A 57,671-nucleotide genomic window follows, 5' to 3' on the forward strand; every position below is an offset into this window, starting at 1 on the left:
GTGGTGCTCCAACCCAAATCCTGAAATGCAGGTGCGAGCCATGCCACAATTGAAGAATAACCACCATTAATTAAGCCAAAACAGCTGATCAACAACCATGTTCGTGGCTGTTTGAGCAAAACCCTAACCTTCGGCATAGCTTTGGTTGCTGCTGAATTTGGTTGAATAAAAACATAGGCAAAAAACAAAGCAATCATTGCAGGGATGATGAAAATCGCCAATCCCATTTTCCAGTCACCACGACTTTCAGCAACAGCAGGTGCAAGCAAAGCACCCAATGCCCCTCCACCCATGAGCATGGCGGAATATAATCCCATCATGGGGCTTAAATGCTGAATAAATTCTCGTTTGATTAAACTCGGGAAGATTGCCTGAATCACGGCAACACCAAATCCAATGATAGCCGCAGTTAAAATTAATACCGCACCATTAGGCACGACAAAACGTAAAGCACAGCCTAAAGCAATCAGCATCAATGCACTGAGAATCGCTTTACGTTCACCCAGTAGATTTTGTATGGCGGGTGCAATAAATGCGATGATTCCCATCAGCAACATCGGCACTAAAGTTAGTAAAGCAACACCTTGTAAACTTAATCCTGTACTGTGGCGAATTTGATGTATAACAGGACCGATACTGGTCATAAATGGGCGCAGATTTAAGCCGACAAAAGCCACTGTGATGACTAACATGCTACGATGATTGAGGAATTTCATAGTTCTACATTTATTTCAGTTGATTGCACTTAGGTTTTGCTACGATGATTATTAAACCTTGATATCGTTCATACTTTATCCAGCTTAAATTTCATTGCGTAGATGTCTTCCAAAATGCATATAAATCTGGCTTATGCTCAATCCGTACAGGAATATATTGAATATTCATGCTTTGTTCTGCAAAAGGCTTGGCAAGATCTGCATAAATCACCGCTGTAGACAAACCAAATGCTTCTCCATCTTCATTGGAATGTGCATAGTAAACTGCTTCCACGCCTGCCATACGCATCGCAGCCATACACATTGGACATGGCTGACCACTGGCGAAAACCGAACAGCCTGCTAAATTGGCAGTACCCAACTGCTGACTTGCTGCACGGACAGCCAAAAGTTCAGCATGTGCTGTAGGATCATTTGTGGTTAGAATCTGATTGACACCAGTTGCAATCACATCGCCATCTTTGACCAAGACTGCTCCAAATGGGCGTCCACCGACTTCACAATTTTGATAAGCCAATTCAATCGCTTGCTTAAGAAAATTTTCTATATTATTCACAGTTACACTCCACTTAAACTATTTTGCACCTGCATTCAACAATGCTTTTTCAATAGCAGAATAATGACGTGCTTGCGCATGTTGTAATGCAGTCACTCCCTCACGATCAGGAATATTCACATCTGCCCCTGCTTGAATTAGCAGATTGATAATATCTAAATACTTTTGGCTACCATCCCCCAAAACCACCGCTTCCATTAAGGCAGTCCAATCAAGATTATTGATATGGTTTACATCCACACCTGCCTGAATTAAAGTGCGTACCGTTTCCACATGGCCACGTTCAGCCGCAGGAATCAATGCCGTACCGCCATAACGATTGGTACTTTTCAAGTCTGCGCCATGTTGCAAGGTCATTTTTAAAATTTCCAAATGACCTCGCGCGCCTGCATAAAGATAAGGGCTATCCTGAATAAGATCTTTAGCATTCACATCTGCTCCTGCTTCAATCAATGCTTTTGCCACATCAACATTATTTTCATGAGTCGCAACCAATAATGCGGTTGCACCTGATAAATTTCGTGCATCAATTGACGCATTTTGTGCCAAAAGTTGTGATACTTGTGTAACATCATTCGTTTCTGCTGCTTGATGTAAAGTTTCTGTTTGCCTTGAAACTCCTGAAGTTGTATGACCACATGCGCTCACTGCAATAGCACATAGTGTGATTATCCATGATTTATACATTGCATCATCTTCCTTATAAACAGCACTCAGCGCGCATCAAAATATTTGAATTTCAGTGAATATGACTCAGGATAGCCAAATAAATGACTATTTAGAAATTAAATTATTTAATCAAATGCATTAAGATATTAAATAGTATCTGATGCACATTTGCCTGTTTATCGTTTTATAGAATGGTGGCTTTTCATGTTTGATCCGCGTCTTCTTCGCGCTTTTGTCAGTATTGTCGATGCAGGCAGTTTTACTTTGGCTGCTGAACGTTTGCACATGACTCAATCTACGATCAGTCAACAACTGGCACGTCTTGAAGATGTTGTTGGAAAACCGTTAATTGATCGTCAATCTCGCCCCTTACAACTGACTGCATCAGGTGAACAGCTCATTCGCTATGCACGACGAATTTTGGCTCTACAGCAGGAAGCTCAACAAATTTTAGATGATCCTACAGGTACGATTCCTATTCGTATTGGTTTACCTGAGGATATTATGAATACTGAAATGGCACTGATTTTAGGGAGTTTTACTCAAGTCAATCCGAATGTGCGTCTTGAAGTTACATCGGGGCTCAGTCGTGAGTTAATGGAGAGTTATCGTAATGGTCAGTTTGATATTGTGATTGTTAAAGAGTCTGCTGCCAGTGCAGATCATCGTGCAACATTTCCAGAGCCTTTGGCATGGTTTGAAAGTATTGATCATGGCGGAAACTGGCAAAATCCTCTTGCCCTTGTGGCTTTTCCTCAAGGTGGATTGTATCGAGATGAAATGTTTGAGCTTTTGGAACGTGAACAACAAAACTGGTACATTGCTTTTACTGGTAATAGTATCTCCAATATATTAGTCAGTGTTGAAGCAGGTTTAGGTTTATCTCTTTTACCTATTGCGACAACAAAGAGTTATCGTGTCCGTCAATATGCACAGTTTGGTTCAGTTGCTCCCATCACTATTTCTATTTATGCATGGGATCGTGACGGTTTGATTGACTCATTGGTTGAGCGGATGACGACTGTTTTACAACAAAGATTTAATGAGTTTAATTGCCTAAATCTATAAACATCACCTTATAAATAATGAAAAAGACAAGCATTTGCTCATCTTTCTCTTTCTAGCTTAATGAAATCTTTGTCATCAACCCATTTTTTAGCGTCTAAATCTCTAGTTGTTTTTCAGAAGAGCCGTCGTCACACATCTTGGTTGAATATTGCTTTTTTGAAATAAGTGATTTGTTTGCCACTTTCGATACAGATAAAACTGCCGTCTTGGTCTTTGACTTGTGTCCCATTGAGGAAACCACCTATACAGAGGAAGCGGGATTGTTTAGACATTCAATTTGCTCAACATCCGATTCATAAAACCATCATAATTACCAATTTGATGTGTCCAAAATTTATCATTCTCAATATCATCAATAAACTTAAGTGGATCAATATTATTTACAACTCCCTCTTCATCCAATAAACCATCTACAATCGAATCCATAAAATCAACTTTTCCATTTAAGGATATAATTATTTCATCCATAGATATTTTAAGATGATTACCTAAATACTGATGATCAAATTCTAAAGTTGTATCTATAATCCAAGAGTGAATTTTTACGTCGTCTACATTTTCAAAATATTGATTTAAAAATTCATTTCTGACGTAGGCTACTTTTTTGGATAGTTGATAAGCGGCCTTATTTAAAGTGAAGTTTCTATATTCGTAAATTTCTTGAATACTGCTTTTAATGTATGTCGATTTAACCTCTGCCACAATCACATTGTTATCGTATAGCGCTATAAGATCAATCTCACCAACCTCGCTATCTTGAGGCTGATATTGGCAAAACACTTGAAATCCAGCATTTTTAAATTTATCAGCCAGATTTAATTCAATATTATCAGTTTCACTTCTAAGCTCTGAACGATTTTTATGAAGTTTACGAACATAGTTAATCATCATTGTGTTCACATTTTGAAATGCTGTTAACCAAGGAAATTGAAAAATAAAATCATCAATTTTATAGAATGGCTTTTGTTGAAAGGTAGAAATATCATTCTCATGATATAAATCACAACTCCAAAAAGTTAAGATTTGAGCCATTTTCTTTTTTTTGACAGTATTTGAACTTCCTTTTACCCAAGAAGACATTCTTTTAATTTTATCTTCACGTTTCGCAAATGTGAAAGGCATTCTATTTTCACCTATCGCAAAACCATGCATAGTCATCTGTGCTAATGCATGCAAATTACTTTTTGCATTAGGTGAAAAACACATAAATTTTTCTATATGATCTTTTAAATAATGAGCTTGTGACAAAGTCATGGTGATCATTGTTTCATAAGCATCGAGCTTTTGATTATTAATACTGAATTGTGAGACCCCATAAACTTTAGATAACTGCTCTTGTATACCAAACGCTTTTGATAGTGCAACTGCATTAGCCTCTAAATTATCACCCGTATTTATAATGCTGTATATTGCATCAGAATTTAGTAATTTTTCAGCACCAACACTAAACCAATAGTTTATTAATAACGCATTTTTCTCTGACCAATTATCCTTATTCTCTTCTGTATTTGTATAAATCAGTTCTGAATTGTTTAGCTTGTAATTTACCTGCTTATCAAAACAAAACGACTCTAGTACATTTCTTTTATAATTAATAATCTCAATTTTAATAGCCACAAGTTTTTTATAAAGTTCATATTGCTCTTGAAGCAGTAAGGTCATACCCTCATCAATCAAAAAAGGCATTAATTTATTTTTTAAAGCTAAAGCGATTGATTGTTCAGTTAATCTTCTAGTATTTTTATTAGATGTTTTAACAATCTCATCAAAAGCTTTCCAAACTGTTTCCGCTGAATTTTTTTCGATTGTGTCAAACTGATAAGGTAAATAATCAAAATAATCTTGATTAGGTATCAAATACTCATAAGCATATAAACTGCCAAAAACCATAGCAGTGACTTGACCTATATTAAGCTTATTTTTTATATCTTCATAAATTTCTAGTCGATGCTTATATTGTGATTGTAAATATTGTACTGTCTGAAAAAAAGCATGTAGTATTTCATTTTCTATTTCTTGTTCAATTTCATTTAGAACACACCACGAATTATGATCTGATCGAAGGATTAACCCAGAATAACGCACCGATAAAATAAAACTTTGAATATTTCGTTTTAAATAATTTATACAAATATTTTTATCAGTAATGCCAAACCGTATATATTGGCTTAATGCGAGAATATAATTTTCATGCCTTACATTATCTTCTGTAAGTAAGTTTATAAAATTTGATTGCCAAAACATATCAAATTTATTTTTATAATTTTCAAATTTTGGCTGTGAACTTTTATATAAAAGCTCTTCTACAATTTTTTCTTTTGCTACCACAGAATCAAACTCAAATACGAGAGATTCAAATTTTTTTTCATAATAATTTTGCATAAAAATAAGGGCTGATTAATCAGCCCTTATTTTTAACTCATTTAATCTTAATTTTCAATATATTAAGACAATTGAGCAGCAGCAATTTTCTTAGTATCAACTTCTTTAGAAGCGTCAGTATACGTTTCCATTTTGTCGAAGCTTAAGTATTGATAGATGTCAGCAGACATGCTGTCAATTTGAGCTGCATACTGTTGATATTCTTCTGGAGTTGGTAATTTACCAAGTACAGCAGCAACAGATGCAAGTTCAGCAGAAGCTAAGTAAACGTTCGCACCTTGACCTAAACGGTTCGGGAAGTTACGAGTAGAAGTCGATACACAAGTCGTGTTAGGAGCTACACGTGCTTGGTTACCCATACATAATGAACAACCTGGCATTTCAGTACGTGCGCCAGCTTTACCATAAATGTTATAGAAACCTTCTTCCATCAATTGACGCTCGTCCATACGCGTTGGTGGAGCCAACCATAAACGAGTAGACAATGAACCACCAGGTACTTTATCAAGTAATTTACCAGCAGCACGGAAGTGACCGATGTTCGTCATACAAGAACCAACGAATACTTCGTCAATTTTCACGCCTTGAACGTCAGATAACAATTTCGCATCATCTGGATCGTTTGGACAGCAAAGAACTGGCTCAGTTATTGTAGCAAGGTCGATTTCATACACTTTAGTGTATTCAGCATCAGCATCAGCTTTAAGAAGTGATGGATTCGCCAACCATTTTTCCATGTTCTCAACACGACGAGCCATAGTACGTGCATCGCCATAACCTTCAGAAATCATCCATTTCAACATTGTAATGTTTGATTTAAGGTATTCAGCAACTTTCTCTTCAGAAAGTGTGATAGAACAACCAGCTGCAGAACGTTCAGCAGAAGCATCAGAAAGTTCGAATGCTTGCTCAACAGTTAAGTCAGTTTCCATTTCTGTTAAGTCGATCTCAAGGATACGACCAGAGAAGATGTTTTTCTTACCTTTCTTCTCTACAGTTAAGTCACCTTGTTGGATCGCAACATAAGGGATTGCATGTACAAGGTCACGTAAAGTGATACCAGGTTGCATTTTACCCTTGAACTTAACAAGAATAGATTCAGGCATATCAAGTGGCATAACACCAGTTGCTGCAGCGAACGCTACAAGACCAGAACCTGCTGGGAAAGAAATACCGATTGGGAAACGAGTATGTGAGTCACCACCAGTACCAACTGTATCTGGAAGAAGCATACGGTTTAACCAAGAGTGGATAATACCGTCACCTGGACGTAGTGATACACCACCACGGTTCATGATGAAATCAGGAAGCGAGTGTTGCATTTGAACGTCAACTGGTTTTGGATACGCAGCTGTGTGACAGAAAGATTGCATTACTAAGTCAGCAGAGAAGCCTAAGCAAGCTAAGTCTTTCAATTCGTCACGAGTCATTGGACCAGTTGTATCTTGCGAACCAACAGTCGTCATCTTAGGTTCACAGTAAGTACCTGGAAGTACACCTTGACCTTCAGGAAGACCACAAGCGCGACCAACCATTTTCTGAGCTTGAGTGAAACCTTTACCAGTTGCAGCAGGTTGAACTGGTGCACGGAATAAAGTAGAAGCAGGAAGACCTAAAGCTTCACGCGCTTTAGTTGTCAAACCACGACCAACGATCAAGTTAATACGACCACCCGCACGTACTTCATCTAGAAGAACTGGAGTTTTCAATTCAGCTTCAGCAATCACAGCACCATCTTTAGATGCAGTTACTTTTGCAGCAGCGTGATCAATTTTAAGAACGATTTCGTCGCCCATGTTCATGTTTTGAACATCGATTTCAACTGGTAATGCACCAGCATCTTCCATAGTGTTGAAGAAAATCGGCGCAATTTTAGAACCTAAGCAGTAACCACCGTCTTTTTTGTTCGGAATGTGCGGAATGTCATCACCGAAGAACCAAAGAACAGAGTTAGTTGCTGATTTACGGCTTGAACCTGTACCAACAACATCACCAACGTAAGCAACTTGATTGCCTTTCGCAACAAGATCTTTAATTTGGTTAAGTGGACCAACTTCACCAGGAACTTCTGGGTTGATACCGTCACGTACGTTTTTCAACATTGCATTTGCATGTAATGGAATATCTGGACGGCTCCAAGCGTCTTGTGCAGGTGACAAGTCGTCTGTGTTTGTTTCGCCAGTTACTTTGAAAACTGTAAGTTTGATTTCTTCTGGAACATCTTTACGGCTAGTGAACCATTCAGCATCAGCCCAAGATTGCATCACTGCTTGTGCATTTGCATTGCCCGCTTTTGCTTTGTCAGCAACGTCATGGAACGCATCAAATACAAGAAGAGTTTTCTTAAGTGCTTCAGCAGCAAGTTCAGCAAGCGCAGCATCATCAAGAAGAGCAACTAAAGGCGCTACGTTATAACCACCAAGCATAGTACCTAGTAAGTAAACCGCGCGTTCTTTAGAAACTAATGGAGAAGTCGCTTCACCTTTTGCAACAGCTGTTAAAAATGCAGCTTTTACATAAGCAGCTTGGTCAACACCTGCTGGAACACGATTTTCAAGCAAGTCAACTAAGAATGCTTCTTCGCCAGCTGGTGGATTTTTTAATAATTCAACTAGTTCAGCAGTTTGAGCATCATCAAGTGGCTTCGGTGGGACTCCGAGTGCGGCACGTTCTGCAACGTGTTGGCGGTAAGCTTCTAGCACGGTGTTATTCCTCTTTTTTAAAAAATTGCTTATGAATTCCAGCTTGTCAAAAGCTTCACGAGCAATATGGACTGTCAAATTTTACTAAAAATCATGTCAAAAGTTAATGCAATGAACGTATTAATTCGTGATGACCATTATTTTGTAAATAAATAGTTAAGCACTTCTTATACGGAAAACTTGAAATTTGATCATTCAACAATCATTTCAGAGATTACTGACATTCGCATTACTTTTAACGACATTTTATAGACATAAAAATGGCAACCTAAATGTTGCCATAGTATTGTGACTAAAAGTATTACACCTTAGTGGACTGTTGTACTGTTTACGTACTTTTGAAATTCAGTACGACAACCTTCAAATTTCATTTGCACTTCGTCCTCATGCAACATCATGTGATCTGCACTGGCAAAGGATATTTTGACTAAATAGAGTTTGGCTTGTTCATCAATCATTTCTTGGAAAAAAACTTTATCACCAAGACTCAGTACATAATGGCTCCCACTAATGACAGCCACACCTTGTTCATCTTCTACGAGCAAATCCGCATTGTGTAAATATGCAACAACTTCCATGATCAGTCCTCGCGAGTTTTTATTTTCTATTTCTATATTTTATATATGCTTTTCTTTTTTTATGCTAATCATATTTTGTGACTAAATTTGACCTATTTCCATAAATGACTGATATAAAAAAACCGTTCACTTAGAACGGTTTGTAATCTGGCATTTTTTTCGGATCATGTGGTGTTTTTAAACACTGTTCATAGGCTTCTTGTTTGAACTTAGTTTGTACCGCAGTTTGATCAGCTTTCAATTCTGCATCTGGTAATGCATAAATTTTTTCAAGATATTCAAGTACAAAACCTTTCGTTGTTGGATCTGTTACTTTATTGGCATAGTCTAACGCTTCTTTATGCGTAATACCGTTTTGACGATCTAAAGTGATCGAACGCGCTGCATTGCCAATACTGGTACAGTAACCTTGCCAAATCTCTTCAGGCGTTGCAGGTTTTTTTTCAGCACAACCTACCATCAATAAAACAGTGCTTAAAGCACCTAACATCACGAACTTTTGCATTCAAAAAATCTCCAATCACGCCCTATGATACTGAATTTTTCAAAAAATTGGAGACTTATATTGAGAATCTATCTCGATTACACCTGTAATTCTATTTAAATCCCGCGCCAATCCACACGTGCATGACGTTCGGTTGCATAAATTCGTTTGATATATTGTCCCAAAGGAAGTTCCAGTAAATGCTGGCAAAATGCTGTGAATTCGACTGAATTATGCTCTGCCTGTTCTCTTTCCCATGGCGTTGAATCAAGTGTCAGTAAAGGTGCAAGCATAGAACATACCGCAATATCAGCCAATCCTAAACGATCTCCAACCATATAACGACATCCATTTTCAACTAAAACTTGATTCAGGCTTTCAATCGTCATATCGAGGCTATATTTAGACTGTTCCACACGCTCATCATCGAGCTGATAGCGTTTTGACATCAAACTTTTTAGAATTGGTTTGGAAAATTTCTCAAACTGACGTAAATAACCTTTTTCACCGATAATAATTTCAAGTGATTCATCACCTTCAGCCAGTGCATGTGCCAAGCCCCAACGACGTACATGAATCCCCAGTTCATTACAAATCCCATCTATTTCTAAGATCTTTTCACGTAATGTCGTGTCACCACGAATCAAACGATGTTCTGGATAGACATCATCTAAATACAGTGCAATTTGGGTTGTTCCCGCTACATATTTTTCGCCATCTTTTAAAATCGGTAATTTATTTTGCCCTGTTTTTAATTGAGCAAAAGCGCGATGTACACCTGGCGTAACATTTTGCGCAGTAAAATCCAATTCCTTATGATCCAGCAACCAACGTGCTTTTTCGCAATAATGAGAGAGTGGGAATTGGTACAACGTGCGCATGAAATCTCCAAATTTATTCTTCTAATTAAAAACTTAAGGTGATCTAAAATAGATAGATGAATCCTGACTAATCTTCTGTACTTTAGACACTCATCCGCAGAATTACAATGAACATTTTGCTCAAATTATCTGTCATCTCACTCAATTTTCATTGTATCTGTTATCTCTCTTTCTTGAGTCTTTATTTAATACAGGAATAATCAATTTGAAATTGATGCTATTTTCATCTCAAAAATTCGACTTATTTATTAATTTTCAATCAATTAACTTATTAATTATCTTCAAAAACTTTGCACTTTAAATCTTTAAAAATAATTGTGCTAAGTAAATAAGAATCCTTCGTTTAATTTTTACCGCATTTTTGCTTAGCGTTTTGGTATTGATCCATAGGTGCCAACATGTCTACTTTAAATTCAACAGCCAATATTTTTATTATTGAAAATGATCAACAAGCAATTAATGCAGCCTATCAAGTTGCTGACTTTGCATTAGTAGAACGAAATATTCGTGATCAACAACGTATTCTCCCTGTTGATGTGATTGACGATTTCAGTCACAAAGGCTTGGGAGGAATTCGCATCGCCAAAAAATATGGGGGTGCGGAAGTTTCCAATAAAACCTTGGTTCAGGTTTTTCGTATCTTATCCAAAGCAGATGCAAGTGTCGGACAAATTCCACAAAATCAGTTTGGCTTAATGAATGCAATTGAACAAATTGCCAATGAACAACAAAAACAGTTCATTTATGGCGAAATACTCAAAGGAAAACGTTTAGCCAATGGTGGTCCTGAACGTCATAGCAAAGATACAACTACTATCACAACTCGATTAGACAAAATTGAAGATCAATATCTTTTAAATGGCGAAAAATTCTATTCTACGGGTTCTTATTTTGCCGATTACTTAGCCATTCGTGCCTTACATCCTGAGGGCTATACAGTTTTAACCATTATTGATGCCAAGGCAAAAGGTGTTGAAATCTTGGATGATTGGGATGGTTTTGGGCAACGTACTACGGCGAGTGGCACAGTTCGCTTAAATAATGTGGTGGTTCATCCTGACTTAATCATGAAAGAGCATGTACTCGCAGATTTATCTAAATATCGTGGTGCATATTCACAACTGATCCAAGTGGCGATTGATGTCGGAATTGCAGAAGCAGCCTTTGCCGAAACAATTTCTACGATTCATAAAGCACGCCCTATTGTCGATGCCAATGTCGAGAAAGCCTGTTTTGAAGCCTACACCCTACAGGAAGTCGGCAAACTGAATATTTTGCTCGATGCTTCTATTTTACTGTTGGATGAAGCGGCTGAATATCTTGATCAACTTGATTCTCAAGAGATTGTTACACCTGAAGAAGCCAGTAAAGCTTCGATCATTGTGGCTGAAGCCAAAGTCTATGCCAATGATGCTGCCCTGCATATTTCTGAAAAGCTGATTGAACTTGGTGGTAGCCGCTCAAGTTTGGAGACACATAATCTCGATCAACATTGGGCAACGCCCGTGTGCATACCCTTCATGACCCTGTGCGTTGGAAATTTTATGCCATTGGTAATTTTTACCTCAATGGTGTGCAAAACCAACGCCATGCTTGGATTTAACACACAGTAAATAATCATTCATCAGGGGAATAAGATGACCACTTTTCAAAATATTTATAAATCTGAACACACAGAAACCGTTGCAAATCTAAGCTTTGCCAAAGCACATATAATCAAAACTGATGCAGAGGCTTTAGACATTGCCAAAGCCTTAAGTGTGCAATTTAAAGAACGTGCGATTCAACGAGATGCTGAACGTCTTTTGCCTTTTGAGGAAATTGAAGCCTTTAGCCAATCAGGTTTATGGGCAATTACAGTACCAAAACAATATGGTGGTGCGGAAGTTTCCAGTCTGACTGTGGCGAAGATCATTGCACTATTCAGTGGTGTAGATGGTTCAATCGGACAAATTCCGCAGAACCATTTTTATGCTTTGGAAGTACTGCGCAATAATGGCACAGAAACGCAAAAGCAAAAGTTCTATGCCGAAGTGCTTGCAGGTGCGCGTTATGGCAATGCATTGGCTGAATTTAAAACCAAAACCGCGGCGCAAAAACATACCCAAATTGCGCAAGCTCAAAATCAGCATGGCTTTGTGGTGAATGGTGAAAAATTTTATTGCACAGGCAGCTTATTTGCACATCGTATTCCAACGCTTGTCCGTGATGCAGAGGATCGTGAATACCTTGCTTTTATTTCAGCCGATGCTCAAGGCGTACAACGTATCAATGATTGGACAGGTTTTGGACAAAAAACGACAGGTAGCGGTACGGTTAAATTCAATCAAGTTTTTGTTGAAGCTGAAGATGTGGTGCGTTTTGATCGCGCATTTTCCGAACCCACCTTGGTCGGTCCTTTTGCGCAAATCATGCATGCTGCAATTGAAACAGGCATCGCCCGAGCTGCATTTGAAGAAACCATTCAACGTGTGAAAAAGGCACGTGCTTGGGTCGATGCCAAAGTAGAAAGTGCAGATCAAGATCCATTAACCATTTATGAATTGGGTCGTATCGCTGCTGATGTTCGAGCAAGTGAAGTACTCCTCAAACAAGCAGCTCATTCTATTGATGTAGCGAAGCCTCATCCAACTGCTGAGAATATTGCCAAAGCCTCAATCGATGTCGCAAAGGTTCGTGCGCACAGTACAGAAACAGCACTCAAAGCATCATCGAAATTAATTGAACTTGCAGGAAGCCGTGGCAGTCAACGGACAGATGGCTTAGATCGTCATTGGCGCAATGCTCGTGTACATACCTTGCATGATGCATCTCGTTGGAAATATTACTTTATTGGAAATTATGTGTTGAACAATATCCTGCCACCACGTAGAGGGACATTGTAATGACAAATACATCTCAGAAATCAACACATAAAAAGCAAATTCTACTCAACGCTTTTGATATGAATAGCGTGGGGCATATCAATCATGGTTTATGGACGCATCCTCGTGATCAGTCGCATCGTTTCAATGAACTCAGTTATTGGACTGATCTTGCAAAAACATTGGAAGCAGGATTGTTCGATGGTTTATTTATTGCCGATATTACAGGGGTCTATGATGTATATCAGAATGGTATAGATCTGACGCTGAAAGAATCCATTCAATTGCCAAGCCATGATCCATCGACATTGGTTTCAGCGATGGCGAGTGTGACTCAAAACTTAGGTTTTGGAATTACAGTCAATCTAAGTTATGAAACGCCTTATCAATTTGCACGGCGCTTTGCGAGTTTAGATCATCTCACCCAAGGTCGTATTGGTTGGAACATTGTCACAGGATATTTGGACAGTGCAGAGCGTTTAATCGGTCAAAAGGGTTTAAAAGACCATGATCTGCGCTATGAACAAGCCGAGGAATTTTTAGAGCTTTGCTATAAATATTGGGAAGGTTCCTGGGAAAATGATGCGATTCGTAAAGATAAAGTAAATCGAATTTTCACTGATCCTCATAAAGTCCATCAGATTCAGCATCAAGGTCGTTTCTATCAAAGTAAGGGGGTATTCCAAGTTTCACCCTCGCCACAACGCACGCCTGTACTGTTTCAAGCAGGTGCATCACCTCGTGGTTTGGCCTTCTCTACGCGACATGCCGAATGTGTCTTTATTGGCGGTGACCAACCTGAAAAGCTCAAACAGCAGGTTAATAAAATTCGTGAATTGGCTGTGCAACAAGGTCGCAACCCTGAGGACATTAAAATCTTTGTCGGTATTACAGTCATCACCGCTGAAACGGATGTATTGGCACAGCAAAAACTTGAAGAATATGCAAGTTATGCAAGCCCTGAAGCAGGTTTGGCGCATTTCTCAAGTTCTGTTGGTATTGATCTTGCGCAATATGCAGATGATGAAGCGATTCCTTATCGTCAAACCAATAGCATTGCATCGGTGAATAATAAGTTTAAAGAAAACAAAATCACGCCAAATGATTTAAAAGCGCAGCACAAACTTGGTGGACGTTATCCATTGATCATCGGGAGTGGTCAAACTGTTGCTGAAAAACTAATTCAACTGATTGATGAAACAGGTATTGATGGTTTTAACCTGACTCGCACAGTAGCACCTGAATCACATCATGACTTTATTCAATATGTGATTCCTGAACTCCAACAACGTGGACGATTTAAGACTGAATATGCGCAAGGCTCTTTACGCCAAAAAATCTTTCAACATGGCGATCATCTTACAGCGCTACACCCTGCTTCACATTTTCGATGTCAAAGCGATAAAGATAAGCAACACATTGTGAGAGAAACAGTCGCTAAGCAAAGTGCTTAATTGGTCTAAAAATAATTTTATTCACATTCATTTGTAAACGAAATTAGTAATTAATTCACAAAGAAAGTTCCCTCTCCTTTATTAAAGGAGAGGGTTAGGGAGAGGATTCTTAAAAGCCCCTCATCCTAGCCTTCTCCCAAAGGGAGAAGGAATCTCTTGATCATTATTTTAGGCAAAATTAAATTTTAAGGGGTTATACATGACTCAAACAAATACAACATCTAAACCTCAATCATCCAAAAACAAGTTTATTGTACTTGGTGTGATTATTATCGCGGTCATCGCAGGATTAATTTATTGGAATCAGCATAAAAAAGCAGGTTCTGAAGAAATTACCCTGGGGATTAGTCCGCCATTTGCAAAACCTTTACAAGTTGCGGTTGATGAAGCAAAGCAAAAAGGGATTCATGTAAAACTCGTCGAATTTTCAGATTGGAATACACCCAATATCACGCTGAATCATGGTGATATTGATGCCAACTATTTTCAACATCAGCCATTTTTAAGCAATGCTACCAAAGAAACAGGCTTTAAGCTCAAACCGATTGCCACAGGTGTTGCAACCCATGTTGGGCTTTATTCTAAAAAATACAACTCCTTAGATGCTGTTCCTGAAAATGCACGTGTGGTGATTCCCAATGATCCTGTGAATCAAGGTCGTGCTTTATTGCTATTACAACAAGCCAAACTCATTACGCTCAAAAACCCTGAAAATCATTTGTCGAATTTGCAAGACATTGCGGAAAATCCTAAGCATTTTAATTTCATCGAAGTTGAAGGACCACAGACTGCACGTGCAGTTGATGATGCTGATTTGGTCTTTAGCTATCCGCTTTATTTACGTTTAGCAAAAACCATTGATCCAAATAAAGCTTTGTTATTGGATGACAATACCAATACCCGTTATGCCATTTTATTTGTGGTGAAAGATGATTATGAGCAAACCCATCCGAAGAAAGCAGAACAGTTAAAAGAATTTATTAAAATTTATTAAAATTTATCAAACTTCTGACAAAGTTAAACAAGCTTTAAATGATGATGTCGGTGAAAACCTATGGTTTGCAGGTTGGAAATAAGGAATAAATCATGTCTCAAGTTTCCAAACTCAAAAGCAAAAATCTGATCATTGGGCTTATCGTTATTCTTGTCGTAGTTGGGCTATTCAGCTATCGCTATGTCAAAAATCAACAGCAAGATAATGTCTTGACCATAGGCATCAGCCCACCTTATGCAGAGCTTTTACAAGCGGTTGCCAATGAAGTTGAAAAAGATGGTATTCACGTCAAATTGGTAGAATTTTCGGATTGGCAAGCACCAAATGTTGCAGTACAAAACCGTGACATTGATGCGAATTTTTTCCAACAAAGTGTATTTCTTAAAAATGCCATTAAGCAGACCAATTACGATTTGCATGCTTTTGGTACAGGCAGTGGTAGTCATGTCGGTTTATATTCAAAACAATATAAATCCTTAGACGCATTGCCACAAAATGCGCGTGTAGTCATTCCAAGTGATCCTGTAAATTCAGCACGTGCATTGATCTTATTGCACCGTGCAGGGCTGATTCAGATCAAAGAGGTCAATAATGAATTGTCTACTCTTCAAGATATTGTCTCCAATCCTAAGCAATTGAAATTTTTAGAAGTTGAAGGTCCACAAACGGCTTTGGCTTATGACGATGCTGATCTGATTTTTGGTTTCCCTCATTATCTAAATATGGCGAAAAAAGCAGATCCACACAGCGCATTGTTCTTAGATCCGATTGATAAAAAGTACGCGATTCTTTTTGTTACACGCAGTGATTATCAAGACCAAAATCAAAAATTAGCAAAATTTATCCATGCTTTCCAAAACTCACAACAAGTCCGTGAAGTTTTAGACAAAGATTTCGGTAAAGACATGTGGTTTGCAGGCTGGAAATAAGGAGAATAAATATGGTTAGCTTCGGTTCACAGGTCGATTTTTCAGTCCCGCATATTAAAATCCGTGATTTAAATAAATATTATGATGGGCAAAATCAACAAACTCATGCACTGAAAAACATCAACCTCGATATCCCACAAGGCAAGATTTTCGGCATCATCGGTAAAAGTGGTGCAGGAAAATCATCATTGATACGCACACTCAATGGTTTAGAAAGTATTTCCGAGGGTAGTATTCATATTCATCAACAGAATTTAGCGGAATTGAGTCATGCTGAATTGATTCAAACCCGTCAAAAAATTGGCATGATTTTTCAGCACTTCAATCTCATGTCAGCCAAAACTGTTTGGGAAAATGTTGCACTACCTTTAAAAATAGCGCACGTGAATAAAGCTGAAATCGAAACACGTGTGAATGAAGCACTCACACTGGTCGGTTTAGACAGTAAAGCCAATAACTACCCTGCTCAATTGTCTGGTGGACAAAAACAACGTGTTGGAATTGCTCGCGCTTTGGTGCATCATCCTGAGATTTTACTTTGTGATGAAGCCACTTCAGCACTTGACCCTGAAAGCACTTCAGTGGTGCTGTCTTTACTGAAAAAAATCAATCGTGAATTAGGGATTACCATTGTTTTAATTACCCATGAAATGCAAGTCATTCGTGAAATTTGCGATCAAGTGGTGGTGATTGAACATGGTGAAATTGTTGAATCGGGGCAAGTGTGGTCGGTATTTTCACAGCCACAGCAAAAAATCACACAGGAATTATTGAACTTAGAACAATTGGATTTACCGTTTCAAGTGAATCGTGAACTGCAAAATGATTCAACGCATAGCATTGTCAAACTTCGTTATGAAACTGATCCTAAACATTCACCTGATTTAACCCAAGTCTTTCAAGCATTTGATCATTCGGTACATTTATATCAAAGCCATATTGACAGCATTCAAGGGCATTTGATTGGAACACTCATCGTTGGAACTGCTCAAACAGATCTCGACATTCAACATCTACAAGAAAAACTAAAACATCACATTGCGCAAATTGAGGTACTCGGCTATGCAAGACCAACTCATTGATTTATTACTAACAGGTACGATTGATACTTTAATCATGGTTGGCGTTTCTGCCTTAGTTGCCTTTTTAATAGGTTTACCTTTGGCAGTTATCTTGGTGAATACCTCTGAGCAAGGCATTTATCCCTCCAAAAAAATTAATCATGCACTTGGTACAGTAATTAATATCACGCGTTCTGTCCCCTTTTTAATTTTAATGGTTGCGCTAATTCCGCTTACACGTTGGATTGTTGGTACAAGTTATGGGGTTTGGGCAGCCGTTGTTCCACTGACTCTAGCAGCAACGCCTTTCTTTGCACGTATCGCAGAAGTCAGTCTACGGGAAGTTGATCAAGGTTTGATTGAAGCTGCTCAAGCGATGGGTTGTAATCGCAAACAAATCATTTGGCATGTCCTTCTGCCTGAAGCTTTACCTGGAATTGTTGCTGGTTTTACTGTCACCATCGTGACCATGATTAACTCATCTGCGATTGCCGGTGCGATTGGTGCAGGTGGCTTGGGTGATATTGCCTATCGCTACGGATACCAACGTTTTGATATGCAAATCATGTTTGCAGTAATCGTGGTTTTGGTTGCACTCGTCATGCTCGTACAAGCTTTTGGGGACAGTTTAGCGAGTCAGTTGGATAAACGGAAAATATAATATCCTCAGAACTATGTGAAGCCAAAGGGGTTAAATTATATAGCCCCTTTTTTCTCGTAGAATAGGACTTAAATAATAGTTCAGTAAATCTAAGTCTTCATCATTTAATTTCATTTTGATCCTATCAATAACTTCAATGAATTCAGCTAATGGAATAACTTTTAGTAGCTTTAAATAATATTGTTCAGATGCGTGAGGTATGGTTTGTAAATAATATTCAAGAATCGCCCTACGTTGTGATTTATTCCATGTATCACTATCTATCAAAAAATAAGCAATATAATAATCTTTAGCTGTGATTGGATAATGTTCAAAAAGCCACTGCAAACGTGAAGAACGCTCTACTTTCCGAAATGCCAATTTTATTTGCTTGATTTGTTCCTGCAAACTTAAAGTCTCCATTTTTAGATACGCAACCATTTATGATTCTTTGAATTATATAAATCCTATATCTTAGACCTGACTTTGTCATGGCTTTCATGTAAAATCATCGGCAATTTTTATATAACACTTTGTGAGTTATTTCATGGGTTTTAATTGCGGTATTGTCGGCTTGCCGAACGTTGGTAAATCTACACTTTTCAATGCATTGACGAAAGCTGCTATTGCTGCGGAAAACTTCCCATTTTGTACCATTGAACCAAACACAGGCATCGTTCCAGTTCCAGATCCACGTTTAGACAAATTAACAGACATCGTTAAACCACAACGTGTGATTCCAACAACGATGGAATTCGTTGATATTGCAGGTTTAGTCGCTGGTGCATCTAAAGGTGAAGGTTTAGGTAACCAATTCCTTGCGAATATCCGTGAAACAGATGCAATTGCACATGTCGTTCGTTGTTTTGAAGACGAAAACGTGATTCACGTAAATGGTAAAATTGATCCATTAGATGACATCGCAACCATCAATACTGAACTTGCACTTGCAGATTTAGATACTGTTGCTAAAGCTTTGTTACGTTTAACAAAATCTGCAAAAGGCGGTGACAAAGAAGCCATTGCTGTTAAAGCAGTTTTAGAAAAAATTCAGCCATTATTGGATGAAGGTAAACCTGCACGTGCCGCAGACCTTGATGATGATGAACGTAAATTGGTTCGTGGTTTTGGTTTAATGACTTTAAAACCAACGATGTACATCGCGAACGTTGCTGAAGATGGTTTTGAAAATAACCCACATTTAGAAGCTGTGAAAAAGTTAGCTGCTGAAGAAAATGCAATTGTAGTACCACTTTGCAACCAAATCGAAGCTGAAATTTCATTACTTGAAGATGAAGATCGTGCTGAATTCCTAGAAGCTTTGGGCATGGAAGAACCAGGTCTAAACGTGGTCATTCGTGCAGGTTATGGTCTTTTGGGTCTACAAACTTACTTTACAGCTGGCGTACAAGAAGTACGTGCTTGGACTGTGAAAATTGGTGCGACTGCTCCTCAAGCGGCTGGCGTAATTCACACTGATTTTGAAAAAGGCTTTATCCGTGCTGAATGTGTAGCCTATGATGACTTTGTTCAATACAACGGTGAAAACGGCGCAAAAGAAGCTGGGAAATGGCGTCTAGAAGGTAAAACTTACGTTGTTCAAGATGGCGACGTATTACACTTCCGTTTTAACGTGTAATTTTCCGAACATTTAAGTTCAACAAAACCATCCTTGATCAGGGTGGTTTTTTTATTTTAAAGTCATTAAAAATCAAAATACTGTATTCGCTCACTTAAAATATTCAACACCCTCTCAAACTAAGCAGTATCGAACTAAAGGACAAAGATTTGCATAATCATAATTTTTGTTTAATAATGATTCTCATTATCAAACAAACACAGGGTTCAATTTAATGGCTTATACTCTTCCTCAACTCCCTTATGCATACGATGCACTTGAACCTAACATTGATACAAAAACAATGGAAATCCATCATACTAAGCATCATCAAACCTATATCAATAATATCAATGCTGCGATCGAAGGAACTGAGTGGGAAAAACTTTCAGTAGAAGAACTGGTAAAAAAAGTCAATGAAGTCTCTGCTGAACTTAAAAATAATGTAATCAACAATGCAGGTGGACATGCCAATCACAGTTTATTTTGGACAATCATGAGCCCTCAAGGTGGTGGACAACCTGTGGGTCAAATTTCACTGGCAATTGAGCAAGAATTAGGCGGATTTGATGCTTTTAAAGATGCTTTTACCAAAGCTGCTTTAACCCGTTTTGGTAGCGGTTGGGCATGGTTGAGTGTTACACCTGAAAAGAAAATTATCGTTGAAAGTAGTGCCAACCAAGATTCACCTTTAATGCATGGCAATACACCAATTCTAGCTTTGGATGTCTGGGAACATGCTTATTATTTAAAATATCAAAACCGTCGTCCTGAATATATTGGCGCATTTTTTAATGTGGTGGATTGGCAAGAAGTCAATCGTCGTTATTTAGAAGCTATACGATGAAATAGCAACCTCTAGCATGCCAAACTTTAATCATCCATTCTTAAAAAGGTTAAAATTCGCTCTCGGAATCTCAATCCTTTTCTTTGGACTAATTTTATTCTTCAAAGAATTTGTATTCTGAATAAACCGATCTATAAGTAAATGTGTATCAATAAGCCCCTTTAAATCAGTTTAAAGAGGCTTATTCAATTCAATTTTTTTATTTAGCATGCACTGTTTGTAAAGATTTTTCATCCATCGCATGACGTTGCTGTCTTGCCTCTTCTAACATTTTTGCTTGTAGATCTTTACGGAAACCCAATAAAAAAACAGCTTCAGCCAAAACAAATAATGGACCAATTGCTAGACCGACAAGATCATCGACAAATGCAGGCTTTTTCTTTTCATAGAAATGTCCAACGAATTGAAAAACCCAACCCACCACAAAAGTTCCTATACTGATTGTTAACCAAGCGCCCATGCCCAATTGTGCAATTTTATAGGCAAATGGATAGGCAATCGCATAAATTACCAGCATGAGTAAACCAAAGGCTTTATCTAAGCTAAAATAATAAATCACACTTAAAACCAATAAAATTAAGGCGAGTGTTATTTCAAAACCTGACACCAAAAAGCCAGCTCTTGCTGTTAAACACATGATTGAAAAAACAATCATCGGAATACCAATAAAATGCGTCAGTACATTTTTATGATCTAAATGATATGCCGCATATTGGCTTAATAGTTGTTCTAGCTTGGTCATTTACTACATCCTTGTTCGATTAATGTTTTAACTATATAAAAATTTCAAGTTATAAGTTGTCGGCTAGCTGACAAATACGATATTTTAAGCCCCAAAGTAATCAAAATTAAAAGGATGACTAGTGCTGAATTCAAAGGATATTGAATTACTCAATAATAATTTATGGTATTCGCAACTGCCTGAATTATTTAAACAGTTTATTCAGCAACATTCTGCATATCAAAGTTATGAACGTGACCAAGCGATTTTTAGATCTGGTGATACTTTCAATGGAATTTATGCAGTTTTAGAAGGTCGTGTTCGTTTAGGCTATATCGATATTGAAGGCAATGAATCTGTCGCTGCTATTGTTGAACCGATTATGTGGTTTGGGGAAATTTCTCTCGTCGATCAACAGCCGAGATCGCATGACGCCATTGCAGTGACAACTTGTAGAATTTTGCAAATTCCTGATCATGCCATTCAAAACATGCTCAACGAAATTCCGCAGTTTTGGTTTCATATCGCGCAACTTACCACTCAAAAGCTACGCTTGGCATTTTTAGAATTAATTTCAATTCAGACTCAGCACATTCAACAACGTTTGGCACAACGCCTTGTCTTTATTTTAAATGGCTATGGTAATCATGTGCAGATCGAAAATAACACCATTCACCTATCCCAAGAGCAATTGGCACTGATGCTGAAATGTTCCAGACAAACCATTAACCAAGAGTTACATACCCTTGAACAACAAGGCATTTTAAAAATTGCATTTAAAAAAATTGAAATTTTGAATATTGAACAGCTTTATCAGATTGCACAACATCATGATTAAGCATCTTTGAGTACAATATTTCTGTTTTACTGTAAGTGCTTATCTATCCACTCCATCTAAGCTAAACCATTATTTTAAATATAAAAATAATTTTATATCACAGCATAAATATCTTGGTATAAGTCCACGTAAAATATAAAACAATAAATTGATGACTTCAAAATAGTTACTTAATTCAACATTAAAAGATAAAAAAAGATGCATTAATCCTATAAATTGCTGCTTTAATTCACGATTACCCTCTTTTCAAATATTCTTCAAAATATTACATTCTCATTAGGCGCTAATGCCATCAAAAAACAAGTTGAAACGAATGAAAAAAATCACAACATACATCACAGCTGGATTATTTACTGTACTTAGCGCTTCTGCTTTTGCATGTCCTAAAGGTACGACATTGGTTGGCGGTACAGGTCCGAATCATAAAGGTGGAAAATGTGTTCCTGCATCTGGTGCTCCAGCTGCGACTAAAGCAACAACTACAGCAACTAAAGCAAAAGCGGATACAACGAAATCAAAAGAAAAAGCGACTACCGCAACGGAAGCAGTTGCTGAAAAACCAAATCAAGTCGCATCTAATGCAAAAGCTGACGCAACAGCTGCTAAATATAAAGCAACCACGACGACTAAGGCGATTACAGAGAAACCAACTCAAGCCGTAGCAAAAGCAGATGCCGCTGCAAAAGATAAAGCTGATGCAAAAGCCAAAGCTGATGCAAAAGCCAAAGCTGATGCAAAAGCCAAAGCTGACACAGCTAAAGCCAAACTAGAAGCAGAGAAAGCAAAAACTGTAGCTGCAAAAGATAAAGCAGTTAAAACTGCGACAACGAATCCTTTAAAACCATAAGTTTTAGATTTACAGATTTTCAATTAAAAACATGCTAATACAAAAATGGCGAGTTGAATGACTCGCCATTTTGCTAATTTAATCTTAAATGCTTTACTCTTAGAAGCTAAGAACCAGTCTATTAGAAAAGATTATTATTCGCCTTTGTATTGCCAAGACTTGGATTATCAATCGCCTCTTTACACTGTGCTTTATCACGCTCGTAATTAAGTTGATTTTTCTGCATTTGCTTATCTTTTTCAAGCGTAGATCGCGCCCATGTGTCTAAGCTGGTTAGTGCTTTTCGACATAAAGCATATTTACCTTCAGTCACTGAATCAGTCATTTTTACATTAATACGCCAGTCTGTACTTAACTTACGCACTGGTTTTCTGACATTATTTTCAATCAGATTCAATTGTTTACGATAAACAAAAGGATCAACATCATTGATGAGTTTCCACGCTGCATTGGCGTAGGCGGTCGCGTCATTGGTCAGTTTTGGTGCAGGCTTCACTTCATATTTAGGTTTTGCTTCGTCAGATGAATTACCACATGCTTGTAAACTCAATCCAGCGAGAATCAAAGCGATACTCAATAATAATTTCGACTGATTTGCGAACATAAAGTTACGCCTACTTAAACAATTCGGTACTATGCTAGTAAATTCAGGTAGAATACTCAATCTTGAATTTACCTTTTGTTTTATTCTGCGTTTTAGGTGTCCTGTGTCTGAGCACAATCCTCCAGTTCAAACTGCTGGCTTTTGGCAAGGTGCTAAAGATAGTCAAGCTATTATTTTTACTTACCTCCCCGTTTCTTTTGCCTTCGGCGTTTCTGCAACTCAGTTTGGTTTTAGTGCTTGGGAAGCTTTATTCCTCTCTTGTTCTATGTATGCGGGTGCGAGTCAATTCCTTGTTGTTGCTTTACTCGGTAGTGGGACTTCGATCTGGATGACTGCTTTGACCGTCATCGCTTTAGATATTCGGCATGTACTCTATGGTCCAGCCTTGCAAAATCTGATTCAAGAACGTTTAAATTTAAAGAAAACTGCAATTTGGTCTTGGGGTTTGACCGATGAGGTTTTTGCCGCAGGAATGATCAAACTTTCGCAAAGACGTCAGGAATGGTCAGAATCTTGGATGCTCGGCTTAAGTCTTTTTAGTTGGTTATCTTGGGCATTGGGTTCTTTTTTAGGTGGTTTATTTGCCGACCAAGTTAGTGATTTACCTCAATTCCTACAAGCTGCTTTAGACTTCCTACTTCCTGCACTATTCTTAAGTTTCTTACTTGCGGCCTTTGAGAAAAAGCATACTTTTGTCGTTGCTGTATCTTTGATTGTTTCTGCTTTGGCGTGCTATTTCATCAATATGTCTGCTGCGATTTTTATTGGTATTACATCAGGTATTTTAGCAGGGTTATTTAAGCATTATGTTTTAAAACAACAAGATGAAGTGAGTGTTTAACATGGATCTACAGATTATTTTAGTGGGCATCTTAGTAGGTATTGCAAATTTTGCATCGCGCTTTGGTCCATTTTATGTGATTCAAAAGAGTCAGAAAAACACTCAGAATCGTGGTGCGACATGGCTAAAAATCGCTTTAGGTAGTATTGGAATTGCAGCAATCAGTTCTATGCTTGTTGTTGCAACGCTTCCACCGTTAATAGAAACACCGAATAAAAGTTTTGCCATGTTGGTTGGTTTTATCGTTCTGACTGGATTATATTTTAAATTTAAACGTATTGTTTTAGCGACGTTGACTGCCGCTTTGGCGTATGGTGTGGTTTATACTTATGTACCTATTTAATTTACTTTAATCTTTCTAAGAGTTCATTGATTTTATGTGTTGAATCAGGTTCAAGCTTTTTATACCTTACACAAGCCAATTTTATATAAAAATTACAAGTTTCCTTACTCACAATAACAGTATCTTCTTCCTTAGGAGAATAACCTGTAGCGAATTCAACACCATTGAAATGAAACTCATCATAATAACTATCCATATCACCAAAACTACAATAATCTCCATCCGTACTCAATGAGCTACCATCTACCAATAATTCAATAGCATAGATGAAATGTCCATCCTCAAACATACGTTCAAAATACGATATAACAATCCAATTTAATCCATTATCTAAATCAACCTGATTAAATAAATGCTTTTCATTTTTTTAAATAATTTGAACATATAAATTTATATTAACCTTCAATAACTTATATAAAACTATAAACTTCATTATTCCAACTGAAAAATTATCATTACCGATTCTACAGGGAAATGCAAAACCAATTTATTAAACAAACATATTCAAAAATAAAAGCTAAATTGAATATTTTAAATATCATGAATTCTCGTACCTACTCCACTGTTAAACAATATCATTATTTTATGTCAATCAAGCATTAATCCAGCTCAAAGTTCTGCTATGCTTAAAACCACTAACCCAAAGCATGGAAGAAAAGCATGAGCGTTACCCTTGGCACTCCACTTCAATCATCTGCGTTTAAAGTTTTACTGTTAGGTTCAGGAGAACTCGGTAAAGAAGTGGTGATTTCACTACAACGACTTGGTGTAGAAGTTCACGCGGCAGACCGCTATGAAGATGCACCCGCCATGCAAGTTGCTCATTTCTCTTATGCCTTAAATATGGCAGATCCTACAGAATTAAAAGCACTGATTGAAAAAGTAAAACCCAATCTTATTGTTCCTGAAATTGAAGCCATTGCAACACAAGTCTTAGTCGAAATAGAACAAGAAAATATTGCGACCGTGATCCCATCTGCAAAAGCAGTAAATCTCACCATGAACCGTGAAGGCATCCGTCGTTTAGCTGCTGAAGAACTTGGATTACCAACCTCTGCTTATCGTTTTGCCAGCACTTTAGAAAGCTTCCGTGCAGCTTGTGATGACATCGGTTATCCAAACTTTGTAAAACCTGTGATGTCTTCTTCAGGTAAAGGACAATCACGTGTCAAAGAATATGCTGAAGTCGATGCGGCTTGGGAATATGCGCAAACAGGCGGTCGTGTAAATCAAGGCACTGTAATCGTTGAATCACAAATTGATTTTGACTTTGAAATTACGCTACTTACAGTTCGTTCAAAAAATCCTGAAACAGGTGCAATTGAAACCTCATATTGCGACCCAATTGGACACCGTCAAGACTCAGGTGACTATGTTGAAAGCTGGCAACCTCAAGCCATGACCGAGGCTGCATTGGAAGAAGCAAAACGTATTGCCAATAAAGTGACTGTAGCCCTTGGTGGATGTGGAATCTTTGGGGTAGAACTGTTTGTAAAAGGCGACAAAGTATGGTTTAGTGAGGTATCACCTCGTCCACACGATACTGGCTTAGTCACACTTGCATCACAATTCCAAAGTGAATTTGAACTTCATGCACGTGCGATTTTAGGTTTACCAGTGAATACTGAACGTCATAGTGTTGCAGCCAGTGCGGTAATTTATGCTGGAAAGGATGCGAATAATCTTTCCTATTCTGGCTTAAATCTTGCATTACAAAATCCTGCGACTGATTTACGTCTATTCGGAAAGCCTGAAGGATTTAAACGTCGTCGTATGGGCGTAGCAACAGCGCGTGCTGAAACAACAGATCAAGCGCGTGAACTTGCACAAGAAACTGCTTCAAAAGTCATTGTTAATTAGTCGTTTAAGACTTCCATAATTAACCTATAAATTTGCGGACAATAGATTCATGATCAACACCTCTCCACTGTTGGAATATGTAAACGACACTCACGACATTAAGATACTCAATCAATGGCGTACCGATGTCGAGCAACAGTTAACAGAGGCGTATGATCATGGCACGTCGATACGTGAAATTGTTCGCACACGTTCAAACCTTGTCGATGAAGCCTTGACTTACTTGTGGAAGCGTTCAGGGCTTGATCAAACTGATTTGGGTTTATTTGCAGTCGGTGGTTATGGGCGGCGTGAAATGTTGCCCTATTCCGATGTCGATATCATGATCTTGTCAGAAGAAGATCTTTCTGCTGAACAAGAAAAAGTTGTGACGGATTTTATCTCAACACTTTGGGATGTCGGTAATTTTAAACCTGGTATCAGTGTTCGTACCATTCGTTGTTGCTTTGAACAAGCAACTAGTGATTTAACGGTTGCGACTTCGTTGATCGAAGCACGTTTAATTACAGGCAACTCTCATCTTTCCAAATGGCCACGTCGAGTCGTGTCACAAACGTGGACAGATAAAACCTTTTTCGATGCGAAAATGGCTGAACAAGCGCATCGTTATGCGCAACACAATAATACTGAAAGCAACTTAGAACCTGATATTAAAAATGCGCCAGGCGGAATCCGTGACATTAACCAAATTGGCTGGATTGCCAAACGTCATTTCCGTGTCAATCGTATTTATGACCTTGTCCATTTAGGATTTATTTCAGAGTTTGAATTGGGCGTACTCGAAGAAGCAGAAAACTTCCTTTGGGAAATTCGTCATCATTTACATCGTTTAACGAAACGTGATGAAAATCGCTTATTATTTGATTATCAACGCGATATAGCAGCAAAATTCGGTTATACACGTACCGAAGAACAACACCATAATTATCCAATTGAACAATTCATGAAGCGCTATTATCGCACAGCGCAACAGGTTTCAACCTTAAATGAAATGTTATTGGCTTATTTCAATGAGTCGGTCATTACGCCACGTTTGCCTGATTATGAGCGACAAATTGAAAATATTAACGAACATTTCAAACTGGTTGATGGCAAGCTTGCAGTTCAACATCATAAGATTTTTTCTGAAAATCCAAGTGCAATTTTAGAAATTTTCTACATCATGGCGAATCGTCCTGAAATCGAAGGAATTCGTGCGCGCACTCTACGTTTGCTCACTTTAGCTGCCAAACGTATTGACCAAAATTATAGAAATAATCCTGCGCATCAAGCTTTATTTATGGCGATTATTCGTTCTCCATACCGTTTATATGAAACGATGGTGGCAATGAAGCGCTATGGTGTTTTAGGCAATTATATTCCTGCTTTTGGGCAAATCATGGGGCTGATGCAATATGACTTGTTCCATATCTATACCGTTGATGCACATACTTTATTGTTGATTCGTAATTTAAATCGCTTTAAAGAACCTGAATTTGCCAAAGACTACCCTGTTGTCAGTTCTGTATTCCAACGTCTTGTTCGTCGTGACATTGTATTTTTAGCTGCGATATTCCATGACATTGCCAAAGGTCGTGGGGGTGACCACAGTGAGCTTGGTGCTGTAGATGCAATCGAGTTCTGTGCCGCACATGGTTTTACTGAACGTGAATGCAATCTGGTTGCCTATCTGATTCACAACCATTTACTGATGTCGATGACGGCGCAGAAAAAAGATATTTCTGACCCAGATGTAGTCAAAGAGTTTGCTGAAAAAATTGGAGATATGGAGCATTTGGATTATCTCTACACATTAACTGTAGCAGATATTAATGCGACCAACCCTAAGCTGTGGAATACGTGGCGCTCTTCACTAATGCGCCAACTTTATACACATGCACGTGATGTAATCCGTTCTGGTCTGGGTCGCCCTGTCGATTATCAAATGTTAATCGAAGACACTAAATTTGCAGCCAGTGAAAAATTAGTCGATGAATTTCCACTGGATCAAGTCGAAAAAGTTTGGCAAGAATTGGGTGATGAATATTTCTTAAAAGAATCTGCCGATGAAATTGCATGGCATACCCGCGCCATTTTACAGCATGGTGACAACCCTGCACCATTAGTGCTCATGCGACCGCACCGAAAAGCAGCACAAGATGCTGTGCAGATCTTTATTTATACTCAAGATCAGCCAAATTTATTTGCAACAACCGTGGCGATTTTAGACCGTATGAACCTCGATGTTCAGGATGCACGAATCATCACTGCGACCAAAGCTTTTAGTTTGGACACTTATGTGGTCTTGGATCGTTTCGGTACTTTAGTAACTGACCGTGAGCGTGAAGAAACCGTGAAAGATGCACTTATAAAAGCCTTAAGTGAGTCTGATAAATATCCAGGTTTAATGCAACGTCGTATTCCACGTCAACTGCGTCATTTTGATATTGAAAATACTGTCGATGTAACACTAAATGATGTCTTGCAACAAAACATGGTAGAAATTTCCACCCTTGACCAACCTGGTTTATTGGCTCGCATTGGTGGTCTATTTATGATGCAAGGTTTAGATATACATTCTGCTAGAATTGCGACACTCGGTGAGAAAGTAGAAGATATTTTCTTTGTCACCAAAAAAGATGGTAAACCCTTAAATGATGAAGAAGTTGAAGCCTTTAGCGCAAAATTAAAAGCCGCTTTAGATGAAGCCTCAAGTCAAATTTTTGAGCAACATTAATTTTCACCTATTTTTAATCATTCAATTTATTGTGGTAATTGTTTCATGAACTCTAGTTTGTCTTTATTACATCCTTATCCTTTTGAAAAATTAACTCAACTTTTTCAGGATGTAAAACCTGCAGATTTGCCTTTGATTCCACTCTCAATCGGTGAGCCAAAGCACCCTGCACCTGAGTTTGTGAAACAAGCTATTATTGATAATTTTCAACATCTTTCAACATATCCAAATAGCAAAGGTTTGCCTGAACTGCGTCAAAGCATTGCCAATTGGTTAAGCAATCGTTTTAAATTAAATTCGATCAGCGCTGAAGATCATGTTATTCCTGTAACAGGTACACGTGAAGGTATTTTCTCTTTTGTACAAGCTTTGATTAACCGTGAAGAAACACCTTATGTGGTGATGCCAAATCCGTTTTATCAAATCTATGAAGGTGCAACACTTCTTGCTGGAGCTAAACCTTACTTCATTAACTGTACTGAAGAAAATCACTACCTTGGTGATTTTGATGCAGTCCCTGCTGAAGTATGGGAAAAAACCGCATTGCTTTTTGTCTGCACACCAGGTAATCCAACTGGTGCAGTGCTGTCAAATGAACAGTTTAAAAAATTAATTGCACTCTCTGACCAATACAACTTTGTCATTGCATCTGATGAATGTTATTCAGAATTATGGTTTGACCAAGCACCTGTCGGTCTTTTAGAAGTCTGCGCTGAAATGGGTCGTGACGATTATAAAAACTGTATCGTTTTCCACTCCCTCTCTAAGCGTTCAAATTTACCAGGTATGCGTTCAGGCTTTGTTGCGGGTGATGCGAATTTACTCAAACCTTATTTGAAATTCCGTACTTATCACGGCGCTGCAATGCCTGTTCAGCACCAACTAGCATCAATCGTGGCTTGGAATGATGAAGCACATGTTGAAGAAAATCGTAAATTGTATCGTGCCAAATTTGAATTATTTCAAAATGAACTCGGACAACTTTTACCATTACAAAAACCTGATGCAGGCTTTTATTACTGGCTAAAAGTCGATCATGATGAGAACTTTGCCAAAATGCTTCTGGAGAAAGCAAATATTAAAGTACTTCCTGGTCGTTATCTTTCTCGTGAAACGGAACAAGGTAATCCTGGTGAAGGTCATGTGCGTATGGCTTTGGTTGCAGATATTGCACAATGTGAAGAAGTTATAAAACGCTTAAAAGCGATTTTATAATGCCAATTTAATCGTCATTTAGCTATATAAAAAAATGCCCCGATTTTTGGGGCATTTTCTTATCCGTCACGTATTAAAAATCAAAAGTTGCACCTATTTTAAATGTACGTGGGTCACCCAATGATAAATAAGAATAATCATTTACTGATGCTGAAGCCCAGTAATCTTTATCAAAAACATTACTCACTGAGAAATTTAATGTCGTTGGTACATTTTTAAATTGAGTCTTGTAGCTCGCACCCAAATCCACACGTGTCCAATCATTCAATTTTAATGTATTGGCATTATTTGCATAAGTAGAGCCTGTATAAACCACACGACCATTCACACTTACATCTTGTTCAATTGGCAATTTCCAATCTGCTTCAACGTTGGCTTGAAACTCAGGAACACCAATAACGCGATTACCATTGTATAAGCCTTGGAAAGTATCCTTCTGTTTCGTATCAATCCAAGTTGCTCCACCTAAAAGTTTCACAGAATCTGTTAATTGCCCATAAGCATTAAACTCAATACCTTGATGAATATTCGTTGCTTGGCTCAATTGTGGAGTACCCGCAGTATTCACAGAAGCCTTTTGACGATCTGTGTAGAAATAACTTAATCCACCGCCGATATGATCATTTTCATACTTTAAGCCCAGCTCTTTCTGCTTAGAAACAAAAGGATCGGCAATAAAATTATTCCCAACACTATCCTGAATTGCATCGCCTTGGACGAGTGCTTCAATATAGTTTGCATAAACCGCCACTTCAGGTGTCAATTTATAACTTACACCTAAAGCAGGTGTAACTTTATTTTCACTGATGTTGTACTTATATGTCCCGTATGAATAAACGTCTTGATCAATTTCTTGATAACGAGCACCAAGCATGACTGTTAAGCGATCATTCAATGCAGAAATATTATCACCTAAAGCTATACTTCTTAGCGTGCTTAAACCTGCTTTTGGATATGTACCAGCAGCCCCTAACCATTTGTCAATTTTAGAATCTGATGTATAAATAGGGTTATAGAAATTATCATCTAAACTTGTTGCATAACCATAACTATAACGTTTATCTGCACGGTAAATTGAACTAGAAGCCACGACGTTATGCTTTAATGCACCTGTTTCAAATTTCGTCTTTACACCAATTTCAGCAGTTTGATTGGTATCTTTACGAGGAATTGTAGAAGCTGATAATTTTGTCGCTCCTGTTGCCGTATTGCTTAGTTGCTGACTCGAATAGACACCATCTTCTTCAGTTTTTCGGAAACCATAAGCAGCATAAGCTGTTGTTGCATCGCTCAAATCATACTCAGCACGGAAACTGCCAAACAAATCCTCCTCATTAGAATATGTCCATGATTGACCATGATAATTCGCATATTGTGAGGCACTTGGAAGTGAAGTCACAGCATTGGTTAAACGTAAACTTGGGCGATTCGATTTCAAACGGTTATTGTTATACCCCAAATCACCTGAAAGACGTAATTGATCACCTTTATAATCCATTGCAATCGATGCTAATCCCAATGAATTATCTTCTTTGTCAATTTCAGTATTTCCACCACGGTATGCAGCATTAACACGGATACCGAATTTATCATCTTCACCGAAACGTCTTGCGACATCCGTAGAAAGATAACCACCATTAAAATCTGTACCTGCACTCACACGATTGAGTGGCTCATTTCCAGCTCGCTTTGGTAAGAGGTTAATTGAACCACCAATTCCTGTCCCGCCAGGTATTGCACCATTTAAAAATGCTGAAGCACCTTTGAATACTTCAACACGTTCAAAAAGTTCAGTTGGAATATATTGACGAGGTAAAATCCCATACAATCCGTTATAAGCAGTATCATCAGATGCTAAGATAAAACCACGGATGAAATAAGCTTCTTGAAAATTACCAAAACCTTTTGCAGTTCGTACAGCTGAATCAGCTTGTAAAACATCACCTACACTTTCTGCTTGGCGATCTTGAATATATTGATTGGTATAGCTTGTCAAACTAAATGGTGTATCTAGATTATTTTGATTTCCAAATACGCCCACCTTACCACCTGTTGCGACTTGACCACCTGCAAATTCTGGCGTTAAACCATCTGCAGATGCATCAGCACTGGCTTGAACGGTGATCGTACTCAATTGTTGTGTATGATCACTTGCAGAAGTGCTAGAGGAGTTTCCAAGTTGTTCTGCATGAACAACTGCTGTATTGGTTGCAAGTGCCATGAGCATAATCAACGGTTTAATTTTTAACATGGGAGGTCTAAAAGATCAGAAATTTAATCGACACAATATTAAATGATAATGATTTTTATTTAAACCTTTATTATCCTTTATATGTTCATCTATACCACACTATAACCAAACTCAAGCTTATACCCTTACAACACTAGCTAAAGTATAACCCTGCTTTTATTGAACAGAACTGTTAAGTGTCAACACTCCTTGATATAAGATGATTCTTTCACCCTACGCTCAAACTTTATTCCTTAAAACTTAAGTAATATCCTCTTGACCAATGATTCATCACTTAGACATACTGAGCTATCTTGGTTTATTTAAAAGTTAAAAATGACTTTGCATGATCCTTTGCAGAAAAAAAGCATAAGTTCAAAAGTATGGATCGCTCTTATTGTGATCATTTTAGCTTTTATTATTGCTTTAATTGCTTATAAATTTTCTAATAAAAAAGCGTCTGATACGCAGAATACTACAGCCACAGAAACAGCAAAACCTGCTCTCACTGTGACAGTCACTCAGCCTGAAATACAAAACTGGCAACAGAGTTTAACTGCCAATGGCAATATTGCAGCGTGGCAAGAAGTCGTAATCGGAAGTGAACTTTCAGGACAACGCATTACCAAAGTCAATGTCAATATTGGCGATACTGTCAAACGTGGTCAAGTTTTAGCAGAGATCAATAATGAAAGTATTCGTGCAGATTTAGCCACAGCGAAAGCCAATTATGCAGAAGCCAAAGCAGTTCTTGCCGATGCAAGCATTAACAATCAAAGAATTCAACAACTTAAAAACACAGGTGCAATTTCTCAACAAGAAGCGACTAAATACCTAACCTCACAAAGTACAGCACAAGCCAAATTAGATGCGGCTAAAGCGCAAATCGATAGTAATCAAATACGCTTATCTCAGACGCAAGTAATTGCCCCAGACAACGGTGTGATTTCAGCACGTGCTGCAACAGTCGGCTCTTTGGCACAAACTGGGCAAGAAATGTTTCGTATGATTCGTGACGACCGCTTGGAATGGCGTGCAGAAGTCACAGCGACTGATCTCTATAAATTAAAACAAGGCAATACAGTTCAAATTACTTCACCTGACCCAAACCGTCCAAAAGTCACAGGAACAGTCAGAATGATTGCACCTGTGATTGATCCTCAAACACGTTATGGTCTGGTCTATGTGGATATTCCAAATACAGATGCAGTTCGTATGGGGATGTTCGTGAAAGGTGAATTTGATCTTGGAGAAAAGTCTGCGATCACCGTTCCACAAACAGCAGTGTTGCTTCGTGATGGTTTTTCTTATGTGTTTATAATCGGTAAAGATCATCGTGTTACTCAACAGAAAGTAACCCTTGGTAGACGCTTAAATGATCGCGTTGAAATTTTAGATGTAGCAGAAAATGTCAAATTAGTCGCTACAGGTACGGGGTTCTTAGCCGATGGGGATTTGGTGAAAATTGGGCAAAATATTCCTGATACCCCACTCAGTAAACAACTTGTGACGACACAGGAGAAATAGGATGAATTTCTCCGCATGGTCTATTCGCAATCCAATACCATCGATTTTATTATTTATCATGCTGGGTTTGGCAGGATTACTTTGTTTTAAGTGGATGAAAGTCCAACATTTTCCAGACATTGAATTGCCAATGGTCACAGTGAGTGCAGCCCTACCAGGTGCAGCTCCACCACAGCTGGAAACCGAAGTTGCGCGTAAAATTGAGAATTCAATCGCCACGATTCAAGGCTTAAAAAATCAATACGCCAGTATCAAAGATGGTGTGGTTACGATTACTGCTGAATTTCAACTGGAAAAGCCGCTACAAGAAGCCGTAGATGATGTTCGTAATGCTGTTTCTCAAGTCCGCTCTGATTTACCCGCCGATCTTCGTGATCCGATTGTCAGTAAAATCAATCTTTCAGGTTCACCCATTTTAACCTATACCATTCAATCTCCTCGAATGGATGAAGAGGCACTGTCTTGGTTTGTAGACTACGATGTGGCTCGAACCATGCTCAAAGTTAAAGGTGTAGGTGCTGTTTCACGTGTTGGCGGTGTCACACGGCAAGTTGATGTTGAACTTGACCCTGAAAAATTACTGGCTTTAAATGCAACAGCGACTGATGTCACCCGCCAACTGCGCCTAGTACAACAAGAAGCTTCTGGTGGACAAACCAAGATCGGCGGAAGTGAGCAATCCATTCGTACCATTGCGACTGTAAAAACAGCGGCTGAAATCGCGGCAATGGAAATTCCGCTCAGTAGTGGGCAACATGTCCGTTTGGATCAAGTTGCGACTGTACGAGATGGACTTGCGGAGCGGAGATCTGTTGCGCTGTTGAATGGTCATCCGGTGATTGGATTTGAAATCACCCGAAGCAAAGGTGAAAGTGAGGTAGACGTCGAAATAGGCGTCAAAGAAGCCTTAGATAAACTTAAAGCCACCTATCCAGATATCCAAATTACGGAAGCATTTAACTTTGTAAATCCAGTTAGCGATAACTATAAAGGCTCAATGTCGTTACTATATGAAGGTGCGATTCTTGCGATTTTAGTGGTTTGGTTATTTTTAAGAGATTGGAGAGCCACAATCATTGCAGCTACAGCGCTTCCACTTTCAATCTTACCTGCTTTGATTGGAATGTATTATCTTGGCTTTACATTAAACACAGTTACCCTGCTCGCGATGTCACTGGTCGTAGGGATACTGGTTGATGATGCCATTGTTGAAATTGAAAATATCATACGGCATTTGCGGATGGGGAAAACGCCCTATGAAGCTGCGATGGAAGCTGCCGATGAAATCGGTTTAGCCGTGATTGCAACGACATTTACACTCATTGCAGTTTTCTTACCCACCGCATTTATGAGTGGAATTGCGGGGAAGTTTTTTGTCCAATTTGGTTGGACTGCGGCTTTAGCAATTTTTGCTTCACTCTTAGTTGCACGATTACTCACACCGATGATGTCTGCTTACTTTCTCAAACCGTGGATTAAACCTCACGGGGAAACAGACACGATTGAACAAACACCACAAAATGAACAAGAACATATAGTTTCAACTGATCAAGGTGAAAAGGAATTAGCTCAAGATCGAAGCAAAGATGGGCGTGTCATGCGTACCTATATGAGTATGGTGACATGGTGTATTCATCATCGATGGATCACATTATCTGGCGCTATTTTATTCTTTATTGGTTCTATCTTACTTATTCCACTTTTGCCAACAGGCTTTGTTCCACCTCCTGATACTGGACAAACTCAAGTTCGTGTGGAGCTTCCACCAGGATCACAGTTTGCAGATACACTGAAAGCTGCAGAATATGCACGTAGTTTAATTAAAGCAAATAGCGAAGTTAAAAGCATATACACCACTATTGGTGGTGGTTCAGCGGGTACAGATCCTTTTGCTGGTGGAGCATCCAGTGAACCACGAAAAGCAACGCTAACGATCCAACTTACAGACCGTTCTGACCGTTCAGTAAGCTTACAAGAAATTGAAAATGATTTACGTGAACACCTCGTTGTACTCCCTGGTGGACGTATAGAGGTAGGCATTGCGGGTAATAATAGTCAATTTCAAATTTCACTGTCTGGTGATGATTCTGATACGCTCATCGCGACAGCACGTCAACTTGAACGTGAAATTCGTACAATCCCCAATATTGGGAGTATTACATCGAGTGCTGCGCTAATTCGTCCTGAATTAGTGATTCGTCCAGACTTTGCTAAAGCTGCGGATCTTGGCGTAACCACTCAAAATATTGCGGAGACTGTTCGTGTTGCGACAGCTGGTGATTTTGATCAAAATCTTGCGAAACTCAACCTTTCTCAACGTCAAATTCCGATTGTGATTAAACTTCCTTTAGCTGCACGCCAAGATCAAGATTTGATTAAGCGCTTGATGATCAATGGTACTAAAGGCCCCGTAATGCTAGGGACTATTGCGCAAGTCGAAATTGAAAGTGGTCCCTCACAAATTGATCGCTTTAACCGACTACGTAATATTAATTTCAGCATTGAGTTAAATAATCAGCCTTTGGGTGATATTGCTGCTGCTGTTGATCAGCTTCCAACCATGAAAAATTTACCACCTACAGTAAAAAGAACAGATATAGGTGATGCAGAAGTTATGGCAGAATTATTTGCCAGCTTCGGTTTAGCCATGCTCACAGGCGTACTATGTATCTATGTAGTCTTGGTATTATTATTTAAAGACTTTTTACAACCCATCACTATCTTAGTTGCATTACCCTTGTCACTCGGCGGTGCTTTCGTACTCCTTCTATTAGCTAAAAGTAGTTTTTCAATGCCGAGCCTCATTGGTTTAATTATGTTGATGGGAATCGCCAGTAAAAACTCCATTCTCCTTGTCGATTATGCAATTCTCGCCAGAAACGAACGCCAATATTCACGTTTCAATGCCCTACTCGATGCCTGTCATAAACGAGCACGTCCTATTATTATGACAACACTGGCAATGGGTGCAGGTATGTTACCGATTGCTTTAGGAATTGGAACTGACCCGAGCTTTAGAGCACCTATGGCGATTTCTGTGATTGGTGGTTTGATCACCAGTACGTTCTTATCACTTTTGGTCATTCCAGTTGTCTATACATTTATTGATGACATTAATAATAAAATTCATGGTTTTAGAAAAACCAAACCCAAATTACAGTCATCAACAGATTAGAACTTGACTTAGAATGAACCCCAAGAAATTAAAAAACTCGCTTAGGCGAGTTTTTTTGTAAGGTGAAGATATAAAAATGCTTGATTCAAAAATATGTCCTCCTCTTTCACTCTAATGATAAATAAAATCTCATCCCCAAAGTTTCAATCTACTTGTTTTAATATTTTGCATATAGTAATCATCATGCTCTTAAATATTATTATAAACAACGAAAACTAATGTGTACCAGACTTTGAATCTTGTTGTAATACATCAAAAATTGAGACTTGTGTTGGGGTTTCAATATTATGATTTTGAATATAAATATGCCCAACTTTAAATGTCACCGCAGTAAAAAAACATGCAACTAGGCAAAAAATCCATAAACCGTATGGGCTTTTGATATGTTGAGAACCACATTTAGGACAAACTTTTTCAGTCGAACTAACAGCTTCATTACAGCATGCGCAGTGATATTGTAGAATCATCGTTATATCTCCTTTTTGTGCGCTATTATTGTTTTTATTTATTACAATAAGATTATATCCATTAACCAAATGTAATTTTTTACTTCATAATTTAGTGTACATGATTACTTTATTTTGACAAGTCTTATTTGTTTCAATTCATTTTTCAATAACTTCATAAACTTAACAATACTACAAGCATCAATGAATCACTAATTTCCTTGTAAATCAAGGTTCTACATATAAAATTTAAACCAGAAATAAATAGAAACAAATATCACTTTTTCACGATATAATTATTCAATATATTGGCAAGCTTGGGGGTTTATTGTGGTTCAACTGATAAAAAAAGGTGGTCTGAGAGAACGTGCGAATCGTAGCTCAAAATATTCTCAATCTGAAAATAATATCAAGACTCTAGACCCGCATCGTTATAACAATCAACTTCAAGACGCTGAAAAGCAAGCTTTAGTTCCAAGCTCAAACGCTGAAAACAATCAAAATACTAAGCCAGATTAAACATTTTCAACACATCTACCCATAAGAAAATTGCGAATAGTAGAAAAAAACTTCCTGACAAAATATCAATATAACTTCCTGATTTTTGGTAAATTGCCTTGATCTTTGGGATTGACATAATCAGCATCAATAAACTAAAAACGAAAAAAGTTTGAATCGGAATAATCACAGCCAACTGTGGTTTAAGGTTCATTCCTGCTGTCGAACTCAAAGCCAATGAAAATACACTACTGAAATAAATCACAATTTTGGGATTGGCTAAGTTGGTATATAAGCCCAATAAGAAATAATTTTTGGGCTTTTCTTCAATCTGACCATCAAGATTTGTACTTTGTTTTAATGATGCAATTCCGCCTTTCAACATGCCGTAGCCCATTTTTGCTAAAAAGAATCCACCAATAAGCATCAGAACTTGCTGAATCCATGGCCATTGTTCAAGTAATACGGTAAAACCCAATAGCGTTAACGCAACCCACACCACAACACCGACAGAAATGCCTAAAATAATTTTTAATGTATTGGCACGTGAGGTCGACGCAGCACTTTTCGCAACAAGTAGTACATCTGGGCCTGGACTGAGTTGAGCAATAAAGTGTAATGCGCAAATGGTCAGTAACATTGACATAATAAATACGAATAATCTTAAATCATCAACGCAATATTATACTGTTTGATCAAATCAATAGTGAGAATTCACAGTGTTTTAAACATAAAAAAATGCAAAAAAAAAGCTGAATCATGAGATTCAGCTTTAAAATTACGACAAATATTATTTTTTATTGACATCTTTAAATTCAATTTGCTTATGTTCTGGTTCAACTTCATGCGCCTCTCCATCAATAATGGTTGACCCACGATTGTTAGGATTGCCTGACTGTTGATTTTGCATATCTTGCATTTGACGCATTAAATCTGCAAATGGGTTTTGACCTTGAGCACCGCCCATGTCACCCATATTGCCCATGCCACCCATCATATTGTTCATCATGGCTTGCTGTTTCTTCGCCATGAAGCTCATGCCTGCTTTTTTAATCATGTTTTGCACAGGTGGAAGTAACATTAACAATGCCAATACATCGGTAATTAAACCTGGAATCATTAAAAGAATGCCTGCAAAAGCTGTTGCCATTTTTTTGGCAATCGTAGGATCATTCCCCATCATTCCTGTCATTTGCATTTGTTGCAATTGCGGCATAATGGTTGCTGTACTTGAACGCAATAAATTTAAACCAATGAAAAATGCAATCAAGAACCAAAAGAAAACGTACCAACCACTGGTAAATTGAGCAACCCCAATCCAAACAGCGATTTCAAGAATAGTACCAATCAAAATAATAGGAAAAAGTTTCATCGAAACAATGCATCTCAAAGATTAAATAAAATTTAGTATGAAAATTATATGAAAAATATAAATTTCATTGCTTTATCTTTTATATGGGCATTTCAAAACTTTTAAAGGGCTTATTTTAGTTTTTCCGCTTTTTATTGCTTTTGCCATTCGTTTTCAGTGGTTTTATAGAACAAATACAATGCCGTCACGGTACCGATTGGAAATAAAAATAATAGGATTACTGCAATAAATTTGGATATATTTCGTCCTCGCGTCGAACCTTGTGCAGATTCATTTGAAGCAACGAAATGTAAATACATCATCCAACCGAATAAAACCAGTAAGACTAAAAAGACCAACAAAGCATCAAGATCGAACTTACTCAATATGCCAAAACCTAGAAAAATCAAACCTAAGCTATAGATCAAAGCAATCATTCGATGAATCCAATACACTTCTTTATTTTTAATATTCATCTCAGCCTAAATCATTTGAATCCCAATACTTTGCACGGCGATTATACAATGCCTATAAATTTCTACTTACATTTTATTTTTGGAATCATATAATTGATTCAATATTTACGATAAGCAGTATTATGCCTTTAATTATTGGAATTGACCCAGGTTCACGCTTAACTGGTTATGGCATCATTGAAAAAGATGGTCAAAAACTCACATTTGTTGATGCTGGAACAATTCGCACTGAAACCACTGAAATGCCTGAACGTTTAAAGCGTATATTTGCAGGTGTAGATCGTATTGTTAAATTTCATGGACCAACAGAAGCTGCTGTAGAACAAGTGTTTATGGCGCAAAATCCCGATTCTGCATTAAAACTCGGGCAGGCACGTGGTGCTGCGATTGCGGCTTTGGTCAATTTAGATCTACAGGTGGCTGAATATACAGCCCGTCAAATCAAACAATCCGTTGTAGGTTACGGCGCTGCGGACAAAGAACAAGTGCAAATGATGGTCATGAAATTACTGAATCTTTCAATTAAACCACAACAAGATGCAGCTGACGCACTTGCCGCTGCCATTTGTCATGCACATGCTTCGGGCAGTATGAGTAAACTTGCTGTATTAAATGCTTTAGGTGGGATGGCACGTGGTCGTAGCCGTAATAGCAGTCGTAGACGTTAGTTTTAGCAATACATCTGAAATGCCTAAACTAAATAAGCTGCACTGTCTTTTTTCACTTCACGAATGCTCGGTTGCTTTGAATAGGTTGCAATGAGCATTTTTCCAGAAGTTCGTAAATTTTTCTTCTGTTCAGGATCAATACGAATCAATACCAATTCTTCTGGAATACGTTGATTAGCAATTTCACGACAAATGATGAAATTTTGGTTACGTTCAACCACTTTAAAGTTAGAAAATTCTTTTTGCAGTTTTTCTTTAAAACTTAAATTTTTACCTTCTTTCTTATCACTACCGATCTGCGTATAAATAATCATCAGCACACATGCGGCAAAGACAATTCCAACCACTAGATATTTTTCTAACATTCTATTTTACTCGAATATACTTTTGCTGCGCTTCATTGTAATGGTACACATGCGTTGCATGAATAGGAACAATTTTAGCAATATCATCCTGATAAATTTGTTGAGTTCCTGAATAATGGATTTCAATATCATATAAACCATCATGTTCGGTGTCTAAAAAACGATAATCACCTTGGGTATTATATATTTTGTCGCTGCCTGTCACTTCATTGTCATTACTAATTTCGGCAACTTCAAATTTATTCATCTTCGGATTTTCATCAAACGGAGTAATAAATAATTTTGTATGAGAATAGCCTTGTCGACTATATTCTTGTTCTTCAACATAACCTTTAATTTCAGGTCCTACCTTGCGAATATTTTTAATGATGTCTTCAACAGGATATGGTTGAAAATTAAAATCACCTTTAAACCAACCATTTTCATCTAGGCTTCGACTGATTAATTCAAATTTTCCATTTTCATTTTTTCTAAAAAGATAAAACTGTGTAAATGTTGCACATACTCCACAAAATTTAAGTCGAGCATCTTCTTTATCAATTAATATTTCTGTCGTAGAGATCAAATAACGAGCTTCATTTTGTACATTTTGAAAAGTTTTAGCTGGACTAAAAACGATGACAGCATCATCATTTTCATCTATCCCTACTTCACTGGCATTTTTAATCCCAACATATTGAACTTTCTCATGCTCAAGTTCAGGAATTTTGACGTATTGAATATCTTTCTGATAAAACGCCATCATCACCGTTTTAAAATCTAAATCTTTCAATACAATGACATTATTTTTCTTCTCGATTTGAGTTGAAATTGGTTGTGCTATTGCTGATGGGCTAATAGCACTGATCAAAATTAATACCAGTAAAATTTTATTTATCATAAATAAGCATTATTCTTATCATTCATTTTGGATTTTAACATAATTTACAACTTGATAAACTGCCTCATTCATATGATGTGCTTGTAAACCTCGCATACCTTTTTGCGCCAAATAATCTCCTGCAAGCGCATGTAAAGTTACAATTTCATGTAGGTGAATTTCATCAGAAAACTGAGCTTTTAGACTAGCGATCATCCCTGCCAATACATCACCCATTCCACCTGTTCCCATGCCTGCATTACCAGCGGTACAGATCCACAATTGATCTTCGAGAGTTAAGCTTCCTGCACCTTTAAGCACCCATTGACCTGAGTATTTTTCTTGAAGCTGATGAATAGCTTGTACTCGATCATTTTCTATTTCCGCTACAGAACAATTAAGTAACTTCGCAGCCTCACCTGGATGCGGCGTTAAATAAGTTTCCGCATGTAATTGTAGCGGTTGCTCTGCCAAAAACCATAATGCATCGGCATCTAAAACTATTTGCAAATGCTGAGTCGCATGTAATGTTGTTTGAATTGGATGGAACCACTGCTCAAATTGCTGTTTGGCCCAATCATCACGACCAAGCCCCATACCAAAACAAACAGCATCTACATGATTCAATAGAGCAGTAATGTCTGATTCATTTAATGCATTAATATCACGCAACATAATATTTGGTGAGCGTGACAAAATTGCAGTATGGTGTTTTGCATCACATGCAATCGTGACCTTCCCTGCACCTGCGCTAAAGGCGGACTCAGCTGCCATCATCACCGCACCACCCATTTCGGCATGACCGCCCACCACTAAGACATGTCCATAACTACCTTTATGACCAAAGGCTCGACGCTGTGGTAACTCAATCTCAGTTGGAGAAAGTTGTGCAATTGCTTTCAATTCTTGGTCTTTAGGAATAGCAGAAATCACTTCAATTTGACCTGAATATTCTTTCCCTTGCCCCGTGAATAGCCCTGCTTTTAAACCTAAAACTGTAAAAGTCTGATCTGCTTTAATGGCAATCGGTAAAGGCTGTCCTGTATTGGCATTCAAACCACTTGGAATATCAATAGCAATTTTCAAACCTGATTGAGCATTAAATTTTTGGATAATACCTTGCCAAGACTCATCTAAATCACGATTTAAGCCTATGCCAAATAATGCATCGATATGGCAATCAAACTGTTGTGTAATATAGAAATGCTGATGTATTTTCACTTGATTTAACTGAGCAATATGCATCGCAGACTTTAAATCAGTTGAGTGTCCTGCTTCCGCCGAATAAATTTCAACCTCATAACCCGCTTGTTTTAAATAACTTGCAAGACAATAGCCATCCCCTGCATTATTTCCAGCGCCACACCAAACTGCGATTTTATCGATTGGACGTACTGAATCTAGTGAATGATGACTTTGAAATTGCTGAATTAAACGCTGTGCAATTGACCATGCAACCTGTTGCATCAGTCCAAATGAACTATTTTGCTGTGCAAACCAACGACGTTCCCATGCTTGAATGTCATGGCTATGATAAACTTGTTGATGCATGATCTTATTCATTGTCTTATGCATAGTCCTGTCCCTTTTTCTCAAATTTTATAGCGCATTCATCTACTATGTCAGCAACTTCAACTACACCATCCATTCCATTGCAACAGCTTGATCTTCAAGAGTTAAAAACTTGGATCAAACAACAAGCTTTGCAACTTGGCTTTGCTGATTGTGTCATTGCTCGTCCAGATGCTCAAGCTGAATTACCACGATTTAAAGAATATTTAAAACGTGGCTATCACGGCGACATGAAGTTTTTAGAAGAAAATTTAGAAAAGCGTGCTGATCCAACTTTATTGGTACCAGGAACTAAAAGCATTATTTGTGTGCGGATGAATTACTTGGTTGAAACACCTAAACCTCGCTATGTACCTGATGAACCCAATTCAGCGATTATTGCGCGCTATGCGCGTGGGCGTGACTACCACAAAGTCATGCGTGGGCGATTAAAAACATTAGCGTCGATCATTCGTGAGCGGACTGGTGAGTTTGAATCACGCCCCTTTGCAGACTCTGCACCTGTATTTGAAAAGTCTTTGGCTGAAAATGCAGGCATGGGATGGACAGGCAAACATACTTTATTGATTCATAAAAAATCAGGCTCTTTTTTTGTATTGGGTGAATTATTTACCTCACTGGAACTGCCCTTTGATGAGCCTGCAACGCATCATTGTGGTTCATGTACGGCATGTATCGACATCTGCCCGACCCAAGCCATTGTCGAACCTTATATGCTCGATGCGCGAAAATGTATCGCTTATCTCACCATTGAATATAAAGGCATCATTCCAGAGGAATTACGGCGTGGTATTGGTAATCGAGTCTTTGGTTGTGATGACTGCCAGCTGATTTGCCCTTGGAATAGCTTTGCCAAAAAGGCATCGATTGAAGATTTTAATCCGCGTCATGGCTTAGATGATGTAAGTCTATTAGATCTATGGCAATGGGATGAACAAACCTTTCTTGATTGTACTGAAGGCAGCCCAATACGTCGTACAGGTTTCCAAAGCTTTAAGCGAAATATTGCAATTGGGCTGGGAAATGCACCATTTTCGCCACAAATTATCCAAGCATTGCAACAAAATAATCCACAGCATGATCATGTTGTGCAAGTCCATGTTGATTGGGCGATTGCAGAACAATTAGCCAAGAAGCCATAAATTCAAAGCTTTTGAATGGTCATTTATAACTTATTCTTAAATTACAAGTTCATGACAAAGTTTTCAAAATTTTAAAGTTTTAATGACCAAGAGTCTGAAGTTTATCTTTTTAAAAATTAAATATTGTTAGTAAATTTACATAAAATAGTGCAACTTCGCAAGTATATTCACAATTTTACTTTTCCATTTAATTAAACTTTTTTATCGTAAGATACCATTATATTTGGACATTTTTGCCCTTTGGAATTGGCATGATTTCTGTATGATAAACACATAGATCATAATTATCACGGATTTGAACCATGACTGTACGCAATGACTGGACTCGTGAAGAAATTCAAGCTTTATACGAGCAACCATTTCTTGACTTGGTATTTCAAGCGCAACAAACGCATCGTCAACATTTTGATGCCAATACCATTCAGGTCAGTACACTACTCTCAATCAAAACAGGAAAATGCCCTGAAGATTGTAAATATTGTTCTCAATCTGCGCGTTATGATTCAAAACTTGAAGCTGAAAAACGTATCGCGGTTGATAAAGTAATTCGTGAAGCCAAAGAAGCTCTAGAATCAGGTTCATCACGTTTTTGTATGGGCGCTGCATGGCGTAATCCGCATGAGCGTGATATGCCTTATGTCTTGGAAATGGTACGTGAAGTTAAAGCACTTGGCTTAGAAACATGCATGACCTTGGGTATGCTCAACCAATCTCAAGCAGAACGCTTACACGAAGCTGGTTTAGACTATTACAACCATAACTTAGATACTTCTCGTGAATATTACCCAAATGTGATCAGTACACGTACTTATGATGATCGCTTAAATACACTTGATCATGTACGCAATGCAGGCATGAAAGTATGTAGTGGCGGTATTGTCGGTCTAGGTGAAAACCAGAATGATCGTATTGGCTTATTGCTTGAGTTGGCGACTTTAGCCGTACAACCTGAATCTGTACCAATCAACATGCTCGTACCTATTGAAGGCACACCTTTGGCTGATGTTGAAAAACTTGATGTAACAGAATGGATTCGTACCATTGCTGTTGCACGAATCATTATGCCGAAAAGCTATATTCGCCTGTCTGCGGGTCGTGAATCATTGTCAGATTCTGATCAAGCTTTGGCATTTATGGCAGGGGCAAACTCATTGTTTAGTGGTGAGAAATTATTGACTACGCCAAATGCTGGCGATGGACGCGATAAGCAACTCTTTAATAAATTAGGTTTAACCGCTGAAAAAGCAAAACCAACTGTTGCTGAACTTTCAATTGATGCAATGGCAAGTTGATCGCCATTTTTGAAATCTGAGTTCGCTTAAACAACACCTCATCTCTCTTCAACTTAGAGATGAGGTAAATAAACCTCACATGTATCCTCTGTATTCACTCAAACCCATCAAACAATCATTACACTATTTTTCTTCTGCATCTGATCCACGATTTCTTGTGTTTTAAATCCTAAACGCCAATACAACAACTCAAGCACATCCAATTCATCTTGAGTAATAATACGATCATTCCACAAACAAATTTCTGCAACCCCTAAAATACTTAAGCGATCACGCAATAATAATCCTGCAATATCATTCAGAATTTCACCCAGATCAATCGGTTCATCCGAAATTTCTTCGAATAAGTCCAATTCATCTTTAGACAATACACGCTCAAGAATTTGATAACGAACATCAAGTTGATTGGCACTATTAATCTGCTGTACATGCAATAGAGCATCAATCAAACGAACAATCTGTGGTTTAACCGTTTCAAGTGATGATGGTGTATGCATCGGCAATAAATGCAACTCTGCTTTTACTCGCTCAATTAACAAAGCATCTAGCAAGCCAATTTCACCATCTTCTTGGATAATTTTCGCCAATTTAGTGACAAATTGACGTGCACTGGTCGCAGGCATATTACCTAAACTCTCACATGCGTCATGGAAAATTTGAATATGCACACGACCATCCAAATGCAGTAAAGAGTCAATAATAGCGCGGCTCACTTCTGCATTTGATGGAATGAATTCACGATACTGACGGATCATCAAAATTGCGACCATCACCTCACGTGAACCGGTTGCCGTTTGCATCGCTCTTTGAATTAAATCTGGACGCTCAATTTGACAGCGTACTTCTGGATTTAAGGGCTTAATCGCATCATTTAACGCAAAACTAATTGGAGATAAACGCAATAATGGCAAAGGTTGTGGTGACACCCATGGGTTATACACTTCACTCGTTGACTCATCCAAGGGGCGTAATAGACTAAATAAAGGTTGGCTTCGTAATTTTTTTAGATTTTCCAATTGTAAATCTTGCAACAATGTCGGGTTCAGTTCATAGATTCGCTCTTCAATACTTGGATGTGTATTTAGCCAACTTTGTGGTCCCAATGAGTTTGCAAAACACATATGTGCAATAGATTCTGAATATTCACTATGAATTTGTGAACCTGCATGATGCACATAAATTCTTAATAAAGTTTGTACATTGGCATTATTAAGCAATAATTTTTTAGTTTTATAATCATTATAAAAAGTTCGACCACCTAAAGTAAAATATTTAATCAAGCGGTTGATTAAAATCCCCATACTTCCCAACAGCCAAATTACCCCACCGATTGCGACAAAACTTGTTTCAAAACGATGTTGCTTCCCTTTGGTTTGGTATCGCTTAAATCCTTGCTTGGTGAATTTACTGCCTAATTGGCTAAATGTAATCAACCCACTAAACAAAATTTTCAGCCGAGTATTTTCACGCACTTCACCTGATAAAATTTGATTAAACTCATGTCCCAACAAACCATAAAGTTCTAATTCATCTAAATTTTGTAAAGCTCCCCACGTCAAAATAATGACCGTATCACGCGGATGAAAGCCCGCTGTTAATGCATTTACACCCACTTCATCAGGCAATACATATAAGGTCGGCGCATCAATCTCGAATGTTTCAGCAAATTTATCTGCCAATTTTAATGCAACACTTTCTTCAGGCGTGCTTTCGATTTGACTTAAACGACGAGCTTTTAACTGCTTTGCAAGGGAATGCCCACCAGAGCGAAATACATAAAATTCATATAAAATTGACCATAGAATAATGATCAAGACCAAGCCCACACAATAAGGACTAAGCACATGCCACCAAATCAGTTGAGTCGGATCAATATAGTGGACGAGCAAGCCCAATACCGTATTTAAAATAAAAATAGTCAAAATAACCGCAAGTAAACATGAACTTGCTGACCACAACATATTCTTGTTTTTTAATAAATAGTGACTGACATCGTTCAATGTAAATTCCCTCATTACATTGCAAAATACTGTACAAAAAATACTATAAATCAAAAGTGCATATGAAAAAAGCGGGAGTTCCCCGCTTTTTCATACGAATCAAAATAGAAATTTACATTTCTTCTTTGATGCCACTCAAGTCTACAGATGAAGCATCGATATTCACATCAATATAACCATCTTTTTGCTTTTTCGCTGTATCGCTACGGCTATTTTCAAGATCGATGAGATATTGTTCATCAATATCACCTGTCACATAAATACCATCAAATACAGAACAATCAAACTCTTCTACTTCAGGCACTTTATGGGTTTTAACTGCCGCTTTTAAATCATCCAAGTCTTGGAAAATTAAACGGTCTGCACCGATAATTTCTTCAATTTCTTTGACACTACGATGTGATGCAATCAATTCTGCTTTGGCTGGCATATCGATACCATACACGTTTGGATATTTCACCATTGGTGCTGCTGAAGCAAAATAAACATTTTTTGCACCCGCATCGCGTGCCATCTGAATGATTTCATTACACGTTGTACCACGGACGATAGAGTCATCAACCAACAGTACATTTTTCCCTTTAAATTCAAGTTCAACAGGGTTTAACTTCTGACGTACAGATTTCTTACGTTGCTGTTGACCTGGCATAATGAAGGTACGACCGATATAACGGTTTTTCATAAAACCTTCACGGAATTTCACACCTAACACATTCGCCAACTCTAAAGCAGAAGTACGGCTAGTATCAGGGATTGGGATAACCACATCGATGTCATGCGTATCTCCCCATTCACGAAGGATTTTCTTCGCAAGGGTCTCACCCATTTTCAAACGTGCTTTATATACAGAAATTCCATCAATCGTTGCATCTGGACGTGCAAAATACACATACTCAAAAATACATGGACGATAGCGCGGATTGTCAGCACATTGTTGAGAGAAAAATTCACCATTTGAATTGATAAATACCGCTTCACCAGGTGCAATATCACGCTCTACTTTAAAACCAAGTGCTGTAATCGCAACTGATTCAGAAGCAATAATATATTCTTTTTCACCATTTTCAGTTAAACGTGAACCGTAGATCAATGGACGAATACCATTTGGATCACGGAAGCCAACCAGACCATGCCCTGTGATCATCGCTACTACACCATAAGCACCTTTACAGCGCTCATGCACACGTTTTACTGTGTGGAAAATATCTTCAGGGGTTGGTGTTAAAGATGCACTTTTTTGCAACTCATGTGCAAAAACGTTTAACAATACTTCTGAATCTGAATCAGTATTCATATGACGTAAGTCAGTTTTGAATAAATCTTCATGAATATCTGGCGCATTGGTCAAGTTACCATTGTGTGCCAAAGTGATCCCATAAGGAGAGTTCACATAAAATGGTTGCGCTTCTGCACTGCTTGAAGAACCAGCAGTCGGGTAACGTACATGACCGATCCCATAATTACCCAAGAGCGCACGCATGTGGCGAGTATGGAATACATCACGCACCATACCGTTATCTTTTCTTAAAAAAAGACGTCCATTATGACAAGTCACAATCCCAGCTGCATCCTGTCCACGATGTTGTAACATCGTCAACGCATCAAATAACATTTGGTTCACAGGTGATTTACCGGCTATACCAACGACTCCACACATAACTACCTCGCAGACCAGCTAGGACTAATAAAACGGATTCTTTGTTGAATGTTCTGACTTTTCATCATCTGACGTTTTAGATGATCGATCAACAGATTGCTCAGAAGCACCATCTGGACGGTCTTCTGAATGAATATGATATAATGCTTCATTTGCGGCATCTTTTGAAATTTCAGTTGCCAAAGGTGCAAATGGTAAAAGTGTTTGAATAAATTTGGACTGTTTCCACGTTGGGGAACTTTCTACCCAAGGACCAAGTCCCTGCATAGTTATGAGGACGATGAAGAGACCTTTCAAGGTGCCGAGAGCACCACCCGCTAAACGGTTTAAAGGTCCAAGTTTTAATGTCTTTAAAATTCTATTTAATAATGCAGTTGCTAACCAAGTTAAAACAATAATGACCAAGACAATAAATGCAAATGCTGCAATTTTTTGCACCACAGGATCCTGACTGAGTGCAGACATGGAAGGCGCGATGATATTGGCATATTTAGCACCCACAATCAGTGCAAAAATCCATCCTATCAAGTTCGCAAAGGCTTTAACAAATCCTTGTCGCAAACCGTTTAGCCCTCCGATGAGCAGTAAAATCAGTATAATTATGTCTAAGGTATTCATTTTAAGTCATAGCATCAACACAGTCTTTGATCAGCGTAGGACCAGTATAGATCATCCCACTATAAATTTGTACAAGGCTCGCCCCTGCTTGTTGCTTGGCAACAGCTTGCTCGCCTGACAAAATCCCGCCCACACCAATTAATGGAACTTGACCTTTTAATTTCTTCGCAAAAGCAGCAAGACAGGCTGTGCTTTTTTCAAATACTGGTGCGCCAGATAAACCACCTGCTTCATCACCACATGGCAAACCTTCCACGCCTTCACGTGACAAGGTTGTATTGGTCACAATCAAACCATCAATTTTAAATTGCAATAATTGTGAAGCGATAAAATCAATATCTGAAGCCTCAAGATCTGGAGCGACTTTAAGTACCAACGGTACATAATGCTGAAACTCTTCAGCCAATTCTAATTGACGATTTTTGAGAGTTTCGAGTAACTCTGTCAAAGCATGACCGCTTTGTAGAGAACGTAAATTTTTGGTATTTGGTGAAGATATATTCACGGTGATATAAGATGCGTAGTTATATACTTTTTCTAAGCAAATCAGATAATCAGAAACAGCATCTTCGACAGGTGTTGACGCATTCTTACCGATATTAATTCCTAGAATACCTTTGAATTTAGATGCTTTGACATTCTCAACCAATTGATCAACGCCATCATTATTAAAACCCATACGGTTAATAATGGCTTTGGCTTGAGGAATACGGAATAAACGAGGCTTTGGATTACCTTCTTGTGGTTTTGGAGTAATCGTACCAATTTCGATAAAACCAAAGCCTAAACCTGCTAAGGCATCGATATAAGCACCATTTTTGTCGAGACCTGCGGCTAAACCAACTGGGTTTGGAAACTCAATTCCCATACAAGTGACAGGTTTTGTAGCTACAGTTTGACGCATTGCACCCAGTTTATGGGCAGATTTAAGCATGGACAATGTAACTTCATGTGCACGCTCTGGTGCTAAAGAAAACAACAAAGGGCGAGCAAGTGAATACAACATAGCTATAAAAGTCTACTGCTTTTTAAGTTGCCACATTATAGGCACAGTATGCTAAAAAGGCTATGCTTCTACTCGGTTTATTTTCACCACTACTGAACTGTCGCTGTTAATTTAATCTGACCACCGTCTTTCATCAATTCCAATTTTTCCAGACTCACGCCCATTTGTGCAATTTGCGTCAAAAAGTTTGCTAGTACCGCATAATTCTGATGTGATGCAACAATTTGAAACTGCTCACCGACCTGTTGCGAAGCGACAGAAATCCCTTGTTGTTGTGCAACTCTTTGGATTTTATCGGCAGTCGTCAGCGCCAAATCATCGGCAGGTTTCATGGTCACAACATTACTTTGCATCCACACCACAAGATCTTTCATTTCATTGAGACGAACTTGCTGCTTTTCTGCTGCTTTATGGGTAGACCACAAAGCTGAACCAATCGCGACAACAATCAAAAAAATACTGGTAAAAATCACCATCACACGTTCACGAGTGGTCATTTTTTCTAAATTTTCAGATGCTTTCTCAGACCATGCATCCAATCGGTTTTGAAAATTTTCCATGCTTTTCATTATTGTATCTTCACCAAACCGACAACAGAGCCACCCTGTGTCTGAACATTGCCCAATTCCGCCTTAAAGCCTTGCTGATTCAATTGTGTTACCAAGGTTTGTAAAGCATCAGATGACTTCGCCACTAAGTCCATATTTAAAATAGCGGTATCATAATTGACACGATTGGCGATAATTTGATGTTGCATCAATATTGGGCCAACACGGCTTAACAATTGCAAAGCTTGTGTATTTGCACCCTGACTCAGTGCCAATTTATTTTTAAACTGGCGCTCTACAGATTCCTCGGTAATACGCTGTTCATTTGGAAACCAATTTTTATATTGGTCTACTGCGATCAATGCCGTTTGATCTGCCAATTTTTTTAACTTAAACCAACGCAATCCATCATAGCTGAGTTGCACAACAATTAGTGCTACAAGAAGAACCGCACAGGCTTGCCAATAACGCGAAACACCTTCATTGCTTTGTTTAGCTTTAGGCAACACATTATAAGGATGCTGTTTTGGCTTTTTCAGCTCAGTGAATTGATAATTAAATGACTCACGCTGATTCGTTTCTGCAATAGCAAACAGACTAGACACTTGTTCACTGGTTAGATCACTGTGTTTATATAGTTTTTCACGATCTGCAAAATCTAGATATAGACCAAGATCATCTATCGAATTTCCCAACCATTCATTTTCACGAACAAGTAACTGACCATTGATATTGGCAAGAATGGTTTGCCCTGCTTCAGGCACAGGAAGCATTAAAAAATCAGGCAATAACGAGACAATTTTTAATGGAATCAATGACAATGAATGCTGCATCGTGGTTACAGCATGATGATTAATCCCCAATACAGACACTTGATCAGGTTGTTGAAAATGTGAAAACACTTTCATCTGGTCAATCGGCATGATCACATATTCTTCAAGTAAATATTTAAGACCATCCACACCCAATTGTTTATATTGTGCTTTGCTAAATTTTTGTTGAAGAATTTGCACTTCACGACTTGGAAAGAAAACAACCGCTTCCTCTCCTTGGTAAAGTTTAATGTCCTGTATTAATTGTTCTAGACTCGAAGAAGTCGTCCAATCTGTTCCTCGAGACCATTGCCAAACCCCATTGGCTTCAGGCATCCATAAGTACAACATTTATCGTTTTCTGCTCAGTTCTTTTAACAATGCTTTTATACAGTCGGAATAAAGGCTTTATTTTGTGTCGATAGACCATTTGCAATCACTGTTTGCTCATAAATTCGAGCTTCAGCCAAGGCAAAAGGATTGAAATTTTCATGTGTTAACTGTTCTGCGATATGCCCAACCACATTCATATGACAGACCACCACAATACGTTCAAATGGTAATTGTGACAACCATTCTATTGCAAGTTTTGCATCATCATCAGGTTTAATCTGATCACAAATCAATACTGATACATGTGGGAAATGCTTTTGGATATGTGCCAAAGTTTCTTGCGCACGTAGTAATGGACTGACAATAAAAACATCAGGATTCACATTTTCTTTTACAAACTCAGCAGTTTGTTCAGCTTGCTGATGTCCACGTGGTGTTAACGGACGTTTACTATCAATCCCATCCGTAGCAGGAGAAGCCTCACCATGACGAACTAAAGTCAGTTGCATAAATTTTCCTTTTCAATATCGCACAGATTATAACGAGGCTTTATGACAAATCCATTTTAAAATTAACAAAATATCAAAATAATGTGGATGAATGCCTATACTTCATGATGTGGAAGAACAAACTCAACATCACTACGATGACCATTTTTCATCAAAGATACCGCAATATTTAGAGGCGGCGCACCTTCAAAAATGACTTCATACAATGCTTGAGTGATCGGCATATATACATCTAACTCTTTAGCACGTGTATTCACTTGGACAATCGTATTAATCCCTTCCGCAGTTTGCCCTAATTCTTTGGTCGCCTGATCTAAAGTTTTCCCAGAACCCAAAGCAAAGCCCACTTGGTAATTACGGCTTAGTGGACTATTACAGGTTGCAAATAAATCACCTACACCAGATAACCCTAAGAAAGTTAATGGATTCGCACCTAGCTTCACCGCAAAACGACTCATTTCCGCCAAAGCACGGGTCAAAATCATACTCTTGGTATTTTCACCAACTTTATATGCTGCCGCCATACCCATTGCGACTGCATAAATATTTTTTAGCGCACCACCCAATTCAACCCCATGTACATCATCACTGCCAAACACACGGAACAAAGCACTGTGTAAAGCTTGTTGAACTGCATAACGAACCAGTTCAGAATCACTGGCAATTACAGTACCTGCGGGTTGACCTGCGACAATTTCTTTGGCTAAGTTCGGTCCAGACAATACACCATAAGGCACTTCTGGCAATTCTTCACGAATGATGTCACTCATAAAACTAAAGGTTTTTGCTTCAACACCTTTGGTTAATGATACAACTGCTTGAGCGCTAATAAATGGTTTAATCTGACGTAAAACATCACGGAAAGAATGACTTGGAATGGCAACCAGAATAATGTCACGATCACAAACAGCTTGTTCCAAATTCGAAACAGCACGCAATCCATCTTCAAGTTTAAAATCTGGTAAATAACGTTTATTCACATGAGTTGCATTGATTTCTTTGGCAATCGCTTCATCACGAATCCAAATCATGGTGTCGCAACCATTACGTACCGCTGTATTTGCCATTGCAGTACCAAAGCTTCCACCACCAAGCACGGTGACACGTAATGCTGTTTTTTTATCTATAGCAACAGGTTCAACCAAATCTTTAAACTGTAAATCTGACATTATTTTTATCCCAAAACTTTTAGCAATTTTTTAAACGAAGAATAATTAAATTTCTAACGATCTTTTGAAAAACAGTATCATCTTTTTTTCACGATACTGCTATTTTCAACTTAACACGTAACAACCGCTATTTTGTCCAAAAATGAACATAAGGTTGAACATCTATTTCCGCACGAGGCGCAATTACTTTTGCTGCCGTACCGACATAGATCACCCCAGAGATTAAATCACGCTCTGCCAAACCCAATGCTGACTTTAATAAATTCGACTCAACCACTGCTCCACTACGCCACATGGTAGCAAAGCCCTGCGCTTGCATCGACAAAAGGAAATTTTCAATCGCTGCACCTGAACTTAAAGTCTGTTCAAACAATGGAACTTTAGGATGATCTTGAAATTTGGTTACTGCCAATACGATAATTGGTGCACGGAAAGGATGGTGTTTAACGCGCTCAATTTGCGCCGCATCCATCTCACCCAAATCTTGAACAGCTTGCGCCAATAACTCACCAAATGCCTCACGTTGCTCACCTTCCACAACGATAAATTGCGTCGGTTTTAAACGATGATGATCAGGTGCTGTTAATGCGGCATGAAAAGCAATATTCAATTGATCATGTGTAGGTGCAGGCTCAACCAAATGTCCAATAGATTGTCTTTGGTGAATATTGTCATGTACTGCTTGAAAATTTGATTCCGACATTGACCGATTATCTAATAAAGTTCATTTGTCTCAAGAGTACCACACTCTAAAAAGATTACGCTATCCTGACAAATGTTAAATTCACTTGTCCCAATTCATTCACAGTAAAACCATAAGAAAATGCAAATTTTTACAAGATTTCCTATATTTAGTCTAAACATTATGCTCAAATATTATAAATACTGTTGCATATTTAAATAGGAAACAAGATGAAAAAAATTTCAGCAATTACATGTTCATCTAGCATCGTTTTTGTTTTAACAGCGTGTACATCAAATCCTACAAAAACACTCGCAATCCAAAATGCCAATAACCAATACGAAGTTACTGGCTTGGGTAAAAGCCAAGTGATTGCTAAAAATAATGCGATTACTGCGGCCAACAGTACCTGTGGTAAAAAAGCAGCACCAATCTTAGTCGACGAAAAGAATGAGTACAATGGTGCATTAAAAGGTGTATTTGATGAACAGACTGGAAAAATGATCACTGCTGCGGCAGGTGTGATTGGCTCAGTAATTGGTAAGAGTAATGGTATTGAAAAAGATACAGACTACCAAACCAAGTTAACGTTTACATGTAAAGCGAATTAACTGATGTTACGCAGTAGCATTAAAAACTTATTTTGATCTCAATGAAATTTGATACGCGTTAACGTCATCCGCAACGTGTTTGAGGCAGGACTACATCTATAAGTTAATGTTTCTGCGAGTTATCAATCAAAAGGTGGTAGTTGACGAGTTTTGCGGTGAGAAGCGAAGCTTCGCAAGATGGTTTCCTTGCGCAGTTTCACTGCTCATTTTGCCGAAACAAAAGTGTGGTCGAGCCGAAGGCTTACCACTAAATCTAAACTTTGGATGTAAGACTCCGCCAAGTAAGTTTTAAAACGATTCTGTTCTTTTGAAGTGCGTAACATCAGTAATTAATACTGACAGATAAAAAATCCCCTTAGATCAAGGGGATTTTTTATCATTACAATGAATAATACGTTAAATTAACAATAACCTTCCAAACGAGTTAATGGTAATTTTTGACCAATCGCTTTCTCAATGGTTGGTAAATTAAATGCATCATCTTCAGATAAGAAACTAATACTCACACCCTGAGAACCTGCACGACCTGTACGACCAATACGATGCACATAATCATCTGATTGCTCTGGCAAAGTGAAATTCACGACATGTGAAACACCATCCACATGAATACCACGTCCTGCGACATCCGTTGCGATCATGATGTTATGCTTACCATTTTTAAATTGGTCGAGCATTTTAATGCGTTTATCTTGCGCAATCTCACCAGACAACATCACCACTTTATAACCATCTGCTTTTAAATGGTCATAAAGTTTACGAACTTGGTCACGACGGTTGGCGAAAATCATGACTTTTTCAATCGGTTCATCCGCTAAGATTTCACGTAGTAGACGATATTTATCTTTTTTCTCAACCACATAAACACGCTGTTCAACATCAGCATTGGTTTTCTTTTCAGGCTCAATCTCAACCGTTACAGGTTCAAACAACCATTGTTGCGCCAGATTTAAAACATCATAACTAAATGTTGCAGAGAACATTAAAGTCTGACGTTGTTCCTTACGTGGTGAAAAACGCACAATACGCTTCACCGATGGAATAAAGCCCATGTCCAATAAACGATCGGCTTCATCAATGACTAAGAATTCAATTTGATCAAGCCAAACTTCTTTTTGTTCTGTGAAATCAATCAAACGACCTGGTGTCGCCACCAAAATATCAACAAAACCTTGATCTAAATGTTTACGTTGCTTATCAAAATCTACGCCACCGACCAATGTCACAACATTGAGGTTACTAAACTTTACTAAATCTTTTGCGTCATTTTCGATCTGGATCGCAAGTTCACGTGTCGGTGCAAGAATCAAAGCACGCGGTTCACCACGGAAACGTTGTTCTTTTACAGGGTTAGTTAGCAAATCATTAATAATACTGACTAAAAAAGCGGCAGTTTTCCCCGTACCTGTTTGCGCTCGACCAATTGCATCATGACCTGCCAAAGTATATTTCAATACTTTTTGTTGAATCGGGGTCATTTCTTTAAACCCTAAAGCATCAATCGCTTGTTTAAGTTGCGGATGTAAATTAAGGGTTTCAAAACCTGATGACATAAATACGAGCTCTAACTGTAGGCACTTTAAATTGCGACCATTATAAACAAAAAACGCCCCAATTTATAAAAAATTGGAGCGCTACTTAAATTTTTAAAAATTTAAGATTAGTCTAAAGGCTGAACTTCTTCAGCTTGAAAACCT

The 57,671-nt window shown here is 38.2% G+C and carries 52 protein-coding genes and 4 pseudogenes (2 of these 56 cut by a window edge); 24 read left to right on the forward strand and 32 right to left on the reverse strand.

Going from position 1 to position 57,671, the window contains the following annotated elements; translation table 11 throughout:
* The 3 genes from EXE10_RS04380 to EXE10_RS04390 form a co-directional block, all read right to left on the reverse strand.
* A protein-coding gene (locus tag EXE10_RS04380) for a cyanate transporter (protein ID WP_130112485.1) crosses the window boundary here: on the reverse strand, positions 1–716 show its 5' portion. The gene continues 463 nt to the left of window position 1, outside the view; only the first 716 of its 1,179 coding nucleotides appear in the window; it begins with the start codon at positions 714–716; its stop codon lies beyond the left edge, outside the window.
* A gap of 91 nt (positions 717–807) precedes the next feature.
* Positions 808–1,272 carry a nucleoside deaminase gene (locus tag EXE10_RS04385; protein ID WP_130112486.1) on the reverse strand — a complete coding sequence of 155 codons (465 nt, stop codon included), beginning with the start codon at positions 1,270–1,272 and terminating at the stop codon, positions 808–810.
* 18 nt (positions 1,273–1,290) lie between these two features.
* Positions 1,291–1,959 carry an ankyrin repeat domain-containing protein gene (locus tag EXE10_RS04390; protein WP_130112487.1) on the reverse strand — a complete coding sequence of 223 codons (669 nt, stop codon included), beginning with the start codon at positions 1,957–1,959 and terminating at the stop codon, positions 1,291–1,293.
* A gap of 186 nt (positions 1,960–2,145) precedes the next feature.
* On the opposite strand from EXE10_RS04390, the gene EXE10_RS04395 reads away from it, so the two are divergent.
* A complete protein-coding gene (locus tag EXE10_RS04395) occupies positions 2,146–3,009 on the forward strand; it encodes a LysR family transcriptional regulator (protein WP_130112488.1) in 864 nt (287 codons plus the stop codon).
* 128 nt (positions 3,010–3,137) lie between these two features.
* Here the strand turns inward: EXE10_RS04395 and EXE10_RS21415 are convergent, their stop codons facing one another.
* The 6 genes from EXE10_RS21415 to EXE10_RS04420 all read right to left on the reverse strand — a co-directional run bounded on the left by EXE10_RS21415 (position 3,138) and on the right by EXE10_RS04420 (position 10,036).
* Positions 3,138–3,281, reverse strand: a complete 144-nt coding sequence (locus EXE10_RS21415; RefSeq protein WP_165382980.1) for a hypothetical protein — start codon at positions 3,279–3,281, stop codon at positions 3,138–3,140.
* Positions 3,274–5,391, reverse strand: a complete 2,118-nt coding sequence (locus EXE10_RS04400; RefSeq protein WP_130112489.1) for a hypothetical protein — start codon at positions 5,389–5,391, stop codon at positions 3,274–3,276. Before EXE10_RS04400 ends, EXE10_RS21415 begins: the two co-directional genes overlap by 8 nt.
* A gap of 62 nt (positions 5,392–5,453) precedes the next feature.
* Complete coding sequence (locus EXE10_RS04405; protein ID WP_068974540.1) at positions 5,454–8,093, reverse strand: bifunctional aconitate hydratase 2/2-methylisocitrate dehydratase; 2,640 nt, start codon at positions 8,091–8,093, stop codon at positions 5,454–5,456.
* Positions 8,094–8,401: 308 nt separating this feature from the next.
* Positions 8,402–8,671, reverse strand: a complete 270-nt coding sequence (locus EXE10_RS04410; protein WP_068974539.1) for a hypothetical protein — start codon at positions 8,669–8,671, stop codon at positions 8,402–8,404.
* 130 nt (positions 8,672–8,801) lie between these two features.
* On the reverse strand, positions 8,802–9,176 hold the full coding sequence (locus tag EXE10_RS04415) for a hypothetical protein (RefSeq protein ID WP_087551728.1): 375 nt from the start codon (positions 9,174–9,176) through the stop codon (positions 8,802–8,804).
* Positions 9,177–9,271: 95 nt separating this feature from the next.
* A complete protein-coding gene (locus tag EXE10_RS04420) occupies positions 9,272–10,036 on the reverse strand; it encodes a glutathione S-transferase family protein (RefSeq protein ID WP_130112490.1) in 765 nt (254 codons plus the stop codon).
* Between the two features lie 398 nt (positions 10,037–10,434).
* Here EXE10_RS04420 and EXE10_RS04425 point away from each other — a divergent pair.
* The 7 genes and pseudogenes from EXE10_RS04425 (at position 10,435) to EXE10_RS04455 (ending at position 17,999) form a co-directional block, all read left to right on the forward strand.
* Positions 10,435–11,639 (forward strand): annotated as a pseudogene (locus EXE10_RS04425) (SfnB family sulfur acquisition oxidoreductase).
* 34 nt (positions 11,640–11,673) lie between these two features.
* Positions 11,674–12,921, forward strand: a complete 1,248-nt coding sequence (locus EXE10_RS04430) for an SfnB family sulfur acquisition oxidoreductase (protein WP_130112491.1) — start codon at positions 11,674–11,676, stop codon at positions 12,919–12,921.
* Positions 12,921–14,354 (forward strand): LLM class flavin-dependent oxidoreductase, encoded by a 1,434-nt coding sequence (locus EXE10_RS04435; RefSeq protein ID WP_130112492.1) that lies wholly within the window; start codon positions 12,921–12,923, stop codon positions 14,352–14,354. Before EXE10_RS04430 ends, EXE10_RS04435 begins: the two co-directional genes overlap by 1 nt.
* 199 nt (positions 14,355–14,553) lie before the next feature.
* Positions 14,554–15,430, forward strand: a pseudogene (locus EXE10_RS04440) (MetQ/NlpA family ABC transporter substrate-binding protein).
* A 10-nt stretch (positions 15,431–15,440) separates the two neighbouring features.
* On the forward strand, positions 15,441–16,277 hold the full coding sequence (locus tag EXE10_RS04445) for a MetQ/NlpA family ABC transporter substrate-binding protein (RefSeq protein WP_130112493.1): 837 nt from the start codon (positions 15,441–15,443) through the stop codon (positions 16,275–16,277).
* An 11-nt stretch (positions 16,278–16,288) separates the two neighbouring features.
* On the forward strand, positions 16,289–17,359 hold the full coding sequence (locus tag EXE10_RS04450; RefSeq protein WP_087551721.1) for a methionine ABC transporter ATP-binding protein: 1,071 nt from the start codon (positions 16,289–16,291) through the stop codon (positions 17,357–17,359).
* Positions 17,340–17,999 (forward strand): methionine ABC transporter permease, encoded by a 660-nt coding sequence (locus EXE10_RS04455; RefSeq protein ID WP_130112494.1) that lies wholly within the window; start codon positions 17,340–17,342, stop codon positions 17,997–17,999. Before EXE10_RS04450 ends, EXE10_RS04455 begins: the two co-directional genes overlap by 20 nt.
* A gap of 30 nt (positions 18,000–18,029) precedes the next feature.
* Here EXE10_RS04455 and EXE10_RS04460 read toward each other — a convergent pair whose 3' ends face one another.
* Positions 18,030–18,419 carry a hypothetical protein gene (locus EXE10_RS04460; protein ID WP_130112495.1) on the reverse strand — a complete coding sequence of 130 codons (390 nt, stop codon included), beginning with the start codon at positions 18,417–18,419 and terminating at the stop codon, positions 18,030–18,032.
* Between the two features lie 106 nt (positions 18,420–18,525).
* Between EXE10_RS04460 and ychF the strand changes: the two genes are divergently transcribed.
* Positions 18,526–19,617: a redox-regulated ATPase YchF gene (gene ychF, locus EXE10_RS04465; protein WP_130112496.1), complete on the forward strand. Its 1,092-nt coding sequence runs from the start codon at positions 18,526–18,528 to the stop codon at positions 19,615–19,617.
* A gap of 214 nt (positions 19,618–19,831) precedes the next feature.
* Positions 19,832–20,443, forward strand: a complete 612-nt coding sequence (locus EXE10_RS04470; protein ID WP_130112497.1) for a superoxide dismutase — start codon at positions 19,832–19,834, stop codon at positions 20,441–20,443.
* Positions 20,444–20,642: 199 nt separating this feature from the next.
* Here the strand turns inward: EXE10_RS04470 and EXE10_RS04475 are convergent, their stop codons facing one another.
* A complete protein-coding gene (locus EXE10_RS04475; protein ID WP_087551717.1) occupies positions 20,643–21,185 on the reverse strand; it encodes a DUF962 domain-containing protein in 543 nt (180 codons plus the stop codon).
* A gap of 121 nt (positions 21,186–21,306) precedes the next feature.
* Here EXE10_RS04475 and EXE10_RS04480 point away from each other — a divergent pair, with 121 nt between their 5' ends.
* Positions 21,307–22,002 carry a Crp/Fnr family transcriptional regulator gene (locus tag EXE10_RS04480; RefSeq protein WP_130112498.1) on the forward strand — a complete coding sequence of 232 codons (696 nt, stop codon included), beginning with the start codon at positions 21,307–21,309 and terminating at the stop codon, positions 22,000–22,002.
* Between the two features lie 313 nt (positions 22,003–22,315).
* Positions 22,316–22,645, forward strand: a pseudogene (locus EXE10_RS22125) (hypothetical protein); the annotation flags it as partial.
* A 325-nt stretch (positions 22,646–22,970) separates the two neighbouring features.
* Here the strand turns inward: EXE10_RS22125 and EXE10_RS04490 are convergent.
* On the reverse strand, positions 22,971–23,453 hold the full coding sequence (locus EXE10_RS04490; protein ID WP_130112500.1) for a hypothetical protein: 483 nt from the start codon (positions 23,451–23,453) through the stop codon (positions 22,971–22,973).
* 103 nt (positions 23,454–23,556) lie between these two features.
* On the opposite strand from EXE10_RS04490, the gene EXE10_RS04495 reads away from it, so the two are divergent.
* Positions 23,557–24,294, forward strand: coding sequence for an AzlC family ABC transporter permease (locus EXE10_RS04495; RefSeq protein WP_130112501.1), 738 nt, complete (start codon positions 23,557–23,559; stop codon positions 24,292–24,294).
* A 1-nt stretch (position 24,295) separates the two neighbouring features.
* Positions 24,296–24,637, forward strand: a complete 342-nt coding sequence (gene ygaH, locus EXE10_RS04500; protein WP_130112502.1) for an L-valine transporter subunit YgaH — start codon at positions 24,296–24,298, stop codon at positions 24,635–24,637.
* Between the two features lies 1 nt (position 24,638).
* Here ygaH and cdiI read toward each other — a convergent pair.
* Positions 24,639–24,983: pseudogene (gene cdiI, locus EXE10_RS04505) on the reverse strand (ribonuclease toxin immunity protein CdiI); the annotation flags it as partial.
* A gap of 314 nt (positions 24,984–25,297) precedes the next feature.
* On the opposite strand from cdiI, the gene purT reads away from it, so the two are divergent.
* The 3 genes from purT to dapC are packed head-to-tail and all read left to right on the forward strand — an operon-like array spanning position 25,298 to position 30,428.
* Complete coding sequence (gene purT, locus EXE10_RS04510; protein ID WP_130112504.1) at positions 25,298–26,497, forward strand: formate-dependent phosphoribosylglycinamide formyltransferase; 1,200 nt, start codon at positions 25,298–25,300, stop codon at positions 26,495–26,497.
* A gap of 49 nt (positions 26,498–26,546) precedes the next feature.
* Entirely contained in the window at positions 26,547–29,213 is a 2,667-nt protein-coding gene (gene glnD, locus EXE10_RS04515; RefSeq protein WP_068974519.1) for a [protein-PII] uridylyltransferase, read from the forward strand.
* Positions 29,214–29,258: 45 nt separating this feature from the next.
* The gene (dapC, locus tag EXE10_RS04520) at positions 29,259–30,428 is read left to right on the forward strand and encodes a succinyldiaminopimelate transaminase (RefSeq protein WP_130112505.1); all 1,170 of its coding nucleotides are present in this window, start codon (positions 29,259–29,261) and stop codon (positions 30,426–30,428) included.
* A 73-nt stretch (positions 30,429–30,501) separates the two neighbouring features.
* Here dapC and EXE10_RS04525 read toward each other — a convergent pair whose 3' ends face one another.
* A complete protein-coding gene (locus tag EXE10_RS04525; protein WP_130112506.1) occupies positions 30,502–32,679 on the reverse strand; it encodes a TonB-dependent receptor in 2,178 nt (725 codons plus the stop codon).
* 315 nt (positions 32,680–32,994) lie between these two features.
* Between EXE10_RS04525 and EXE10_RS04530 the strand changes: the two genes are divergently transcribed.
* Together EXE10_RS04530 and EXE10_RS04535 are read left to right on the forward strand one after the other, a co-directional pair.
* Positions 32,995–34,185, forward strand: coding sequence for an efflux RND transporter periplasmic adaptor subunit (locus EXE10_RS04530; protein WP_130112507.1), 1,191 nt, complete (start codon positions 32,995–32,997; stop codon positions 34,183–34,185).
* A gap of 1 nt (position 34,186) precedes the next feature.
* Positions 34,187–37,360, forward strand: a complete 3,174-nt coding sequence (locus EXE10_RS04535) for an efflux RND transporter permease subunit (RefSeq protein WP_130112508.1) — start codon at positions 34,187–34,189, stop codon at positions 37,358–37,360.
* Positions 37,361–37,575: 215 nt separating this feature from the next.
* Here EXE10_RS04535 and EXE10_RS04540 read toward each other — a convergent pair whose 3' ends face one another.
* Positions 37,576–37,827, reverse strand: coding sequence for a hypothetical protein (locus tag EXE10_RS04540; RefSeq protein ID WP_068974514.1), 252 nt, complete (start codon positions 37,825–37,827; stop codon positions 37,576–37,578).
* A 309-nt stretch (positions 37,828–38,136) separates the two neighbouring features.
* Here EXE10_RS04540 and EXE10_RS04545 point away from each other — a divergent pair, with 309 nt between their 5' ends.
* The gene (locus EXE10_RS04545; RefSeq protein WP_087554065.1) at positions 38,137–38,325 is read left to right on the forward strand and encodes a hypothetical protein; all 189 of its coding nucleotides are present in this window, start codon (positions 38,137–38,139) and stop codon (positions 38,323–38,325) included.
* Here the strand turns inward: EXE10_RS04545 and EXE10_RS04550 are convergent.
* The 3 genes from EXE10_RS04550 to EXE10_RS04560 all read right to left on the reverse strand — a co-directional run bounded on the left by EXE10_RS04550 (position 38,312) and on the right by EXE10_RS04560 (position 40,131).
* Positions 38,312–38,950, reverse strand: a complete 639-nt coding sequence (locus tag EXE10_RS04550; RefSeq protein WP_068974512.1) for a LysE family transporter — start codon at positions 38,948–38,950, stop codon at positions 38,312–38,314. The two genes, EXE10_RS04545 and EXE10_RS04550, sit on opposite strands and share 14 nt — an antisense overlap.
* Positions 38,951–39,094: 144 nt before the next feature.
* Positions 39,095–39,676, reverse strand: coding sequence for an FxsA family protein (locus EXE10_RS04555; protein WP_068974511.1), 582 nt, complete (start codon positions 39,674–39,676; stop codon positions 39,095–39,097).
* Positions 39,677–39,807: 131 nt separating this feature from the next.
* On the reverse strand, positions 39,808–40,131 hold the full coding sequence (locus tag EXE10_RS04560; protein ID WP_130112509.1) for a hypothetical protein: 324 nt from the start codon (positions 40,129–40,131) through the stop codon (positions 39,808–39,810).
* A gap of 122 nt (positions 40,132–40,253) precedes the next feature.
* On the opposite strand from EXE10_RS04560, the gene ruvC reads away from it, so the two are divergent.
* Positions 40,254–40,799 carry a crossover junction endodeoxyribonuclease RuvC gene (gene ruvC / locus EXE10_RS04565; protein ID WP_068974509.1) on the forward strand — a complete coding sequence of 182 codons (546 nt, stop codon included), beginning with the start codon at positions 40,254–40,256 and terminating at the stop codon, positions 40,797–40,799.
* A 23-nt stretch (positions 40,800–40,822) separates the two neighbouring features.
* Here the strand turns inward: ruvC and EXE10_RS04570 are convergent, their stop codons facing one another.
* From EXE10_RS04570 to EXE10_RS04580, 3 genes are read right to left on the reverse strand one after another with little or no spacing between them, the layout of a single operon-like run.
* Positions 40,823–41,164, reverse strand: a complete 342-nt coding sequence (locus EXE10_RS04570) for a hypothetical protein (protein WP_130112510.1) — start codon at positions 41,162–41,164, stop codon at positions 40,823–40,825.
* A gap of 1 nt (position 41,165) precedes the next feature.
* Positions 41,166–42,044, reverse strand: a complete 879-nt coding sequence (locus tag EXE10_RS21420; protein WP_165382981.1) for a hypothetical protein — start codon at positions 42,042–42,044, stop codon at positions 41,166–41,168.
* Positions 42,045–42,062: 18 nt separating this feature from the next.
* The gene (locus tag EXE10_RS04580) at positions 42,063–43,574 is read right to left on the reverse strand and encodes an NAD(P)H-hydrate dehydratase (RefSeq protein ID WP_130112511.1); all 1,512 of its coding nucleotides are present in this window, start codon (positions 43,572–43,574) and stop codon (positions 42,063–42,065) included.
* A gap of 68 nt (positions 43,575–43,642) precedes the next feature.
* On the opposite strand from EXE10_RS04580, the gene queG reads away from it, so the two are divergent.
* Complete coding sequence (queG, locus tag EXE10_RS04585) at positions 43,643–44,737, forward strand: tRNA epoxyqueuosine(34) reductase QueG (protein WP_130112512.1); 1,095 nt, start codon at positions 43,643–43,645, stop codon at positions 44,735–44,737.
* Between the two features lie 302 nt (positions 44,738–45,039).
* Positions 45,040–46,029, forward strand: coding sequence for a biotin synthase BioB (gene bioB / locus EXE10_RS04590; RefSeq protein WP_130112513.1), 990 nt, complete (start codon positions 45,040–45,042; stop codon positions 46,027–46,029).
* A gap of 107 nt (positions 46,030–46,136) precedes the next feature.
* Here the strand turns inward: bioB and EXE10_RS04595 are convergent, their stop codons facing one another.
* The 9 genes from EXE10_RS04595 to EXE10_RS04635 all read right to left on the reverse strand — a co-directional run bounded on the left by EXE10_RS04595 (position 46,137) and on the right by EXE10_RS04635 (position 55,384).
* On the reverse strand, positions 46,137–48,029 hold the full coding sequence (locus tag EXE10_RS04595) for a M48 family metalloprotease (RefSeq protein WP_130112514.1): 1,893 nt from the start codon (positions 48,027–48,029) through the stop codon (positions 46,137–46,139).
* A 112-nt stretch (positions 48,030–48,141) separates the two neighbouring features.
* Positions 48,142–49,686, reverse strand: a complete 1,545-nt coding sequence (gene purF, locus EXE10_RS04600) for an amidophosphoribosyltransferase (RefSeq protein WP_068974503.1) — start codon at positions 49,684–49,686, stop codon at positions 48,142–48,144.
* A gap of 24 nt (positions 49,687–49,710) precedes the next feature.
* Entirely contained in the window at positions 49,711–50,304 is a 594-nt protein-coding gene (locus tag EXE10_RS04605) for a CvpA family protein (protein WP_130112515.1), read from the reverse strand.
* A gap of 1 nt (position 50,305) precedes the next feature.
* Positions 50,306–51,310: a quinone-dependent dihydroorotate dehydrogenase gene (locus EXE10_RS04610; RefSeq protein ID WP_130112516.1), complete on the reverse strand. Its 1,005-nt coding sequence runs from the start codon at positions 51,308–51,310 to the stop codon at positions 50,306–50,308.
* An 89-nt stretch (positions 51,311–51,399) separates the two neighbouring features.
* Positions 51,400–51,879 (reverse strand): type II secretion system protein GspM, encoded by a 480-nt coding sequence (gspM, locus tag EXE10_RS04615; RefSeq protein WP_130112517.1) that lies wholly within the window; start codon positions 51,877–51,879, stop codon positions 51,400–51,402.
* On the reverse strand, positions 51,879–53,021 hold the full coding sequence (gene gspL / locus EXE10_RS04620; protein WP_130112518.1) for a type II secretion system protein GspL: 1,143 nt from the start codon (positions 53,019–53,021) through the stop codon (positions 51,879–51,881). The genes gspM and gspL overlap by 1 nt, the downstream gene beginning before the upstream one ends.
* Positions 53,022–53,056: 35 nt before the next feature.
* Positions 53,057–53,512: a phosphohistidine phosphatase SixA gene (sixA, locus tag EXE10_RS04625; protein WP_087554055.1), complete on the reverse strand. Its 456-nt coding sequence runs from the start codon at positions 53,510–53,512 to the stop codon at positions 53,057–53,059.
* Between the two features lie 95 nt (positions 53,513–53,607).
* Entirely contained in the window at positions 53,608–54,681 is a 1,074-nt protein-coding gene (locus EXE10_RS04630; RefSeq protein WP_068974497.1) for an NAD(P)H-dependent glycerol-3-phosphate dehydrogenase, read from the reverse strand.
* 127 nt (positions 54,682–54,808) lie between these two features.
* Positions 54,809–55,384 (reverse strand): nitroreductase family protein, encoded by a 576-nt coding sequence (locus tag EXE10_RS04635; RefSeq protein ID WP_130112519.1) that lies wholly within the window; start codon positions 55,382–55,384, stop codon positions 54,809–54,811.
* Between the two features lie 209 nt (positions 55,385–55,593).
* Between EXE10_RS04635 and EXE10_RS04640 the strand changes: the two genes are divergently transcribed.
* Positions 55,594–55,974: a hypothetical protein gene (locus tag EXE10_RS04640; protein WP_130112520.1), complete on the forward strand. Its 381-nt coding sequence runs from the start codon at positions 55,594–55,596 to the stop codon at positions 55,972–55,974.
* A gap of 401 nt (positions 55,975–56,375) precedes the next feature.
* On the opposite strand, the gene rhlB is transcribed toward EXE10_RS04640, so the two are convergent.
* A complete protein-coding gene (rhlB, locus tag EXE10_RS04645; RefSeq protein ID WP_130112521.1) occupies positions 56,376–57,527 on the reverse strand; it encodes an ATP-dependent RNA helicase RhlB in 1,152 nt (383 codons plus the stop codon).
* Between the two features lie 107 nt (positions 57,528–57,634).
* Positions 57,635–57,671 carry the 3' end of a cold-shock protein gene (locus EXE10_RS04650; RefSeq protein WP_004822370.1) on the reverse strand. 176 nt of this gene lie beyond the right edge of the window, so only the last 37 of its 213 coding nucleotides appear in the window; the start codon falls outside the window, past its right edge — the gene reads right to left on this strand; the stop codon is at positions 57,635–57,637.

This window comes from Acinetobacter sp. WCHAc060033 (genome assembly GCF_004209125.1).
GTDB lineage: Bacteria > Pseudomonadota > Gammaproteobacteria > Pseudomonadales > Moraxellaceae > Acinetobacter > Acinetobacter wuhouensis.

Coding starts and splice junctions, on each gene's coding strand:
- EXE10_RS04635 (WP_130112519.1), bottom strand. CDS start 55,384: ATGTCGGAATCAAATTTTCAAGCAGTACATGACAATATTCACCAAAGA.
- gspL (WP_130112518.1), bottom strand. CDS start 53,021: ATGTTGTACTTATGGATGCCTGAAGCCAATGGGGTTTGGCAATGGTCT.
- EXE10_RS04445 (WP_130112493.1), top strand. CDS start 15,441: ATGTCTCAAGTTTCCAAACTCAAAAGCAAAAATCTGATCATTGGGCTT.
- EXE10_RS04430 (WP_130112491.1), top strand. CDS start 11,674: ATGACCACTTTTCAAAATATTTATAAATCTGAACACACAGAAACCGTT.
- sixA (WP_087554055.1), bottom strand. CDS start 53,512: ATGCAACTGACTTTAGTTCGTCATGGTGAGGCTTCTCCTGCTACGGAT.
- EXE10_RS04525 (WP_130112506.1), bottom strand. CDS start 32,679: ATGTTAAAAATTAAACCGTTGATTATGCTCATGGCACTTGCAACCAAT.
- EXE10_RS04540 (WP_068974514.1), bottom strand. CDS start 37,827: ATGATTCTACAATATCACTGCGCATGCTGTAATGAAGCTGTTAGTTCG.
- EXE10_RS21415 (WP_165382980.1), bottom strand. CDS start 3,281: ATGTCTAAACAATCCCGCTTCCTCTGTATAGGTGGTTTCCTCAATGGG.
- EXE10_RS04550 (WP_068974512.1), bottom strand. CDS start 38,950: ATGTCAATGTTACTGACCATTTGCGCATTACACTTTATTGCTCAACTC.
- EXE10_RS04560 (WP_130112509.1), bottom strand. CDS start 40,131: ATGAATATTAAAAATAAAGAAGTGTATTGGATTCATCGAATGATTGCT.
- bioB (WP_130112513.1), top strand. CDS start 45,040: ATGACTGTACGCAATGACTGGACTCGTGAAGAAATTCAAGCTTTATAC.
- ruvC (WP_068974509.1), top strand. CDS start 40,254: ATGCCTTTAATTATTGGAATTGACCCAGGTTCACGCTTAACTGGTTAT.
- EXE10_RS04605 (WP_130112515.1), bottom strand. CDS start 50,304: ATGAATACCTTAGACATAATTATACTGATTTTACTGCTCATCGGAGGG.
- EXE10_RS04450 (WP_087551721.1), top strand. CDS start 16,289: ATGGTTAGCTTCGGTTCACAGGTCGATTTTTCAGTCCCGCATATTAAA.
- EXE10_RS04395 (WP_130112488.1), top strand. CDS start 2,146: ATGTTTGATCCGCGTCTTCTTCGCGCTTTTGTCAGTATTGTCGATGCA.
- dapC (WP_130112505.1), top strand. CDS start 29,259: ATGAACTCTAGTTTGTCTTTATTACATCCTTATCCTTTTGAAAAATTA.
- EXE10_RS04420 (WP_130112490.1), bottom strand. CDS start 10,036: ATGCGCACGTTGTACCAATTCCCACTCTCTCATTATTGCGAAAAAGCA.
- EXE10_RS04455 (WP_130112494.1), top strand. CDS start 17,340: ATGCAAGACCAACTCATTGATTTATTACTAACAGGTACGATTGATACT.
- EXE10_RS04400 (WP_130112489.1), bottom strand. CDS start 5,391: ATGCAAAATTATTATGAAAAAAAATTTGAATCTCTCGTATTTGAGTTT.
- EXE10_RS04490 (WP_130112500.1), bottom strand. CDS start 23,453: ATGTTCGCAAATCAGTCGAAATTATTATTGAGTATCGCTTTGATTCTC.
- EXE10_RS04530 (WP_130112507.1), top strand. CDS start 32,995: ATGACTTTGCATGATCCTTTGCAGAAAAAAAGCATAAGTTCAAAAGTA.
- EXE10_RS04570 (WP_130112510.1), bottom strand. CDS start 41,164: ATGTTAGAAAAATATCTAGTGGTTGGAATTGTCTTTGCCGCATGTGTG.
- EXE10_RS04390 (WP_130112487.1), bottom strand. CDS start 1,959: ATGTATAAATCATGGATAATCACACTATGTGCTATTGCAGTGAGCGCA.
- EXE10_RS04470 (WP_130112497.1), top strand. CDS start 19,832: ATGGCTTATACTCTTCCTCAACTCCCTTATGCATACGATGCACTTGAA.
- EXE10_RS04640 (WP_130112520.1), top strand. CDS start 55,594: ATGAAAAAAATTTCAGCAATTACATGTTCATCTAGCATCGTTTTTGTT.
- ychF (WP_130112496.1), top strand. CDS start 18,526: ATGGGTTTTAATTGCGGTATTGTCGGCTTGCCGAACGTTGGTAAATCT.
- EXE10_RS04580 (WP_130112511.1), bottom strand. CDS start 43,574: ATGCATCAACAAGTTTATCATAGCCATGACATTCAAGCATGGGAACGT.
- glnD (WP_068974519.1), top strand. CDS start 26,547: ATGATCAACACCTCTCCACTGTTGGAATATGTAAACGACACTCACGAC.
- EXE10_RS04610 (WP_130112516.1), bottom strand. CDS start 51,310: ATGTTGTATTCACTTGCTCGCCCTTTGTTGTTTTCTTTAGCACCAGAG.
- purT (WP_130112504.1), top strand. CDS start 25,298: ATGAGCGTTACCCTTGGCACTCCACTTCAATCATCTGCGTTTAAAGTT.
- queG (WP_130112512.1), top strand. CDS start 43,643: ATGTCAGCAACTTCAACTACACCATCCATTCCATTGCAACAGCTTGAT.
- EXE10_RS04555 (WP_068974511.1), bottom strand. CDS start 39,676: ATGAAACTTTTTCCTATTATTTTGATTGGTACTATTCTTGAAATCGCT.
- EXE10_RS21420 (WP_165382981.1), bottom strand. CDS start 42,044: ATGATAAATAAAATTTTACTGGTATTAATTTTGATCAGTGCTATTAGC.
- EXE10_RS04415 (WP_087551728.1), bottom strand. CDS start 9,176: ATGCAAAAGTTCGTGATGTTAGGTGCTTTAAGCACTGTTTTATTGATG.
- EXE10_RS04460 (WP_130112495.1), bottom strand. CDS start 18,419: ATGGTTGCGTATCTAAAAATGGAGACTTTAAGTTTGCAGGAACAAATC.
- EXE10_RS04475 (WP_087551717.1), bottom strand. CDS start 21,185: ATGACCAAGCTAGAACAACTATTAAGCCAATATGCGGCATATCATTTA.
- rhlB (WP_130112521.1), bottom strand. CDS start 57,527: ATGTCATCAGGTTTTGAAACCCTTAATTTACATCCGCAACTTAAACAA.
- ygaH (WP_130112502.1), top strand. CDS start 24,296: ATGGATCTACAGATTATTTTAGTGGGCATCTTAGTAGGTATTGCAAAT.
- gspM (WP_130112517.1), bottom strand. CDS start 51,879: ATGAAAAGCATGGAAAATTTTCAAAACCGATTGGATGCATGGTCTGAG.
- EXE10_RS04630 (WP_068974497.1), bottom strand. CDS start 54,681: ATGTCAGATTTACAGTTTAAAGATTTGGTTGAACCTGTTGCTATAGAT.
- EXE10_RS04535 (WP_130112508.1), top strand. CDS start 34,187: ATGAATTTCTCCGCATGGTCTATTCGCAATCCAATACCATCGATTTTA.
- EXE10_RS04410 (WP_068974539.1), bottom strand. CDS start 8,671: ATGGAAGTTGTTGCATATTTACACAATGCGGATTTGCTCGTAGAAGAT.
- purF (WP_068974503.1), bottom strand. CDS start 49,686: ATGTGTGGAGTCGTTGGTATAGCCGGTAAATCACCTGTGAACCAAATG.
- EXE10_RS04435 (WP_130112492.1), top strand. CDS start 12,921: ATGACAAATACATCTCAGAAATCAACACATAAAAAGCAAATTCTACTC.